This window comes from Nocardia xishanensis NBRC 101358 (genome assembly GCF_001613365.1).
Lineage (GTDB): Bacteria > Actinomycetota > Actinomycetes > Mycobacteriales > Mycobacteriaceae > Nocardia > Nocardia xishanensis.
Window position 1 is genome coordinate 1 of the sequence record NZ_BDCF01000032.1, and the last position, 55,506, is coordinate 55,506.

Below are 55,506 nucleotides of genomic sequence, written 5' to 3' on the forward strand. Positions count from 1 at the left end.
ATCAGCACGCCGCGGCCGCCCTCGCTGCGCATCAGGTGGTACGCGCCCGCCTGCGGCGCGAGCCTGCCCGCGACCTCGCTCATCGGGGCCAGCAGCGGCAGGCCGCCGTCGCGGCCGGTCACCGTCTCGTAGGCGAGGGCGGTGACACCCGACGTCAGCAGGGCGTCGGTGCACTCCCTCGACGCGGCCAGGTGCAGGTAGGTGAACAACACCTGCCCGGCGCGCATCCGCGAATACTCCTCGGCCACCGGCTCTTTCACCTTCAGCACCAGGTCGGCGGCGGCCCAGACCTCGTCGGCCGTCGGCAGCACGCGCGCGCCGACGTATCCGTAGGCCGCGTCCTCGAACGCCGATCCGGCGCCCGCTCCGGCCTCGAGGAACACTTCGTGTCCGCGAGCGACAAGTTCACGCACACCGGCGGGCGTGCACGCCACCCGGTACTCGTGATTCTTGACCTCGCGGGGGATCCCGATTTTCATCAGCACTCCTGTCGTCTCGTCGGCGTTCGAGTCAGAGCGACTCCCTATTGATAAGGATCGTGACAGGTTTCAGTATGAAAATTCTGCGAGATCAGATCCAGTGATCCGAAGATGATTTTCTAATTTGGCGGAATGTACGCGTAAGGAGCGAAACCGCTGGATACCGCGCCCGCCCGGTCGAATCATCTTCGCCTGTTCCGGACACGGGCGCGGAGGGCCATCCCGGCTACACCGATACCCGATCCCCTTCCGGCGCCCCCGCGATCCCGCGCGAGTCCGGCGCACCGAGCCGCACCACGTCGGCCGACCGGTCGTCGGGCTGCTCGTTGGCGCGCAGTTCGGCCTCGACGCGGACCCGGTAGGTCTCGATCTCGCGCTCGACTCGCTCCTCGTCCCAGCCGAGGTACGGGGCGACCAGCCGGGCGACCTCGGTCGCGACCAGGACGCCGCGGTCCCCGGTCTCCACCGAAAGGCGGGTGCGGCGGGTGAGGATGTCGTCGAGGTGCAGTGCGCCCTCGTGGGTCACCGCGTAGACGATCTCGGCCCGCAGGTAACGGGAATTGCCCAGCGGCGCGCCGAGTTCCGGCTGGGCGGCGATGATCTCGCGCAGTTCCGTCACGGCGCTGCCGTACCGGCCGAGCAGGTGCTCCACGGTCGCGAGGTCGACGCCGAACTCGTCGGCCAGCCTGGCGTGCGAGAACGAGAGCTCGCGGTACCCGTCGGCGCCGACCAGCGGCACCCGCTCGGTGCACGACCTGGCCACCCGCCCGGGCAGATCGGCGACCGCGGCGTCGATGGCGTCCTTGGCCATCACGCGGTAGGTGGTGTACTTGCCGCCCGCGACGATCACCAGGCCGGGAACCGGCGTTGCCACCGTGTGCTCCCGCGAGAGCGCGCTGGTCTGCTCGGAAGCGCCCGCGAGCAGCGGCCGCAGCCCGGCGTAGACGCCGACGATGTCGTCGTGGTCGATCGGCTGCTCGAGCAGCCGATTCACCTGGGCGAGAATGTAATCGATGTCGGCGCGGGTGGCGGCGGGGTGGGCCAGGTCGTGGTCCCAGTCGGTGTCGGTGGTGCCGATGACCCAGTGATCCTCGCTCCACGGGCACGGGATCACGAACAGCAGGCTCTTCTCGGTCTCGGTGATCAGGCCGGTCTCCGAGTCGATCCGGTCGCGCGGGACGACGATGTGCACGCCCTTGGAGGTGCGGATACGGAAATCGCTCGACCCGCCGAGCATCTGCTGGATCTCATCGGTCCACGGACCGGCCGCGTTCACCGTGCGCTTGGCGCGGACCGGGATGTGCCTGCCGCTCTCCAGGTCGTGCACCAGCGCGCCGACGATCCGGCCGTCCTCGCGCAGGAAGTCGACGACCCTCGCGCTGGAGGCGACCAGCGCACCGTGGCTCGCCGCGGTGCGCGCCAGCATCATGGTGTGCCGCGCGTCGTCGAGCTGGCCCTCGTAGAAGCTCACGCCGCCGCGCACCGCGCCGCGCTTGGCTCCGGGGAAGCGCCGCAACGTGGCCCGCTTGCCGAGATGCCGATGATGCTGCGGCACACCACGTCCCGCGCCGAGCACGTCGTACACGCCGACGCCAGCGCCCACCCAGGCCCGGTCGAGGCCGGGCCGTTCCAGCGGGTAGACGAACTCCACGGGCTTGGCCAGGTGCGGCGCAAGGGTTTCCAGGATCAGCGAACGCTCCCGCAGCGCCTCGAAGACCAGCGAGAAGTTGAGCTGCTTGAGGTAGCGCAGGCCGCCGTGCACCAGCTTCGACGACCGGCTCGAGGTGCCGGAGGCGTAGTCGCGGGCCTCGACGAGGCCGACGCTGAGGCCGCGGGTCACCGCGTCGAGGGCGGCTCCCGCGCCGACCACGCCGGCGCCGATGACAAGCACGTCCAGTTCGGTGCTCGCCATGGCGTCCAGGGCGCGGGCGCGCTCGGCCGGGCTCATCGCGACCGGTGAGGTGAGGGAACGGTCGACCATTTCGGTCTCCTTTGTGTAGAAAAGTGATGCGCGCGTGCGCAAGTGGTCGGTGGGTGGCGCCGGTCAGTGGGTCGGCGCCCAGTCGAGGGTGCGGCCGATCGCCTTGTGCCAGCCCTCGTATCCGGCGGCCCGCTGGTCCTCGGTCCACTCCGGTCGCCAGCGCGCGGATTCGCGCCAGTTCGTGCGCAATTCGTCGGTGCCGCCCCAGAATCCGACGGCGAGGCCCGCGGCGTAGGCCGCGCCGAGCGCGGTGGTCTCCGACACCACCGGACGGCTCACCGGCACGCCGAGCACGTCGGCCTGGATCTGCATGCAGAGGTTGTTGGCGGTGACTCCGCCGTCCACCTTGAGCACCTCCAGCGCCACCCCGGAGTCCTTGAACATCGCGTCGGCGACATCGCGGGTCTGGTAGCAGATCGCCTCCAGGGTCGCCCGCGCGATGTGCGCGTTGGTGGCGTACCTGGTCAGCCCGACGATCGCGCCGCGTGCGTCGGAGCGCCAGTGCGGCGCGAACAGGCCGGAGAACGCCGGGACGAAGTACACCCCGCCGTTGTCGGCGACCTCACCCGCCAAAGTCTCACTCTGCGAGGCACCTTGGATGATGCCGAGCTGATCGCGCAGCCACTGCACCGCCGAACCGGTGACGGCGATGGAGCCCTCGAGCGCGTACACCGGGTCCTGTCCGGCGAACTGGTAGCAGACGGTGGTGAGCAGCCCGTTCTTCGATCGCACCGGCGTGCCGCCGGTGTTGAGCAGGAGGAAATTGCCGGTGCCGTAGGTGTTCTTGGCCTCGCCCGGGGACAGGCACACCTGCCCGATCATCGCCGCCTGCTGATCGCCGACCGCCGCGGCGACCGGGATCTCGCCCGCGAGCGGGCCGTGCGCGGTCGTGCGACCGTAGCCATCGGGCACCGCGGACGGGCGGATGGACGGCAGCATGGCGCGCGGAATGTCGAAAAGGGCGAGCAGTTCGTCGTCCCAGTCCAGCGTTTCCAGGTCCATCAGCATGGTGCGGCTGGCGTTGGTCACGTCGGTGACGTGCACGCCGCCATGGACACCGCCGGTGAAATTCCACAGCAGCCAGGTGTCGATGGTGCCGAACAGCGCCTCGCCGCGCTCGGCCGCGGCGCGCAGGCCGTCGACGTTCTCCAGCAGCCAGCGGATCTTGCCGCCCGCGAAGTAGGTGGCGGGCGGCAGCCCGGTGCGATGCCGGATCAGCTCGCCCGCACGGGTTTCCAGCTCGGCGGCGATCCGGTCGGTTCGGGTGTCCTGCCAGACGATGGCGTTGTGGTACGGCCGTCCGGTACGCCGGTCCCAGACGACGGTGGTCTCGCGCTGGTTTGTCACGCCGAGCGCGGCCAGGTCGGCGGCGCGCAGGCCGTGCGAGTTCAGCGCCGTCTGGATGACGGCCGAGGTGCGTTCCCAGATCTCGACCGGGTTGTGCTCGACCCAGCCGGGACGCGGCAGGATCTGCTCGTGTTCGAGCTGGTGACTGGCGACGACGGCGCCCGCGTGGTCGAAGACCATGAAGCGGGTGCTCGTGGTGCCCTGGTCGACCGCACCGATGAGGTCTGGCATGCGTCTCTCCATTTGTCCGTTGGCCGGCGCGCGTGGCGGCCGGTGCGCAATGCCGAAAGTAGGCAGCCGACGATGCCGCGACAACGGTGCTCGTTCGACATTGTCGAACGATCCGGATACCGCGCAGTAGAGTCGACTCCGTGCCAGGACCGATTCAGTCGATCGAACGCGCCGCCGCGATCCTGCGCGTGGTGGCCGAGGCGCCCTTCGGCGTCGGCGTCGCCGAGCTCGCGGGCGCCCTCGGCCTGCCGAAGGCGACGGCGCACGGTCTGCTGCGCACCTTGCAGCGCGTCGGCTACATCGAGCAGGACGACAGCACCGGCAAATACCTGATCGGCGCCGCCGCGTTGGGGCTCGCCGACGCCCGGCTCGACACCAATGTGCTGCGCTCCTACGCGATGAGCTGGGCCGACACACTGGCCGCGCGCTCCGGTGAATCGGTGCGGATCGGGGCGCTGCGGGGCGAGCGCGTCTCGATCGTGCACCACGTGTTCCGGCCCGACGGCATCGAGCAGACTCTGCGCGTTGGCATCGAACTTCCGCTGCACGCGACCGCGCTCGGCAAAGTACTGCTGGCCTACACGCCCGGTCTGACCGAACGCGTCGCGGGCGCGCCGCTGCCCGCCTACACCCGGCGCACCGTGACGGCGCCGCGCGCGGTGCACGCCGAGATCGCGCGGGTGCGCGCGCAGGGCTACGCCGAGGACATCGCCGAATTCGCCTTCGAGCGCGCCTCGGTGGCGGCGCCGCTGCGCGACGCGGGCGGACGCGTTGTCGGGGCGCTCGGCGTGGTCGGCGCCGTCGACCGGATCACCGATCCCGCCGTCCGCCCCCGGCTCGTCGAACTGGTGCGTACCACCGCGGGCGCGGTCTCCCGCGATCTGAGCGCCGAACGGCCGCGGGTGGGCCGATGAACGGCGAACGAGGTCGCGGCCGCTACGTGATGGCCATCGACCAGGGCACCACGTCCAGCAGATCGATCCTGTACGACGCGGCGGGACAACTGGTTTCGATCGCGCAACGCGAGCACCGGCAGCTGTATCCCGCCGCGGGGCGGGTCGAGCACGACGCCGCCGAGATCCGCCGCCACGTCGCGGCGCTGGTCGACCGGGTCATCGCCAAGGCGGGCGTGGCCACCGATCAGGTGGTGGCGATCGGCATCGCCAACCAGCGCGAGACGACCGTGCTCTGGGACCGCGAGACCGGCGCGCCGATCGGCAACGCGATCGTCTGGCAGGACACCCGCACCGAAGACCTCGTCACCCGGCTCGCCCGCCGCCCCGAGGCCGAGGAGGTGGTCAAGCGCTGCGGCCTGCCGCTGCTGAGTTATTTTGCGGCGCCGCGCATCCGGTGGCTGCTCGACCGGGACGAGCGGCTGCGTGAGCGCGCCGAACGTGGCGCGGTGCTGTTCGGCACGATGGACAGCTGGCTGATCTGGAATCTCACCGGCGGCCCGCGCGGCGGCGTGCACGTCACCGATGTGACCAATGCCGGGCGCACCATGCTGATGAACCTCGGCACCCTCGACTGGGACGACAGGCTGCTCGACTTCTTCGACATCCCGCGCGCGATGCTGCCCGACATCCGGTCCAACGCCGAGGTGTACGGCCACACCGCGGCAGGCATCCCGATCGCGGCCGCGCTCGGCGATCAGCAGGCGGCCCTGTTCGGCCAGACCTGCTTCGCCGCGGGCGAGGCCAAATGCACTTACGGCACAGGTAGCTTCCTGCTCACCAACACCGGAACGACGCCGGTGCGTTCCACCCACGGACTGCTCACCACGGTGGCGTTCCGTATCGGCGGCGAACCCGCCCGGTACGCGCTGGAGGGTTCGATGGCCGCGACCGGAACGCTGGTGCAGTGGCTGCGCGACCGGCTCGGGCTGATCGAGGACGCACCCGAAATCGAAACACTCGCAAGCACCGTCGAGGACAACGGCGGCTGCTACGTGGTGCCCGCGTTCTCCGGACTGTTCGCGCCGCGCTGGCGGTCCGAGGCGCGGGGGGTGATCGCCGGGCTCACCTCCTACATCACCAAGGGACATCTGGCCCGCGCGGTGCTCGAGGCCACCGCGTGGCAGACCAGGGAGGTGGTCGATGCGATGAACGCCGACACCGGCTACGCACTCGCCGAACTGCGCGTGGATGGCGGCATGACCTCCAACAACCTGCTCATGCAACAGATCTCGGACGCGCTCGGGGTGCCGGTGGAACGACCGCTGTTCTCCGAGACGGTCTCGCTCGGCGCGGCCTACGCCGCGGGCCTCGCGGTCGGCCTCTGGCCCGATATGACAGGGCTGCGCCGTAATCGGCGCACCGCGAGCCGGTGGTTGCCGACCATGCCGGAGCAGCGCCGGGAGCGCGAGTACCGCCGCTGGTCTCGCGCCGCCGACCTCACCTACAACTGGAACGAGCCTGGCGAGGCCTGATTCGGACGAGTCGGCGCGTCCGGCGAATCGTTCGCCGTGCCGACGCTACGGTGCTGGAAGCAAAAGCTCGAATTCGTCCGGTACATCGCGTCGCGGCGTCGGCGCCCACCGAGGAGGGGCCCCTTGCTCACGGTCGTCCAGATACTCGCCGTGCTCTCGGCGCTGCTGCACGGCTATGTCTTCGTGCTCGAATCGCTGCGATTCGCCGAGCCGAAGGTCTACGCGGCGACGTTCCACGTCGAGCGCGAGGATCTGGCGGCCGTCCAGCCGTGGGCGTTCAATCAGGGCTGGTACAACCTGTTCCTCGCGATCGGCACGTTGATCGGCGCACTGCTGTTGCCCACGCTCCCCCAGGCGGGCTGGGCGCTGCTGATGATCGGCTGCGGGTCGATGATCGCCGCCGCGGGCGTCTTGGTTGCGACCGACCGGCGTTTCGTCAAGGCCGCCTTCATCCAGGGCACACTGCCCGCGCTCGCATTGCTGGCGGGCCTCATCACCCAACTCTGAGCCCGGGCGGGTCGCCGCGCGACCCGCCCGGCGTCGACTCGTTACGGGTTCAGGTACACCGGCAGACGGTGGTGACCGTTGGAGATGAAGCTGGCCACCGTGCCCAGCTCCTCCGGCTCGGCGGCCAGCCGCATGTTCGGGAACCGCTCGAAGATCGCCGGCAGCGAGACGGCGGCCTCCATGCGCGCCAGCGGAGCCCCGAGGCAGTGGTGCGCGCCGTAACCGAAAGCGACGTGGTCCTTTTCGGCACGGCGAACGTCGAACACGTCGGCGGTGTCGCCGTGCACCTTAGGGTCGCGGTTGGCGGTCACGTAGGACGCCAGGATCGGCTCGCCCTTCGCGATGCGGACGCCGCCGTCGATTTCGATGTCGTCGACCGCGAAGCGCAGCGGCAGGTGCGCGACCGGTGCCTCGTACCGCAGCGACTCCTCGATCACATCGGACCACGTGGCCCGCTCCTCGAGCACCTCGGCGCGCTGCTCGGGATGGGTCAACAGCGCGTGGATGGCCTGGTCGAGCAGGTTCACCGTGGTCTCGTGGCCCGCGCTGATCACCAGCAGCAGCGTGTCGATCAGCTCCTGGGCGGTGAGCTGCGCGCCGTCCTCCTCGTCGCGGTGCGAGATGAGCAGGCTGGTCATGTCGTCGCCGGGATGCTCGCTCCGGTAGGCGACGAGCTCGCCGAGGATCCGGTACATCTCCATGTAGTTGGCCTGCGACTCCTCCGGAGTCAGCGAGGTGTCGAAGATGCCGTCCACGCAGGTGCGCAGACCCGCGTTCAGCGACTCGGGCACTCCCATGAGTTCCGAGATCACCTGGATCGGCAGCGGATACGCGAAACACTCGCGCAGATCCACCGGCTCACCCTCGGGCGCGGCGGCCAGTTCGTCGAGCAGGGCCGCGGTGATGGCCTCGATGCGCGAGCGCATGGCCTCGGTGCGGCGATGGGTGAACGCGGGAGCCACCAGCTTGCGTAGTCGCCGGTGATCGGCGCCGTACGCGGTGAACATGTTGTTCACCGCCACCCAGAGGAACAGCGGCCAGTCCTGTGGGATCTCCCCGTTGATGAACGCGGGCCAGTGCTGACGCGCGTCCTTCGACACCCGGGGATCGACCAGCAGCTTCTTCAACAGTTCGGCATCGGTCACCGACCACGCCCGCACACCGCCGGGCAGCTCGACCAGAACGACCGGTCCGCGTTCGCGCAGCCGCGCGGATTCGCCCTGGATATCGGCGCCGGCGGGATCGAGGACGAGGGGCTGACTGTCCATCGGAGGCACTCTCCTTAATGCAGGTTGAGCGGAGGGGATTTCGGGAAGGTGACCGGAAGGGACACCAGAGCTCGATGGAAAGGCCCCGGGCGCCAAGACAATTGATTTACGGGCACCGCAAGCCGCAGCTCCGGAAGCGCGTCGAGCAGCTGATCGATCGCATCCTGGGCGATCATGTAAGCCGCCGACCGCGCCGGACAGGCGTGCGGGCCGGTGCTCCACGCCAGATGCGAACGGTTGTCGGTGTAGTCGCCCGCATCGATCGCCGGATCGTTGTTGCACGCCGACATGCTGATGACCACCGGCTGGTGCGCGGGCAGCCAGGTGCCGTCGATCAGGATGGGCTGCCGCGGATACGAGACGCAGTAGTTCGCCATCGGCGGGTCGGTGAACAGCACCTCGTCCAGCGCGTCGCGGGTGGACAGGCTGCCGCCCAACAGGTTTCCGGCGAACCGGTCGTCGGTGAGCATGAGCAGCAGCGTGTTCACGATCAGGTTCTGTTCCGGCTCGATGCCCGCGCCGTAGAGGGTCACCAGCTGGTGGATCATCTCCACGTCGTCCAGCCCGACCGAGTGACCGATCAGCCGGGAGACGATGTCGTCGCCGGGCTCCTTGCGTTTGCGGGTGGTCAGCTCGAGCAGCGCGTCGGCCAGCATCGCGTTGCCCTTGTCGGCGTTCACGCCTTCGAAGATGGCGGCCATGCCGGTGGCCACCTGCTGGCCGATATCGGCTGGACAGCCGAGCATCTCGTTGAGCACGGCGAAGGCGAGCGGGAAGGCGTACTGGCTGATCAGGTCCGCCGCGCCGTCCTGGCAGAAGGCGTTGATCAGCGGGATCGCGACCCGCTCGATGGTCGCGTGCATGGCGTGCAGGTCGACCCCGGCGACCGCGGCGAGGTTGGCCTCGCGATAGCGCAGGTGCTCGAGGCCCGCGCTGCGCAGCGCGTTGGGCCGCCATTCCAGCATGGGCAGGATCGGGCACTCGCCGGGCACGGTCTGCTGCCAGGTGCGCGGGTCGGCCGGAAAGTGCTCCGGATCGTTGAGGATTCGCACGGCGGTGTGATAGCCGATCACCAGCGTGGCGGGCACGCCGGGCGCCAGCTCGACCGGCGCCAGCGAACCGTACTGGCGGCGCATCTGCCGGTAGGCGTGGTGCGGATCGGCGGCGAACTCCTCGGTGTAGAGCCGCACTCGCGGGCCGTCGGTGCCGATAGGCGAACCGTGCGGGACGGGGCAGACACCGGCGGGCGCGGCGTGTGGAGGCGTTGTCAAAGTCGGGACTCCAGACGGTGGAACAAGAATTCGACGAGCGTGATCAGCGATTGCAGACACGTACCGCGATGTCGCGCGTCCAGCATCGTCAGCGGTGTGCCCTCGGCGAGATCGAGCGCGTCGCGGACCTCGTCGAGCGGGTAGTGCTTGGCGCCCTCGAACTGATTGACCGCCACCGAATACGGCACACCGCGTTCCTCGAGCACCGAGAGCACCTCGTCGGCCTTCTCGATGCGCCGGGTGTCGACCAGCACCAGCGCGCCGAGCGCGCCGCGGGCCAGTTCCTCCCACAGCGGCACGAAGCGCTGCTGACCCGGCGTGCCGAAAAGGTACAGGGCCAGTTGCGGATTCAGCGTGATGCGGCCGAAGTCCATCGCGACGGTGGTCTGCGTCTTCCCCGGCAAGCCCGCCATGTCGTCGATGCCGATGCTGGCCTCGGTGATGGTCTCCTCGGTGCGCAGCGGCTTGATCTCGGAGATGCTGCTGACGAACGTGGTCTTTCCGACGCCGAAATTGCCTGCCACCAGCAGTTTGACCGATCGGGTCACGGTCTCCGGCACATAGTCGACGACACGTTCAGGCCGAGAGAGCGCGGAGCCCATTCAGTACCTCCTCCAACAGGGCTATCTCCGGCAGGTTCTCGGCCGGGGTCGGCGTGCTCAAATGGCCGCCGTCCATGAGATCGGCTACGACGATCTTCACCACGGACGGCGGCATGTCCAGATAGGCGGCGATCTCGGCGATGGACAGGACGCCGCGCCCGCTGCACAGGTTCATCACCCGGCGCGCGTCCGGGCCCGCTCCCGGCGGCGGCGCCAGCGCCGCGACCACGAGCGTGACCAAGTCCAGCTCGCGCGTGGGACGCGAACGCCCGCCGGTACGGACATAGGCCCGAACTAGATCCGGGTCGCGGCGGGACCTGGTCATGACAGGCTGCTGTCTGTCCTCTGCCGAGACTGGCTGCCGAGCTCGTGCCCGACGCGCGCGGCCAGTTCGTTCATCCGGTGCGCGATGAGACTGACGTCGATGTCCGCGGTGGTGGAGACGCCGAGCAGCGCGCCCTCCCCAGCGGCGGTGATGAAGATCATCCCGTCGTCGTATTCGGTCATGTTCTGGCGCAAGCCCGTTTCCAGTCCGCCGCAGAACTCGCCGAGCGCCTTGCCCAGGGACCGCAGTCCAGAGGCGGCCGCGGAGAAACGTTCGGCGTCGTCGCGGGCGATGCCCTTCGAGTGCGCGATGCGCAGTCCGTCGTCGGACAGCAGCACCGCGAACCGGACGCCTGGAATGCTGAGATCCTCGAGTAGCCAGCCGAGCTTGTTGCTGCTATCGGCCACGGGGGTAGTCGGTGTGCCCATCAAGGTGTCATTCCTTCCGTCTGTTCGGCGGCGGCGCGGCCGCTCTTGGAACCGGTGTGCCATGCGGCGGCGATATCGGGCCTGCCGAGCGCGGGCTCGGCGCCGGAATTCCTGGCTCGCGTCCCGATCGCGGGCGCCACCTCGCGGCGGCGCCGCTTCGGCAGGCCGCCCTCGGTGATCTCGTGCACCGTGAACCCGGTGTCCTCCGGCTCTTCCTGGCGCGGTGCGGGCGCCGGTTCGGGCGCGGGCGCGGGAGCCTCGGCCGGGGTGGCCGCGGTCGTCGTGTCGTTCCCGCTCGGCGCGGCGAGCAGGGCCTCGGGGATGTACACCATCGCGCGCATGCCTCCGTAGGCGTTGGGCCCGTCGATGTAGACCGTGAACCCGTAGCGACGCGCGAGCGCGGCAACGCCGGGGAAACCGACCTTGGGCGACGGACCGAGCTGGTGGATGTCGACCGGGCGCTCGCTGGCGAGCACCTGCCTTGCCTCCTCCATCTGCTCGGCGTTCATGCGCACGCCCGCGTCGTCGATGATGACGGTGACGCCGTGGTGCCCCTCCTGGAAACTGACGTCGACGAAGGAGGTCGGCGGCGAGTAGCGCAGCGCGTTGTCGAGCAGGGTGGCCAGGGTGTGCACGAGCGGTTCCACCGCTCGGCTGACGACCACGCGGTCCAGCTGTGTGGTGCGCACCCGCAGGTAGTCGCGCACGCGGCCGGTGGCGCCGCCGACCACGTCGGTAAGCGACTGGGCCGGCCAGCGCCTGCCCGGCAGGCCGCCACACACGATCACGTAGGACTGCGCCTGACGGATCATCTGCTGGACCGTGTGGTCGATACGGGTGAGGGTGGCGTACACGTCGTCGTTGCGGTGCGCGCGCAGCGCGGCGCTGACCACCTGGCTGACGTCGGCGCCGAGGCTCACCACCGAGGTGCCGAAGGAGCGCACCGCGCCGCTGGTCGCGTCGCGCGCGGCGGCGCCGACCTCGGCGCGCACCGCCTCCTCGGCGGCGGCGACCTCCGCGCGCACCGCCTCCTCGGCGGCCTGGATCGCCTGCCTGGCGTGCGCGTCGGCTTCGTGTACCGCCCGGTCCCTGGCCTCGGTCTGCACCAGGCGCAGGTCATCGGCGTAGCGATCGCCGATCCACTGCAGGCACTGGGCCAACCGCGAATTCTGCAATCCGGTCGGCACTTCGATCGCGTTGGCCGGAGGTTCGAAGCGCCGGACCGCGTCGGTGATCGCGGGAATCGTCTGTCCGGCGAAGCGCTCCACCGCCTCGTCGCGTTTGCGCTGGTCTTCCAGTAGGGACTCGGCTTTGGCCTGCGCACTGCGCAGCGCGGTGATCAGATAGACGATCGCGACGACCAACAGCGTGGCGAGGATCCATGGAACAAGTACGGCGATATCCAGATTCATCAGTTCTCTCGTCGTTGACGGGATCTAGCCTCCCCCCGATGTCCCGCCCCCGTTACGGTCCGCGCCCGAACCAGCACCCTGCCACTACAGATCTCCGTCTTACCTTTTTCCTCACGACACCGATCGCATGACGCGCGATCGGATCCATTGCGCGTCGGAGGACTCGGCGCCCCGAAGACACCAACCGGAGGCTCACCGCACACCTCACAGCGCCTGCGGGGCAGGCGATCAGCGAATCGACCGCCGGCTGACCGAAGCAAGTCCGACCAGCCCAGAACCCGACGACTCGCCCACCCTAGCAGCAACTCAGCGAAGTCTCGACGGATCCTGCTGACGGGCTTCGTCTTTCGTGGTTTAAAAAGGAATTCTGACGTCGTAAAAAGAAAGCAGCGCCGACGATTGCGCCCGCCGCAGAGCCATCGCGCCGGAATCATCGGCCGCGGAATCGCCTGGTATTCGGTGAATTCCGGCCGGTCAGGGAACCGCGCGGGCCGCCGCCGCGTCGGAGTAGACGAAACACTCCTACGACACAACCGAACCGGGGAATCAATGATGGATCCAAACCCGATCGCCGCGCAAATCCACCCGACTTACGCCGAAATCGCCGCGCCCGGCAGGCCGGGCCCGCACCGATGCGTCCGGCGATGACGGCACGGCGGCTGCTGATCGCGCTCGCGCTGGCCGCCCTGGCGACGGCCTGCGATCCCGACAGCCGCGGCCCGGACGACGCCGAGATCCTGCAGTCGACGGGCCTTACCGTCGAACAGGCGGAATACGCCGTGTTCGAGAATCTACTCGCCCTCTCCCCCGATCCGGCCCGTTCCTACGGCGCGGAGGTGACGCGGCACGGGTGCGCGACCAACGCGTCGGCACGGACCGTCGGCCCGCCGTGGAAGCTGTCGGTCGGCGACCGGTTCGCCGACCCGTCGCCGGAACTGGTCGACGCGACGGAATCGGCGCTGGAGTCGATGGCCGAACGGGGGTTCACGGCGCCCGTCGACAAAGGGCTCGCGGGCCGCCGCGGCGGGTATCGGCGCGACAGCGGGGGATTCGAGATCGGCTTCGAGATGCGGGACACCGACGGCAAGCGCTATCTGTCGGTCGTCGCCACCACGCCGTGCGCGGCAGAGAAATCGACCGGCGGCGGGCCGATTCCGCCGGTCTTCGACGCGATCCGGCTGGCGACCCGCAAGGCCGTTCAAGCGTTCGGCGTCGCCGATCCGGCGGCGCTGCGTACCGTGGCGTGCGGAAAGCTCAGCGAGAGTACGGATTTCGCCGTTCCCGCCGCCGAACGGGAACGGCTGCGCCGGACGATGGCCGCCGACGCCGGGACCCGCGGGGCGGGGCGGGTCGTCGAGATCGCGAATTACCGGTGGCAGGGCGATCCGATGCTGCCGAGCGCCGCGAGCGCCGAGGTCACCGTGCGCTACCAGCGGCACCCCGACATCCGCTATCGAGCCGAGTACCGCGACTGGTCCGGCGGCGAATGGCGGCTGTGCGCATTCGATCGGATCTGATCGGCCCACCCGGCGTCCGCCTGTCCGCGCGGTGTCCGGCTGTCGCACCGTGGTGAAAGGACTCGGGCGGCTCGGCGGCCGAGGGCGATCGACGGGTCGCGCACCGCGCTCGCGAAAGGGCGCGCGCCCCGATCGCCCCGGCCGGGCCCGAACTCAGCCCTGCAGACCGACCTCGATCTCCAGGGTCAGGGTGATCTTGTCGCCGATGACCACGCCGCCGTCCGGCAGCGGCATGTCGATGTCGAGGCCGAACTCGCGACGGGAGACCACGGTCGTGGCTTCGAAACCGGCGACGGGGCCGTTGCCCATGCCCGCGTTCACGCCGAGGAATTCGACCTTCAGCGCGACCGGCTTGGTGTTGCCGCGCACGGTGAACTCGCCGTCGACGACGAATTCCGCACCGTCCACCCGGAATCCGGTGGACTCGAAGGTCATCACAGGGAACTGCTCGGCGTGGAAGAAGTCGGCGGTGCGCAGGTGGGCGTCGCGCTGCTCGTTGTCGGTGGTCAGTGAGTTCACCCGGATCTCGGCCTCGGCCGACGCGGTGCCGTCCTCGCCGATGACGAGCTTGCCGTCGAAGTCGGTGAACCGGCCGCGGACCTTGCTCACCATCAGGTGGCGTACCGAGAAGCCGACGGTCGAGTGGGTGGGATCGATGACCCAGGTGCCCGCGGTCAGTCCCTTGGCGATTCCGGTGGTCATGGTGCGCTCCTTGGAGTTGATAGAACTTTCAATTACTACGATGGTCGGGCGCGACATCCTCGGCGCCACCCTGTTTTGCGCACCTGGCCGGTGCGCAACGACTATCCCCCCGTCAGCTCGGCAGACGCCCCCAGAGCAGGTCCTCGAACGGCGGTGTATCGCGATACGGATCCGGCGGACGCACCGCCGACCGTCCAGCGAGCACTTCGGCCAATTCCTCGGCGGCGCGGTCGATGCGGCGGCTGAGACCCTCCCCCGCGCTGTCCGTTCCCCAGTCCTCGGATGCCGCGTACACCGAGGTCGGCACGACGACCGACCGCAGGTAGGTGAACAGCGGGCGCACCGCGTGTTCCAGCGCCAGCGAATGCCGCTCGGTGCCGCCGGTGGCGCCGATCAGCACCGGCATGCCCACCAGCGAATCCGGTTCGAGCACATCGAAGAACGTCTTGAAAAGACCGCTGTAGGAGGCGCTGAAGATCGGCGTCACCGCGATGAGACCGTCCGCGCCGACGACCCGTTCGATGGTCTCGCGCAACGCGGGCGCGGGGAAACCGGTGAGCAGGTTGTTGGCCAGATCCCGCGCGTGGTCGCGCAGGTCGACGATGTCGAACCGCGCCGCACCGCCGCGGCCGATGAGCACGCGTTCGGTGGCGGCGGCCAAGCGGTCGGCCAGCAGCCTGGTCGACGACGGCTGCGACAACCCGCCGGAGACCACCGCGATGCGCGAGGTCGTCACGAGACCACCTCCTGCGCCGGAGTGCGCGCGGCAAGCAGCGAAGCGTGCGTCGGCGCGTCGGGCACGTGGGCGGGACGGCGGGCCGCGAATTCTTTGCGCAGCACCGGGACCACCTCTTCGCCGAGCAGATCCAGTTGCTCCAGCACGGTTTTCAGCGGCAGCCCGGCGTGATCGACGAGGAAGAGCTGGCGCTGGTAGTCGCCGAAGTGCTCGCGGAAGGTCAGCGTCTTGTCGATGACCTGCTGCGGGCTGCCGACGGTGAGCGGAGTCTGCTCGGTGAACTCCTCGAGCGAAGGACCGTGACCGTAGACCGGCGCATTGTCGAAGTACGGGCGGAATTCGCGCACCGCGTCCTGGGAGTTCTTGCGCATGAACACCTGTCCGCCCAGACCGACGATCGCCTGGTCGGCGGCGCCGTGCCCGTAGTGCTCGTAGCGGCGGCGATACAGCTCGATCAGCCGCTGGAAGTGCTCCTTGGGCCAGAAGATGTTGTTGGCGAAGAAGCCGTCGCCGTAATAGGCGGCCTGTTCGGCGATCTCGGGGCTGCGGATGGAGCCGTGCCAGACGAACGGCGGCACCTCGTCGAGCGGGCGCGGCGTGGCGGTGAAGGATTGCAGCGGCGTGCGGAACTTGCCCTCCCAGTCCACCACGTCCTCGCGCCAGAGCCGGTGCAGCAGATGGTAGTTCTCGATCGCGAGCGCGATGCCGTCGCGAATGTCCTTGCCGAACCACGGATAGACGGGTCCGGTGTTGCCGCGGCCGAGCATCAGGTCGACCCGCCCGTCGGCGAGGTGCTGCAGCATCGCGAAGTCTTCGGCGATCTTGACCGGGTCGTTGGTGGTGATCAGCGTGGTCGCGGTGGACAGCTGGATGCGATCGGTGCGCCCGGCGATGTAGCCCAGCATGGTGGTCGGCGAGGACGGCACGAACGGCGGGTTGTGGTGCTCGCCCGTGGCGAACACGTCGAGGCCCACCTCCTCGGCCTTCTGCGCGATCGTCACCATCGCCTTGATCCGCTCGGCCTCGCTGGGGGTGTGGCCGTTCGTGGGATCCGTGGTGACGTCACCGACGGTGAAGATTCCGAACTGCACGAGGCCTCCTCGGAGCTCATTTGGTTGACTTGGCAACCATACCAACCGGACTGCGCCGCCGCATATTCCGCAGTGACAGGGCTCACAATGGGCGGTCGCGATGGAAGCAAGGGGGAACCGCCGGTACCGGATAACATGCGCGGCATGGCAAAGCTGAAGGTCTCCGTGGACGTCCCGATCAGCCCGGAAGAGGCGTGGTCGCACACCGCCAACCTGTCCGAGCTGGACACATGGCTGACCATGCACGAGTCGTGGCGCGGTGCGGTGCCGGAGCAGCTGACCGTCGGGACCGAGCTGGTGGGCGTCGCGTCGGTGAAAGGTCTGCGGAATCGCGTGACGTGGAAGGTCGAGACCGCCGAGCCGCCGCGCAAGCTGGTGCTGAACGGATCCGGCAAGGGCGGCACCAAGTTCTCGCTGGGACTTCTGGTCGCCCCCAAGGGATCCGGGTCCGAGGTGACCGTCGACATCGAGCTCGGCGGAGCGCCGCTGTTCGGGCCGATCGGGTCGGGCGTGGCCCGCGCGGTGAAGGGCGATATCGAGCGTTCGCTGGAGAAGTTCGTCGCGCTCTACGGCTGAGGACTCGGGCCGGGAAACGATTCGGGCCCACGGCGTCGATCGCCGTGGGCCCGAATCATCGGCGGGGCCGCCGGCTCAGTGCACCAACACCTTCGCGTCGGCGTCCTGGGTGGTCGCCGGCTTGGTCCGCGGCAGGAAGAACGCCGGGACGAGGGTCAGCACGATGAGTACCAGCGCCACGATGTAGGTGTCGCTGAACGCCTGCGCGGCCTGATCGAGGCCCGTGGCGATGGCGTCGGGTCCGAGCTGCTGCGCGACGGCGGGATCGGAGTTCGCGACGATCGCGGGTCCGGCCAGCGGCTGGTCCTTCAGCAGGTTGGTCAGCACCACCGACATGGTGGCGGTGCCGATCGAGCCCGCGGTCTGGTTGATGATGTTCATCAATGTCGAACCGCGCGCCACCTGCTGGTGGGTCAGGGTCTGGATCGCGGCGGTCATGATCGGCATCATGGTGCAGCCCATGCCGAGACCCATCACCAGCAGCGCGAGGCACATGACCAGATAGGACGTGTCCGCCTCGAGCTGGGTGAAGAAGGCGGTGCCGATGGCGAGCAGCACGATACCGACCATCACGATCTTGCCCGGGCCGTACTTGTCGACGAACCGGCCCGCGATCGGCATGGTGAGCATCGCGCCGAAGCCCTGCGGGGCGATCAGCAGACCGGCCGCGAGCGCCGACTCACCGCGCACCTGCTGCAGGTAGCTCGGCAGCAGCAGACCCGCGCCGAAGAACGCGATCGCGAACAGCACCATGGTCAGCACCGAAGCGGTCAGCGCCTTGTTGCGGAACAGGTGCAGGTCGATGAGCGGATGCTTGGTCCGCAGCGCGTGGAAGACGAACGCCACCAGCAGCACGAGACCGATCGCGGCCGGGATGAGGACCTTCCGCGCGGTGACGGTGCCCGCCTCCGGAATCGAGGAGACGCCGTACAGGAACAGCGCCAGACCCGGAGAGGCCAGCAGCATGCCGAGGAAGTCGAACGACTCCGAGGGCTCCGGCTTGTCGGCCGGGAAGATCAGGAAGGCCAGTACCAGTGCGACGATGCCGATCGGCAGGTTGATCAGGAAGATCCAGTGCCAGCTGAACGCGTCGATCAGCCAGCCGCCCAGGATCGGGCCGCCGATCGGACCGAGCAGCATCGGCACGCCGAGCACCGCCATCACGCGACCGACCCGCTGCGGTCCCGCCGCGTGGGTCATGATCGTCATGCCGAGCGGCATCAGCATGCCGCCGCCGATGCCCTGGATGACGCGGAACGCGATGAGCGATTCGATGTTCCACGCCGTGCTGCACAGCAGCGAACCCAGCACGAAGAACGTCAGCGCCGCCATGTAGAGGCGCTTGGTGCCGAATCGGTCCGCCGCCCATCCGGTGAGCGGGATGACGGTCGCGAGCGCCAGCGTGTAGCCGGTCATCGTCCATGCGGCGATGGCGTAGCTGGTGCCGAATTCGATCTGGAAGGTCGGCAGCGCGACGGTCACGACGGTGATGTCGAGGATCGACATGATCGCGCCGAGCACGACCACGCCCGCCACCTTGAAGACGGCGGCGTCCAGTTTGTCCGAGGACGGATCCGGTCCCGCCGCCTGAATATCCGGAGGTTGTGTCACCGGTTAAGACTGTCACTTCTTCGCCGGAAGAACCAGCGGTTTCTCCGACTCCCGGGAAAACTCGGCGATTCCAGTCGGAAAGATCGGGTGAAGCATACGGCGGACGCACCGATCGCGCACGCGGGTGAGTCACCAATCCTTTGCCGCGTGCAGCAGACGGCGGCGTACCAGTTCGACATGGCGGCGCGGGGAGCCGCCGGGGCGGCGGGCCAGGAATGCGGTGTTGATCGGCGGGTCGTCCGGCTCGAGCAGCGCCGTGATCGCGCCCGAGGCGAGTTCGCGCGCGCATAGATAGCGCGGCACGACGCTGACGCCCGCGCCCGCGACCACCCCGGCGAGCACCGCGCGCAGGTCCCCGACGATCAGCGCGGGCTCGGCTACCAGGCGAGTGTCGAAGACGTGGCGCCAGTAGCGACGCAGGATCGGCAGGTCCGCGGCGTAACTGAGCAGGGGCAGTCCGGACAGCGCCGACGGGTCGCCCGCGCGCAGCCGGGCCGAGTCGACGCGCCGCGCGAGGTCGGGCGCGGCGACGAGGACAAACTCCTCGTCGGCGAGCGGCTCGGCGAGCACCGTGCGGCCGCGCGGGCGGGTGGTGGCCACGACAAGGTCGTAGGTTCCGGCGCGCAGACCGGCGAGCAGGTCGTCGGTGAGTCCCGCGGTCACCGTCAGCCGCACGCCGTCGGCCACCAGCGGGGCCAGCGCGGGCACCACCATGGTGGCCAGCAGTTCGGCGGGTCCGGCCAGCAGCACCGGGGGTTCCGGCGCGGCGGCCTCTGGCTCGGCGCCGCCCGCGATCGCCTCCAACGCGTCCATCGGCCCGGCCAGCCTGGCGGCCAGCTCGTGCGCCGCGGCCGTCGCCGCCACGCCGCGCGGCAGCCGGTCGAACAGCGGCCGCCCGAGCCGCCGCTCCAGCGATTGGAGCTGCGTGGTCACCGTCGGCTGCGACAGCCCGACCTGCGCGGCGCCCGCGGTGATCGACCCCGCGCGGTACACAGCGAGAAAGGTCCGCAGGTGCGTCAGATCCGCCGCACCATTGGCCTGCCGATTTCCCATGGCCCAAAGTCTATTGACACACCAATGGCTGGAGAGGCGCCCCAGCCACAGATCTGTTCGACGCCTCGCAGACGCGCTGCCGGTGTGCGGCGTGCGAAGGCTCTGTGGCACTCGGCCGGACATCGGCGGCAGGCGAGGCGGTTAAGCTTCTGCTCCTATGGCTCTCAGCGCGACACTGCACACCTTCACCGTTCACCTGGCCGATGTCGATCGTGGCGTCTATCAGGAGCTGGAGTTGCGCGTAGCGCGCCACCCGTCGGAGACGGCCGAGTTCATGCTGACGCGCCTGCTGGCCTACTGCCTGGAGTACGAGGAAGGCATCACCTTCAGCGATGGCGGCGTGTCGTCCACCGACGAGCCCGCGGTGCTGGTGCGCGATCTCACCGGCCGCACCACGGCGTGGATCGAGGTCGGCGCACCCGACGCGGAGCGGGTGCACCGAGGCAGCAAGCTGGCCGGACGCGTTGCCGTCTACACCCATCGCGACCCCGCCAAAGTGCTCGCCCAGCTCACCGGGAAACGCGTCCACCGCGCCGGTGAGATCCCCGTCTACAGCTTCGACCGCGCCTTCATCGATACCGCCGTCACCGCCGTCGAACGCCGCAACACCGTCACCCTCTCGATCACCGAGCGCCTGCTCTACCTCGACCTCAACGGAACGGTCCTGAGCACTCCGATCGAAGAGCACCGCCTCACCTGACGGTCCGCGACGGCTCGCGGGGGAGCCGAGCGTGGCGGAATAGGGATGCGTCCCCTCGGGTCAGTCCAAGACCGCGGTGGCTTCGACCTCGACCAAATGTTCCGGCGAGGCCAGCGCCGCGACGCCGATCAGCGTGCCGGGCGCGGCAGGGGTGACACCGAGCTTCCCGGCCGCGCGAGCGACCCCGTCTTCGAACTTGTTCATTTTGTCCGGAGTCCAATCGACCACGTAGACGGTCAGTTTCACCACGTCGGCGAAGGTGGCGCCGACCTCGGCCAGCGCCTTGGCGACATTGAGAAAGCTCTGCTCGACCTGCGCGGCGAGGTCGCCCGCGCCGATCGTTGTCGTTTCGGCGTCCCAGGAGACCTGCCCGGCGACGTGGATCAGCTTGGCGCCGGTCGCGACAGACACCTGATGGTAGGCGTCGATCTTCGGCAGTTCCTTGGGGTTCATCAGGGTGATGGGCATGGCGCACACTTCCTCTTAGTCACTTGCGGTTACCCGGTCACCGTAAGAGAGTGTGACTCGACATGGAAGAACGCACTTTTCAGCAACAGAGGAACCCCATGGTGACCAAGCAGTTCAGCGGCCTGCCCGAGCACACGGACCTGGCGCGAGCCGACTCCCTCGCTCGGGAGATCTTCACAGACATCGCCAACAAGTGGACGCTGTTGATCATCGAAACCATCGCCGACGACACCCTGCGTTTCAGCGAATTGCGCAATGGCATCGAAGGAATCAGCCACAAAATGCTCACCCAGAACCTGCGCACGATGGAGCGCAACGGCCTGGTCGAGCGGACGGTGTATGCCACGGTTCCGCCGCGGGTCGAGTATCGCCTCACCGAACCCGGCCGAGCGCTGCGCGCGGTGGTCGACGAAATGTGCGGCTGGACGCAGCGCTATCTCACCGACATCGAACGATCCCGCCGCCGCTTCGACGCGTGAGGACTCCGTCCGGCACGGGCCATCCGGACCACCGCGCCTTTCCGCGGAGGCAGCCTCTGCCACCCGAGCTGCCGGGAATCAGCGGATGTAATGCCCGGCGTCGCGCAGGGATTCGACCTGCGGGCAAGGCCAGCGGCGCCCGCAGCTCGCGCAGGCGCTGCCGTATCCGCCGACGGGCACGTGCCGGTCGAAGACTCGTTGGTCGTCTCGAGCGAAGGCCGCTCGATTCGAGGAGTTCTGGCTCACGGGCGAGTAGGTGAGCATCAGCTCTTGGAGTTGCAGCCGGACTGCCTTGGTTCGGCTGTCGTAGCGTCGTTCCGACGAACTGTTCGTCATAGAGCCGAAGGTAATCCTGGCGCCGAGTCCGGTGTGCGGATTTCGCATTCTGCGTCGGCGCATTCGACGTTGTGGCGGGCGTCGAAGGCCACCCGCCAACGGTTCCGAAGACGCCGACGGCCCTCCGCGCGCGTGGCAGCGGAGGGCCGTGTTCGGCGAGAAGGGAACGACTACCGGCAGACGCCGTCGAAGGCGGTCCCCTCACGGGTGACGATGCCGTCCAGGATCGAGCACGCGGTCCCGTTCGCGACGGGCACCTGCACCACGGCCAGCGTGCGCGAGTCCACGCACGGCGCGGTCGCCGAGCGGAAGCCCGCGGCCGCCACGTTCGTGTTCAGCTGGAAGCCCGCCGACTCGCAGGCCTCCTTCGCCGCCTGGAGGTAGGCGTCGGTGGCCGGGTCCGCGGCGAACGCGTACCCGGCTCCAGCCACGGGGAGCACGGCGGCGATGACGGCTCCGGCGAGGAAGGTGATCCGGCGGTGTGCGAGTTTTGTCATGGGCGAGATCATATGGGCTGAACCCGGTTTCGCGAACAATTCGAGGTGAGAACCCGCATATCGAGTCCTGCAGAATGGGATGGCGGCCGTCCCGCCGCCGCACGGTGCAGGAAGCACGCTGTCGCGCCGAAGGAAGTCGACAGTAGCCGATCGTTTCCTCGGCCCCGCACCCGGGCACGCCTGCGATCGTCCAGCCGCGTTCACGGAAGCCAGGCGCCCTCGACCGCCCAGCCGAAGCGCAGTCACCGCGGCGAGGGTCGCCGACGCCTGGTCCGAGAAGGCCTTGCGTCAGGTGCAGCCGCTACCCGACTTGCGTTGACGAACTTTTGCCGGACGACGGATGGGGTAGATCGGAAAGGTGGGCCCCGCAGACGCGCTCGGGGCAGCTAGAGAGGTCGGTCGCATGCGATTGCGACGCAGTACACCGTACGGTCCCGGCCTGCGCCGCGTCGGGCGCGGACGTGGATTCTGCTACGTCGGCTCCGACGGAGAGCCGGTGTCCGACGACGAGGTGCTGGAACGCATTCGCGGCTTGGCGATCCCGCCCGCGTGGCGCAAGGTCTGGATCTGCCCCTACCCGAACGGACACATCCAGGCGGTCGGCGTGGACGCGGCGGGCCGCAGGCAGTACCTGTACCACGAGCAGTGGCGGCGGGAACGCGACGAGGAGAAGTTCGACCGGGTACTCGAGCTGGCCGTCCAGCTCCCCCGGATGCGGGAGCAGCTGCGCGCCGACCTCGACCGGCGCGGCTTGGACCGGCGCCGGATGGAGGCCTTCGCCCTGGATCTGCTCGATCGCGGGATCTTCCGCATCGGCGGCGAGGAGTACGTCGAGGAGCACGGGACGCGGGGCGTCGCCACCCTGTTGCGAAGGAACGTCGAAGTGCACGGTGACGAGCTCGTGTTCGACTTCACCGCCAAGAGCGGCATCCGGCGGCGGGCCAGACTCCGCGACGTGCGACTGGCCAGGGTGGTGCAGGCCGTGCGGCGCAGCCGCGCCGTGTCGAAGCGGTTGCTGATCTACCGCGACACGAGCGGCTACGGCGAACTGCACGCCGACGACATCAACGCCCGGTTCCGCGAACTAGCCGATTGTGAATGCAGCGCGAAGGATCTGCGCACCTGGCAGGGCACGGTGCTGGCGGCCGCGGGCTTCGGTGAGGCGGATCCCCCGTCCTCGCAGCGCGGCCGCAAACGCGTGGAGCGGGCCGTCACCGAGCGCGTCGCCGCGGAACTGGGCAACACACCGGCCGTCGCCCGATCCGCCTATATCGATCCGCGGGTGGTCGAGGCCTTCCAGGAGGGCGTCACCATCGCGGACGCGCTCCAGCGGGCCGCGCGCCACAAGTCCGAGCAGCAGCGCAGGCTGGTGACCGAACGCGCCGTCATCCGGTTGCTGCGCCGCCGCGCCGGATGATCCGCGCACGCCGACGCCGTTCGCCACAGCACCGGTCGGCCACCCGACGACGCGGGTTCAGACCTGCCGCCACTTCTCGTCGCCGAGCAGCACGCTGGCCTGCGGCCCCATCAGCAGCATCCCGCCGTCCACCACGAACGACGCCCCTGTCACATATCCCGCCGCGGGCGTGGTGAGAAACGCCACCACCGACGCGACTTCCCGCGCGTGGCCGGGACGGCCGAGCGGAACGCCGGGACGCGGCTCCGAGCGCGGGTCGACATCCTCTTGACCCGTCATCGGCGTCGAAATCTCGCCCGGCGCAACGGAGTTCACCGTGATATCGTACTCGGCCAGCTCCAGCGCCAGTACCTTGGTCAACGCGCCGAGACCGGCTTTCGCGGCGCAGTACGGCGCGGCCCCGACCAGCGGCGCGTGCTCGTGCACGCTGGTGATGTTGACGATGCGGCCGCCGTGGCCGCCCCGGATCATGTGTTTGGCGGCGCGCTGGGCGCAGAGGAACGCGCCGTCCAGATCGACGGAGAGCACGTGGCGCCAGGTATCGAAGTCCATGTCCATCGCCTTCTGCGCCGAACCCGTCCCCGCGCAGTTGACCAGCACGTCCAAGCCGCCGAGTTCGTCGGCCAATTCGTCGATGACCGCGGCCGAGGTGGGCAGGTCGCCGAGGTCGAGCCTGCGCACGACCGCAGAGACACCGCGCTCGCGGGCCTCCTCGGCGGTTCGCTCGGCGCCTTGGGCGTCGGTGTGAAAGGTGATGCCGACGTCCGCGCCGCCGCCGGCCAGCGCGACGGCGACCGCCGCGCCGATACCGGAATCCGACCCGGTCACCACGGCGCGCAGCGGCGCGCCGACACGTTCTTCGGGAAGCGGAGCTGTAGTAGCCATGTTCGCCGCATACCCGGGGTCCCCTGCGTCACACGCCGATCAGGAGATGATGGCGTCGACGGCTTTCTTCAGCGCCGATGGCTGCGCGGGCGAGGTGGGCGCCTTCTTCCGCAGTTCGATCATCCGCGCGCCCAGCTCTTGTAGTTGCTTGCGGCCGAGATGTTCGCGTACCTGCGGGAACCACTCGTTCTCCTCTTCGTCGATGTGGTGATCGACGTTCTCGATGAGCACGGTGGTCTTGGCGGTGAAGTGCTCGTCCTCGGGCTTCATGGTCGCCAGCTCCATGACGAGCAGATCGGCCACGTGGTGCTCCTCGTAGGACTCGAGGATGTCGTCCTCGAGTTCCGGGACGAGCTTGCGCACCTCGGGGTACATACACTCGTTCTCGAGATAGGTGTGCACGGTCAGCGCCTCGATGATCTTGTCGACCACCCGCGCCTTGGTGGTGTTCGCGTCCGCGCCCGCCTTCTCGAACTCGCGAAACAGTTTGCGGATCGCCTTGTGATCCTCGCGCAACAGCACGATCGCGTCGGTACTCATCGGTGACTCCTCGGCATCGGGACGACTGCTAGCTGACTCGTTTGCCGTCATTCCCGTTCACCGGCCTGCGAAACCGGGCTGTCCCGGCTACCTGGCGCTCATCCGAATGAGTACGGCGTCAGGTATTCACGATCACTTCGGTCCGCAGGCTCTCCGCGCGCACCGCAGCGATCATGCGTCCCGACGCCGGGCACACGCGCCGTCGGTGCGCGGCGGGTTGGCCAGCGGTAACAGCTCCGCCTGCCGACCACCGCGGAGCTCGATGTCGGGCTGGTGGAACATCCCGTCGACGCACCCGATCTACGCCGAGCACGGAACTGTCGCACGGCGTCGCGGCCCCCGTCCACTCGGCGCAGCGCACTGACGGCAACCCGAATCCGGAGCCCTGGCGGACGATTCCATTCCAACCGATTACGCCGACTCCGCAACGCAATTCATCGCCGATGTTCGGGCAGCGGCGCAGGTACGCCTGCGAATAGCTGAAAGTCGCGCTCGGACAGCGATCCTGCCCGCATTTCGGTCCCACCACCGCGCGCTCGCACGTGCTGACCGACGCGGCGAGCCGACCATACGCGATACCCGGAATGCGTTTTCCCGGTGGAGATTTCGCAAAACGGCCCGTTTCGCACGTTCGGACGTAGGATGAAGACGGCCGACCAACGGCCTCTTGGGGACGCATCGGCTGTCTTGCCCGAACGAAACACGTAGGGAAACACGATGAGAGTCAATCAATTCGCCGCTTCCGCTCTGCTCGCGATCGGGGCCATCGGAATATCCGCGGGCACGGCCGCTGCCCAGCCCACCGACCCTGCCGCCGAGGTGGCCGTGCGCGGCGTCGACCACGGCGTCGGCTACACCACCGGACCGACCTCGGACGGCAGCGCCATCGTCACCACCGTCGACGACGGCGCGTTCAGCCTCGCCGCCGACGCACGGACCGTCAGCCTCACCGACGCCACGGGCCGCATCGTCGCGACCCTGCCGTTGGGCTTCACCGCCCATGGCCAGACCTTCGGCCTGACACCGCAGATCACCGACGCGGGCCGCACGCTCACCCTCACGCCGGCGGGCGCACCGGTGGCCGCCACCCAGCACCTGCGCCAACTCGTCGAATACGACGAGACTGTCGCGCGCAAGCAGCACAATGCCGCGGTCGGCGCATTGATCGGCGCGGGCGTCGGCGCGGTGATCGGCTTCTTCCTCGGCGGGGTCGGCGCACTGGTCACCGTCCCGATCGGTGCGGGCATCGGCGCGCTGATCGGCTTCGCCACTCCCTGACGGAGATCCGCCGCCGTCACCGGATTCCGCTCCGGTGACGGCGCGTGGCGATCGGCCATGCCCGCGGTGCGCCGGTGTGTCCGGCTGTGCCGCAGCACTTTCCAGAACGGCGCCGGTGCGCCGCCTGCGCTAGGCTCGCCACCGGGCGCCCGCCTGCGCGCGCCCGCCCCGGATGGCCCGCCCCAGGAGGCACGTCGCATGGCCGATGCCCGTTTCGCTCGCACCGAACGCATCATGCTGTGGACCGATCTCGGCTTCCTCGCCTACTGGCTCGCGACGGCGCTCGGCGCGGTCAGCGTCGGGACAGATCCCTTTTTGCGGCAATGGAATTGGTCGTTCCTCGGGCTCGACCTCGCGGCCATCGGCATCGGGCTGGCGAGTCTCGCGGTGGCGCGCAGACAGCCGCCGCTGGCCGAGCGCATGATGCTCGTCTCGCTCACCGCCACCGCCGCCGCGGGACTCATGGCACTGAACTTCTATCTGGTGCGCTGCGATTTCGATCCGGCCTGGTGGATCCCGAACGCCTGGTTGCTGCTCTTCCCCGCCGCCGCCATGACCATAATGATGGCTACCTCCGCTACTCGCTAGCAAATTTTCGATGCTGGCTGATCGCTACCGCTCGTTCCGCGCGTGTAAACACCCCTTGTCGCGATGATCCGCGCTGATCACACCCGCTTCGGCGCCCTCGATCACAAAGCTATGTTGGGTTCGAATTCCACTCGGGCGCAAGGAACTTCACGCCATACCCGCAGGTCGTGACAGCAAACCCGCACCGCGGCATCAGTGTGACGCAACACGGCCGACACGCCGGAGCGTTGTGATAATCACCAAGTCCGGTGTGTCGCATTCGTCGCTATGATCTTGGTTGCGATATGTTCGCCGAAATGGTGCCGCTGCACGCGGCCCCGGGCAGCCACGGAGGCGAAGGAGGTACGCCAGCACTGCCACGACCGTTCGCCACGACGGCGATGGCGTGCGCGCGTCTCCAGCGACCCGTTCCGCTCGTCCACTGTGCACGCGGTGACCGAAGTTGTTCCACCGCGTCTTTTTCCACACTCCAACCAGCCCACCGATGGCCGCCGCGGACCCTCGTCCCACGGTCGTCCCTCGGCGCTGCCCGATGCCGGAAAGAAAGACCGTGTCCAAAGTCGCTACCCGAATACTGATCCTCGTCTTGAGCATCCTGTCTCTAGGCGTGATGGGTGCACCGGCGCAAGCCAGCCCCCTGTACCCCGAACCGGATCCGGATCCGTTCTACAACCCGCCCGCCGAGCTCGCCGCGATGCAGCCCGGCGACGTCGTCCGCACGCGCAAGATCGACACCACCCCCTACGTCGGCACCGAAGGCTGGCAGGTGGCCTTCCGCTCGACCAACTCCGGCGGCAATCCCATCATGGCGATCACCACCGTGATGCTGCCCACCGGTGTGCACAACCCACCGCTGGTCTCCTACCAGGCGCTGATCAATTCGCTCGGCTCGCGGTGCAACCCGTCGCGCTCGCTGTTCAACGGTGAACTGCAGGACGCGGTCGGCGCGATGCTGCCGATCGGCCGCGGGTGGGCCATCTCGATGCCGGACTACCTCGGCCCGACCGTCGCCTACGGCGCCGCCAAGCTCAGCGGGATGATCACGCTGGACAGCGTGAAGGCGGTGCAGAAGGTCGCCGAACTCGGCCTCGGCAATTCGCCGGTCGCGATCGCGGGCTACTCCGGCGGCGGCATGGCCACCGCGTGGGCCGCCGCGCTCCAGCCGACCTACGCCCCCGACCTGAAGCTGACCGCCGCAGTGGCGGGCGGCATCCCGGCCGACCTCGAGGAGATGGCTCTCGGCCTCGGCTTCGAGCCGCACCCCGGCTTCGGCCTCGCGTTCGCCGCGGCGATGGGCCTGGAACGGGAATACCCCGACCGGCTGCCGATCTCGGACCAGCTCAACGAGAACGGCCTGTGGTTCCGCGAGTTCACCCATGACGCCTGCCGCCGCTTCCTGCTGTTCCACGGCGCCTTCCGCAGCGCGGAGCAGATGGCCGCGTCCAAGAGCCTGATGGACAGCCCGGAGGCGCGAGAAGTGCTGCACGAGAACAGCCTTCGCCTCTTCCCCGGCGTGCCGACCGTGCCGACCTACCTGTGGCAGGGCCGCTACGACACGCTGACGCCGTTCGACTCGCTGGCCGCGACCGCCGACCGGTACTGCAAGGCAGGCGCGCCGGTGAAACTGGTGCCCTACGACATCGCCGAGCACATGACCGCGGCGGTGGCAGGCTTCGCCGACGCGTGGAACTACGTCGAGTCCCGCTTCCGCGGCGAACCGGTGCCGACCAGCTGCTGATCGACCGAAATCGAAGGGACGCCTCGTCTTACGGCCGGGCGTCCCTTTCGTTGTTCTCCGGGTGGTCGCGCGGGGCGTCAGAGCGAACCGCCGCCGCCGATCATCCACGGGTTGAACGCGCACGGCATCTCGACGGACGCTTGCGGATCCAAGGCGCGCAGCGCGATGGCGGCGGCGCGTGGCGAGTACATCAGCGTCAGGTGATCGGACATGTCCTGCTCGCAGCCGTCTTGCAGGGCGATGTTCTGCACCGGTGCCTCGGGACCCGGCTGCAGGAAGGTCCATTCGAACGGGTTCGAGATCTCGTCGTGCCTGGTGCCGACCGCGGTGTACTCGACGCCGGGCACCGTGTCGCCGCCGGCGTTCAGCCTGGCGTAGAACTCCGAACCGACGACCTGTTGGATGTTGGCCTGGCCGATCAGCGGCTGGTAGAAGCCCAGGATGTTGATGCCGAGGTTGGTGATGAGCCGCCCGAGGGTCGCCATGCCCATCAGCGAAGTGCCGTGGTTGGTGCCGCCGAAGGTGATGAGCTTGCCGACCTTGCCTGCGCCGCCCTCGAATTTCAGGTACTGGCTGGAGACCGGGCCGCCCTGCGAGTGCGCGACCAGATCGACCTGGTCGGCGCCGGTGGCGGCCAGCACCGTGTCGACGTACTCGCTCAGCTGACGCGCCGAATCCTCCATCGGGCCGACGCCGTAGCGGCCGGGCAGCAGCGGTCCGAGCCCGCCGCCCTCGAGCACGCCCACGCGGCCGAAGTTGAAGGTGAAGACGCAGTATCCCGCGCGGGCGAGCCGTGGCGAGAAGTACGCGAAGGTGTCGTAGGCGTTGAGCCAGGTGCCGTGCACCAGCACCACCGGTCGCGGATGTTCCGCGCTGGGACGGCAATTCGGCTGATTAGCGCCGGCGGGCGCCGCATCGGGATGGGCCAGTCCGTTGACGAACGCCGCGAGGTAGGCCGTCACCTCGGGTCCCTCGCCTGCTACCCGGGTCGCCCGGCTGAGCCCGGCCGAACCCGAGCCGCTGCCGGTGTCCACGATGGGCTGCACTTGCCTGCCGTCCGGCGCGGGCCGCAGACCAGCACCGATCAGATCCGCGAGCTGCTGTTCGGTCGACGCGGCCCCGGCCGCCGCGGGCTCCGGTGCTGCTGCCGCCGGACCGATGGCGTTGATCGTGCCGAGCGCCGTCAGGCTCGCGACGACGGTCGCCGCGAGAATGCCCCGCAGTCGTTCGATGGGTCTGTGCCTGACTCGTCTTCGAGAGACAACCCGCATGAAATCACGCTCCAAAACTAGCGATGAAAGTTTCCGACCCACCGTAAGGTCGATAAACTAGCAGCGCAAGTTTTTGTCTCCTGCGACAATGCTGCAACCGGACAAGGAGGCAAACTCGTGGCCCGACCCCGCCACCCGCTGCTCACACGAGCGCGCATCGTGGCCACCGCGCTGGCACTGCTCGACGCCGAGGGCATGGCGGCGGTGTCCACCAGGCGAATCGCCGCCCAACTCGGCGTGCAAGGCCCCTCGCTCTACAACCACGTCGGCACCAAGGACGAACTCATCGACGCCGTTGCCGACGCGGTGCTCGGCGAGGTCGACACCGGCATGTTCGCCGCGCTCGGCGCGGAGAATCCGGACTGGCGCACGGCGCTGCGGGAGTGGGCCCACTCCTACCGCGCCGCCATGGCCGCCCATCCGAACATCGTCCCCGCGCTGGCCGGCGGGCCGGGGCACCGCCCCAATGCGCTGCGCATCGCCGACGCGGTATTCGGCGGCCTCGTCGCGGCGGGGTGGCCGCGCCGCGAGGCGACCACGGTCGGCGCGCTGATGCGCTATTTCATAACCGGCTCCGCGCTCGCCTCGTTCGCCGCGGGGTTCCCCGCCGACGCCACCGTGTACGGCGGCGACTACCCGCACCTGAGCGAGGCCCACCTGCTCGCCGACCGGCAACACCGCATCGACGAGGACGCGTTCGAGGTCGGGCTCCAAGCCTTGCTGGACGGACTCACCGACCGCTATCGCGCGGTGCGCGCCGCGCGGCCCGATCGCCACTGATTCACGACCGCACGCGGCACTACGCCTCCGCGACCGAGGCCCGCCCGAATTGTCCGGATAGGGTGGAGTCGTGAACGTAGAGGTAACGCCCTTGCCGGGTATCGGTGTACGCAAAGACTTTCCCCTGAAAAGCAACCGGCGCATCGGCGTAATCGACCACCGCGACGGCACTTTGGACCTGATCATCGGCAAGCCCGACAACCCCGACGTCACCGACCAGATCTCGCTCACCCGGCGCGAGGCGGCATTGCTCGCCACTCTGCTCGGCGCCCCGCAGGTGGTGGCGCAATTGCAGGAGGAGCACCGCGAGTTGGACGGTGTCACGACCCGCCAGCTCACCGTCCGCGGCGGGTCTCCCTACGAGAGCAGGCCGCTCGGCGACACGCAAATGCGCACACGCACCAAGTCGTCCATCGTCGCGGTGGTGCGCGCCGGGCACGTGATCGCCTCGCCCGGTCCGGATTTCGTGTTCAACGCCTTCGACGTCCTCATCGTCGTCGGCACCGCTGATGGCCTAGCGGCCGCCGCCGTCATCCTGACGGACGGCTGAGGCATGGTGGCACACGAAACCGCGCTCGCGTTGATTCAGCTGGGCGCGGTCTTCTTCGGTCTCGGTCTGCTCGGGCGCGTCGCCGCCCGCATCGGCATGTCGCCGATTCCCCTGTATCTGGTCGGCGGCCTGCTGTTCGGAACGGGCGGCCTGGTAGAACTCGACCAGGTCGATTCGTTCATTCACCTGGCAAGCGAGATCGGCGTCGTGCTGCTCCTGCTGCTGCTCGGCCTCGAGTACAGCGCCGCCGAGCTGGTCACCGGCCTGCGCCGTTCCTGGGCAGCCGGTGTGATGGATTTCGCGCTCAACGCCACTCCAGGCGTCCTGGTCGCCCTCTTGCTCGGCTGGGGCGCGACCGGCGCCATCGCGATGGCGGGCGTCACCTACATCTCCTCCTCGGGCATCGTCGCCAAGGTGCTCAACGATCTCGGCCGACTGGGCAACCGCGAGACGCCGACGATCCTGTCCATCCTGGTGTTCGAGGATCTGGTGATGGCGGGCTATCTGCCGGTGCTGACGGCGGTGCTCGCCGGCACCGGATTCCTGGCCGGTCTCACCACCGTGGGGATCGCGCTGCTCGTCGTCACCGTGGTGCTCGTAGTCGCGCTGCGCTACGGACGATACGTCTCGATGATCGTGGACAGCGACGACCGCGAGATCTTCCTGCTGAAGCTGCTCGGTTCCGCACTGCTGGTCGCCGGACTCGCCTCCGCGCTGCAAGTCTCGGCGGCGGTGGGCGCGTTCCTGCTCGGCATCGCGATCTCGGATTCGACAGCGCACAACGCCACCAAAATCCTGGAACCCCTGCGCGATCTGTTCGCCGCGCTGTTCTTCGTGCTTTTCGGGCTGAGCACCGATCCGGCGACCATACCTCCGGTGCTCGGCTGGGCCTGCCTGCTCGCCGCGGTCACCACGGCCACCAAGGTCGCCACCGGCTGGTGGGCCGCGAAGAACGCGGGGAGCTCGCGCTACGGGCGGGCGCGCGCCGGCACCGCACTGGTCGCGCACGGCGAGTTCTCCATCGTCATCGCGGGATTGGCGGTCACCGCGGGCGCGGTGCCCACCGAGTTCGCGGCGCTGGCCACGACCTACGTGCTGCTCATGGCGGTACTCGGTCCGATAGCGGCGCGCGTGGTCGAGCCCGTCCTGGTGTGGCGCGACCGCCGCACGGGCCGTCCCGTCTGACGGGCGCTCGTCCACCCGGCCCGGCGAACCACCCGGCCCCTCAGCGCAGCGGGGCCGTCGTGGTGTTCGATCGGCCGACGTACTCGTCGTTGAGCAGGTGATAGGCCTGCCCCAGATCGGTGAGCGCACGCTGCCAACGCATTTCGGCCTCGCTACCCACCGGATTGCGGCTCAGTTCGAGCAGCGCCGCGGTGGCGTCGGCCGACCGGACCGCGGCGGCGAGCAGCGCCGGGGCGGGCTCGACGATGGCGTCGGCGGCCATGGCGTCGATGCGGTCGTGCAACTCGACGGCGTCGGCGCACATCCGCTCGGCCGGATCCTCGTGCGCGAAGTTCGCCCGAGGCGATTCGCCGCCGACCACGTGTTGCAGCAGACCGACCAGCAACGCCCGCTGAGTGGTGGCGTCCCGCGGTCCGTCGAAAGGCGGATCCGCCTTGTCCGGGTCGATGCGCAGAATCGCCAAGACGGCCCGCAACTGCGCGATGGTCACCACGTTCCCGGTTCCTCCCCTGCCCTGCGCCGGGCGCCCGACATGTTCGCCCGCCTCGGATTTCCCCGTCACCGCCCATCCCTTCCTAGTCGGCCGCGCGGCGCGCGAACCTCCGTCGCCTCCGGGCCGGGGATAGTGTTTGCCAGATCTTCACTGAACGAGGGTCAAACTATACAAAAGATCGGCGGATGTCTCGGGAATCCGCATCTCCGACAGGTCGCTTCGGAGTGGCGCTTCCACGCGCGCGGCGCGTCGCGATCTTGCCCCGCGCATCACCCGTCGCGAATAGGATTGCCGGAGAAGCGCCCTCACGATCCGTGCGGCCGCGTAGACGGTGGGAGACGACGATGACCGGACCGCGACGGCCGACCGCCGCTGCGCGCTTGGCCGCCGTCTCGGCGGTAGCGGTCTTGACAGCCGGCGGCTGCGCGACCCTGCTCGGCGAACCCGCACCGCCGCCCTCCGCCGCCGAGATCGCGGCCGCCACAGCCGAATTGACCGATTTGCCGTCTTCCGAGGAGACCGAGCGGCAGCTCGCGGCGGTCGTGGACCAGATCGCGGCGGCCGCCTCGGCGATCGATCCCGCGCTGCGCTGGAGCCGAACCGAGGACCGGGCACTCGGCCCCTGCTACGGACCGTACGAACACACCGGCGGCAGGCGCGTCGTGCTGCCGCGCTACCGAACCGATGGTTCGCTGCCCGCCGAGGCGTGGCCTGGTTTCCAGGAAACGGCCCACGCCCTGGCCATGTCCGTCGGCGCGACGGACATGCTGCCCGGCGACAGCGCGTCGCCGGACCGGCACGTCACCTTCCAGGGCGGGGACGGCGTGCAGTGGGACAGCAACACCGAGCTGTCGATCCTCGCCGACGCACGGTCGATGACGATCACCGCGACAGCTGGCTGCCGGTTGCCCGAGGGTCACCCGCCAGGAGGGTGAGGGCGATCAGGCGGCCAGGTGCTCGCTCTCCTCGCCGAGCGCCCGCTCCCGCAACGTCTTCAGCGTCTTGGTGAGAATGCGCGAGATCTGCATCTGCGACACCCCGAGCCGCTCGGCGATCTGCGCCTGGGTCTTGTTCTCGAAGAACCGCATCACCAGCACCTGCCGCTCCCGCTCCGGCAGTTCGGCGATGAGCGGGCGCACCGCCATCGCGTCCTCCAGCAGCCGGTAGCACGGCTCCTCGGCGCCCAGCGAGTCCACGGCGGCCCGCGTGGAACCGTCGTCCTCACCGTCGCGGTACGCCGCGTCCAGCGAGCTCGACTGGTAGCCGTTGCTCGCGACCAGCGCCTGGGTGATCTCGGTGAGCTCGACATCGAGCTCGGCCGCGAGTTCGCGCGCGGTCGGCATGCGGCCGAGCCGCTGCGCGAGGACATCGGTGGCGGGCCCGATCGATTGCTGGATCTCCTTCAGCCGCCGCGGAACCCGAACCGACCAGGTGCGATCGCGGAAATGCCGCCGCACCTCGCCCATGACGGTCGGCACCGCGAACGACAGGAACGAACTGCCGCGTGAGACGTCGAAGCGATCCACGGCCTGCACCAACCCGAGCCGGGCGATTTGGTGCAGGTCGTCGAACGCCTCGCCGCGGCCTGCGAAGCGACGCGCGATGTGTTCCGCCAGCGGCAGGCACATCCGCACGATGTCCTCCCGGACTCGCTGCCGATGCGGGTCGTTCGCGTCCAGGCTCGCCAGCTTCTCGAACCACGGTTCGACGTTGTCGTAGGTGTCGGTCCGGGCCATGTCGTCGTCCGCGGTGCGCACCGTCGATTCCTGTTCCATCCGATCTACCTCGTTTCCAACCGAATTCGACTCTGGTTGGATACCCGCGTTGCTGTTATCGAAACGAGATCGCAAGAAATCGCCGGACACCTGTGCCGGCGATCACCCGCGACGGCGTCAGAGAATGGGCCGCCCGCCGGTCACCGCCAGCCGGGCGCCGGAGATGTAGCTGCCGTCGTCGGAGGCCAGAAGCACGTAGGCCGCGGCGAGTTCGGCCGGTTGGCCCGCCCGCCCGAGCGGTGTGTCGTCACCGAACTTCGTCACCTTCTCCACCGGCATGGTCGAGGGGATCAGCGGCGTCCAGATCGGCCCCGGCGCGACGCTGTTGACCCGAATCCCGCGCTCTCCCAGCAGCTGCGCCAGGCTGGCGGAGAAATTGGCGATGGCCGCCTTGGTGGCCGCGTACGGAGCCAGTGTCGGCGACGGCATGTCGGAGTTCACCGACGAGCTGCCGATGATCGATGCGCCGGAAGGCATATGCGGCAGTGCCGCTTTCACGAGGTAGAAGTAGGCGCCGACGTTCAGCTTGAAGGTGTGGTCGAACTCCTCGTCGGAGATCTCCTCGAGCGTCTCGTGGGTCATCTGGTAGGCCGCGTTGCTCACCAGCACGTCCACTTTGCCGAACTCCTGCACGGCGCGATCGATGACGGCCCTGCAGTGCGCGGGATCGGCGAGATCGCCCGGCATCAGCACGGCCTTGCGGCCCGCCTGAGTGACCAAGTCGGCCACCTCCTTGGCGTCCTCGTCCTCGTCGAGATACGAGATCAGCACGTCGGCGCCCTCTCTGGCGAACGCGATCGCCACGGCGCGCCCGATGCCGCTGTCGGCGCCGGTGATCACCGCCGCCTTACCGGTGAGCTTGCCCGATCCGCGGTAGCTGTTCTCGCCGCAGTCCGGCGCGGGCGTCATCCTGGACTGGACGCCGGGGACCTCCTGCTGCTGCTCCGGAAAACCCATCGCTCAACTCCTCCTCATGAATTCCTGCGCTTTGGCTTTCACGCCCTGTGCGATGAAGTGCCTGGCCTCGGGATCGCCGCGGAGCACGGCTTCCGCGGTGTCCTTCAACTGGTCCCAGGTGGCGTGCGGCGGGATGGGCGGCATCTCGGGATCGCATTTCACGTCGAGCAGCACCGGTTCGTCGGCTCGCAAGGCGCGGTCCCACGCGGGCCCGAGTTCGTCGGCGGAGTCGACGGTGATCGCGGCGAGCCCCATCACCCGCGCGACTTCCGCGTAGGACACATCCGGAAGCGATTGGGATTCCTCGAATTTCGGTGCGCCGCCCATCGCGCGCAGCTCCCAGGTGACCTGATTGAGATCGTTGTTGTGAAAGACGCAAACCACCAGCCGAGGATCCGGCCAACGGTTCCGGTAGCGAGCGATGGTGAGCAGTTCGGCGAGCCCGTTCATCTGCATGGCGCCGTCGCCGACCAGCGCGATCGCAGGCCTGTCGGGATGGGCGAACTTCGCCCCGATGGCGTACGGAACCCCGGGCCCCATCGTCGCCAGTGTGCCGGAGAGCGAACCGCGCATCTCGCCGCGGAAGCGCAGGCACCGGGCGTACCAGTTCGTCGACGAGCCCGAATCCGCGGTGACGATGGCGTTGTCGGGTATGCGCTCGGACAGTTCCCAGACCACCCGCATCGGGTTCAGCGGCCGCGCGTCCAGCATGGACTGCCGTTCCAGCGTCTCCCACCAGCGGGCCACGTTCTTCTCCACCGTCTCTCGCCACGACCGGTCGGTCTTGCGCTGGACCAACGGAATCATTTCGGCCAGAGTCGATTTGGCGTCGCCGACCAGGTTCACCTCGGTCGGGTACCGCATCCCGATCATGGTGCCGTCGATATCGATCTGCACCGCACGTGCCCGGTCGAACTCCGGCAGGAACTGCGAATACGGGAAGTTGGAGCCGACGATGAGCAGGGTGTCGCAGTCGCGCATCAGCTCGTAGCTCGGCTTGCTGCCGAGCAGGCCGATCGGCCCGGTGACGAAGGGAAGATCGTCCGGAAGCACATCCTTGCCGAGCAATGCCTTCGCAATGCCCGCTCCGGTGCGGTCGGCGATCTCGAGCACTTCCATGGCGGCCGAGCGAGCGCCCTGACCGATCAGGATCGCGACCCGCGAACCGGCGTCGAGTATCTCTGCCGCCCTCCGGATCTCGTCCCGCGCGGGGATCACCTGCGCGGGCGGCGCCGCGCCCGGCGGGCTGGACGGCACCTGTTTGAACGCGTGCTCGGGCGGCTCGTACTCCTCCTCCTGTAGGTCGGAGGGAATGATCACGACCGTCGGCGCGCGGCGCGCGATGGCGACACGGAACGCGCGATCCAGTGCGTTGGGCAACTGGCTGGCGACGTTCACCTCGACCACATAGTCGGCGACGTCTTGGAAGAGGGTCTGCAGGTTCACTTCCTGCTGGTAGCTGCCGCCCATCGCACTGCGCGCGGTCTGCCCGACGATCGCCACCACGGGCACGTGATCGAGTTTCGCGTCGTAGAGGCCGTTAAGCAGGTGGATCGCGCCCGGCCCCGAAGTGGCGGTGCAGACACCGGCGTTGCCGCTGAACTTGGCGTAGCCGGTGGCCTCGAACGCCGACATCTCCTCGTGCCTGGCCTGAATGAAGGCAGGGTCGTCGTCGGCCCGCCCGAAGGCGGCGACCAGGCCGTTGATGCCGTCACCGGGATAGCCGAAGACCTGCTCGACACCCCATTCGCGCAGTCGCCGCACGACGTAGTCGCCGACCTGTTGGGCCATGGTTCCTCCTGTCCGTGCGTCACTGTCGATGGGCTGCCCGCCCTCCTACGCGGTGGCGCGGCGATGTTTGCGGTGGCTGGTATCGCACAGGGGGTAGTTCTTGGACCGGCGGCACAGGCAGATCGCGACTTGGAAGCGGTCGCAGCGAATGGTCTTGCCATCGGCGGTCACCAGTTCGACTGGCCCCTCGACGAGAGCGGGACCGTCGGCGGTGAAAGTGACTCGCCTCGGCTCACTTTCGGATGCGGTCGGCACGGATCACCACCAGATCTTCGCTGTCCTGGCCGGGTTCGATGAGCCCGTTCGAGGCGAGCCAGTCGGCGCGCCCACGCAACACGGGTCCGAACGGCACGGTGTGGCGGGCCACGATCGCGGCTTTCAAGCCGGCGTCCCGCAATTGGTTCAGCGTGCTGTCCGGATCGGACAGCATCGAGTGCACGAGCAGCGCCGCACCGCGCGGATTCAGTAGACCCGGCATCATCCGGCACAGCCGGTCGAGGGCGCCGCGACCGCGCGCGCCCGCATCCCAGGCTCGCGCGGCGCCACGGTGCTCCCGCTCCGGCGCGGGGACGTAGGGCGGATTCGCCAGGACCAGATCGAACCGGCGTCCACTCAGCACCGACGCGAAGTCGCCCCGGATCACCTCGGCCCCTATCCCCCGCACTCGGCAGTTCAACCACGCGGACACCGCGGCGGCGCGCGAGATGTCCACGGCGGTGACCGCAGCGGCTCCGCCCCGCACGGCGGCGATCGCCAGCGCCCCGGTACCCGTACACACGTCGAGCACGTGTCCGCCGCGCGGGATGCTCGCTTCGTCGAGCGCCTTGGCAAGCAGCCAGGTGTCCGATTGCGGGCGATACACCCAGGGCGGTCGAATCAACATCACGTACAGCGGATAGCCGGATCGCGCCGACCTAATCGTCCGGCGTCGCCGAAAGCGGCTCGCCATCGCGCAGCGAACCGCGCCCCGCCTCCCAGCAGCCGAGCACATGATCGGCGAACCGATCCTCCAGCAGGTTGGTCGCCTGGATGCCGAACACGACCGATTCGGTCAACCCGGGCTCCTGTTCGAGCAGATCGCCGATCACGTCGCGGCGCATGACCTGTTCGTGCACCGCGTCGGCTTCCACGTGCTCGCGGTAGAACAGGGTGCAGGCTGGGTCGGCGTCGAGACGACGCAGCGCCTGCACCATCCGCTGCGCACCCGGCGGCGAGCTGATCTCCACGGTCGCGAAATGCCCGACCAGCGCCCCGCGCAGTGACCGGTGCAGACCGAACAGCGAGATCGTGTCCATCAGCGCGAACATCGGCGCGGGGATGACGTTCAGGTAGTGCAGGTAGTCCGGATTCAGTCCCGCCGCCGCCATCAGTTCCGCGTACAGCCGGGCGTGCACCCGTTCGCCGCGCCCGCCGCCGAACTCGTCGAATTCCACCGCGACCAGCGACGCCTTCGCCTGACCGCGCAGGCGGGGAATCGCCCAGGCGTACGGGTCGGCCTCCTTGTGGTGGTAGAGCGAGCGATGCACCAGGTACTCCCGCATCTGCCACCACTCGCCGCGATCGAGCAGGAACTGGCTGGGCCCGCTCGCTTCCAGGGGCGTGACGAGCAACTGTTCGAGTTCCGCTTCGAGATCCGTCCCGCCGGGGACCGCGTCGCGCAGCGCGTTCAGGAGGCGTTGTTCCATCGCGGCGCGCAGCGTCAACAGACCCGCATCCCACTCCCAGCCCGAATCGACGTCGGCGAACCCGTAGTAGTGCAGCTCGTAGCAGGTGTGCAGGGCGAGCAGCAGATCCTCGCCGAACGGATCCACCGGCCCCGGCCGCGGTACGGCCCGCCCCGGCGTACCGCGCAGCAGGTCGACCACCGCCGCGGACAGGTCACCGCGCGGGTCGGGCAGAGGGTGGGCTTCGGGGGCCGCTATCGCTGTCATGGTGGTCGCATACCCGGCTCACGCGATGGTTATCGCCCGGCCGTGCGCGTGCACGCGCTCCGCCGCGACGACCGCGGTATTCACGCTACGAGACGCGGCGCAGCCGTTCGGCGGCGACTTCGGCGATGGTCGCGGCGGCTCGCACGGCCGCGCCGCGCGCCCGCCACGCGCGCCAGCGGCCGGTATCCAGCTCGCGCGCCCGCGCCAGCAGGGCGGGCCAGTCGTCGAGATCCGGCCAGCGATCCACCGTGAGCGCCATGCCCGCCGACGCGAGCGTTTTCGCGGTGGCTTCTTGTTCGCCGAAGGGCCGCGGCGCGGGCACCACGACGGCGGGTTTGGCGGCGACGGCGACATCGGCGACGGCGCCCTGTCCCGCGTGCGTCACGATCACGTCGGCCCGGCACAGCTCCGGCCACGGATCGTCCACCCAGTCACCCAATCCGATGGTGCGCCAACGGTATTCGCGATGGCGCAGGGCGCAGGCGCGCACCTTCGCCGCGGTGCGCGTCCCGCCGCACGCGCCGCCGACGACCAGCACGGTCGGCCGCCCGTCGTGCGGCGGGAACACCGGAGGGCGGCCGTCGAATCGGGTGATGCCGCCGACGTAGCTGGTCTTGTCCGCGTACGGGCGCAGCCACAGCGGATCGTAGAGATCGCGCGGCCAGCCGGCGATCAACCGGTCGGCGACGCGGTACATCAACTGGTGGGCCGGATCGGCGCGGGCACCAGGCAGCGCCATGCATACGACGGGCACGCCGTGCAGTCGTGCCAGCAGCGCGACCTCGACGGACACGTCCACCACCACCGCGTCCGGCCGGGCGGTCGCCAGCCACGTCGCGATCGTCGCCATCCGTTCTGCGAGCCCCCGGTTGTGCCGGGGAGCCCATTGCAGAACCCCTGCGGCGGTGGGATCGCCGATCGCCGGGGAGGGGTTGTCGGAAGGCAGGTGGACGACGTCGTCGAAGGCCTCGTCGTCGGACGAGACCGACGAAGACAGTGCGGTCACCGGATGCGCCAGACAGGCGCGAATGCGGCGAGCGCGGAGCAGGTGGCCCGAGCCGTGGTGGTGGATGTAGTAGCCGATCACGTGACCCTCCGCTCTCCGGTGGGCCCCGCGCCGGTTTCCGTTGTGGTCATCGGACCTCCCGGCGGATCTGCTGTTACCTGCGATGATGCGGATCTACCCTGGCGCGAACGAGGCAAACCTAGATCACGTTCACCCCGGGTGGCCTCGGCGCTTCGTTTGCCGGAAGCGGGCTGGGGTAGGCGATCGGTGGCCCACCAGCGACACCATCGAGTCGAGGAGGTAGCGATGCAGATCGGATACAAGCTGGCGGCAGAGGGTTTCGGTCCCGCCGAGCTGATCCGCCAGGCCGTGCAGGCCGAGCGCGCCGGCTTCGATTTCGTCGAGATCAGCGACCACTTCCACCCCTGGCTCGACAATCAAGGGCACTCACCGTTCGCCTGGACGGTGCTCGGCGCCGTCGCGGCCCGTACCGAGCGCATCGGCATGGCCACCGGCGTGACCTGTCCGATCCTGCGTTACCACCCGGCGATCGTGGCGCAGGCCGCCGCCACGATGGCGCTGGTGTCCGACGGACGCTTCACCCTCGGCGTCGGCTCGGGCGAACGGCTCAACGAGCACATCGTCGGCCTGGAGTTCCCCGACTCGGTGCGGGTGCGCCACGACATGCTGCGCGAAGCGCTCGACATCATCCGGTTGCTGTGGAGCGGCGGCTATCGCTCCTACTCGGGCCAGTACCTGCATCTCTCGGACGCGCGGATCTTCGATCTGCCCGACGAGCCGCCGCGGATCGCGGTCGCGGCGGGCGGCCTGTCGTCGGCCAAGCTGGCGGCCGAATTCGGCGACGGCCTTTTCGCGACCGACGCCGACCCGGAGATCGTCCGGCACTACCACGAGAACGGCGGAACGGGGCCGCGCTACGCCGAGGTGCCGCTGGCCTGGGCCCCCGACGAGCACACCGGCGCGCAGGCCGCGCTGGAGACGACCCGCTGGGCGCTGTCCGGCTGGAAGGTCATGAGCGAACTACCCAACCCGGTCAACTTCGCCGCCGCCAGCGCCACCGTGCGCGAGGAGGACATTCGCGACCACTTCACCTGTGGTTCCGATCCGGAGCGCTACGTCCAGGCCGTCCGCACCTACACCGACGCCGGATTCGACCATCTCGTCCTCCAGAACGCCGGACCCGATCCGGACGGCTTCCTCGAGTTCTATCGCGACGAACTCGATCAGCGGCTGCGCCGCTCGCTCACCCCGGCCGCTAGTCCGAGCTGAGCGCCGAGCGCCTCGCGGTGGCACGCGCTCGCCTGCGCGCCTCCTGCATCTCGGCGAGTTCCTGCTCGAGGGCCTCGGCGATGCGGAACTGCCCGGTGTCGTAGATGCCCGACGAGCGAACCACCTCATGCAAGGCGCCGTCCGGATCCGGCGGCGCCGCGTTGCGTTCCTTGGAGTTCGTCGCCTTGTCTTTGTTCTCCTTGGCCGGGCGGGCCGCCGCCGGCTTGTCGATCTCGATCGGCTTGGTCGGCGGTGGCGGGGTCTGCCGGACGACCACCTTGGCGGCCACCGGCTCCGGCGTCCGCGCGGGAGCGGGCTCGGCCGCCGGCTTGTCCACCTTGGCTGCCGTGGCGGCCTTTTCGACCTTCTTCGGCTCGGGCCTCTTCGGGGTGACGCTCGGGCCTGCCCCGTTGGCGGATACCTTGCCGTTGCTCGCGGCCCGCGCGGCCTCGGCGAAGCCGTCCTCCAGATCGGGAACGATCTGCTCGGTGGCCGCCTCCGGCTGCTCGTACTGCTCCTCGACGCTCTCGCGCTCGGCGACGCGTACCGCGGGAGCAGGCGCTGCCGCCGCGGCCGCGGCCCGCAGATTGACAACCGCCGGCAAACTGCGCCGAATCTGCTCGGCCGGGTCGGGCAGCTCGCGGACCTGTTCGGTGGCCCGGTGGATGGCGAGGCCGTACCGGGCGCTGGCGGCATCGTGAATCAGCAGGGCGACACCGATCATCACCGGAGCGATCGCGTGCACGGCCACCTCGTACCACTGGCCGCCACGCAGGTACGGGTAGGTGTTGAGGCCGACGGTCAGTGTCAGCAGCGCCATTTCGGCGGCGGCGACCTGGCGGCGGTTGTCGATGACGCCCCATTCCGCCACCTTGTTGGTGCCGATCATGATGATGATCAGACAGACGCTGATCATCCCTTCCAGCAGATAGCTGAACCAGTAGAGCGGATCGTTCGCTCCCCCCGGCGCGATGTTGTGCTGCACGTTCACCGCGGACCACAGCATGCCCGCACCGACCACACCGGCCAGCGCGCGCAGCGACCAGGCGCGGTGCCGGTAGAGCGAGGCGAGTTTCGCGTGCGGGCTGGATTCACGCCGCTGCGCGGCGATCGCCTTGCGGGCGAGCAACAAATCTCGCATATCGGCCTTCGCGATTTCCTCCGCCGTGTGCCTGGCGCGGTCGGAGGCGACCGCGGCGGCCTGGACCTCTTTCCACCGCTGTCCACGGTCCTGTTCGCGAATTCGCTCGGCGAGTTCGCGTTCGGCGTGTAGTTCGTCTTCGGACAACGCCTCGGTCAGGGCCGGGTCGAACTGGTAGGCAAGCCGTCCGCGGGCCTTTTCGACCCGTCGCGCCAGCTGCGTGACCTCGTCCTCGTTGGGGTGCTCTATGGTCAAATCGACCTCCGACCGTGGAGATCCGATGGCAGGCAAGTGATCACGAGTGTGAACAACACCCCACATTCATAGTCGATGCGTCGTTGACGGCAAAACCATGGATTTGCCGCATCGCGAATCCCGGCGGCGCGTCGGGGTGGACGCGCCCGGGATAAGGATGTCCCATCGAATCATGAACCGGCGCAGACCGCGAGCGCGACGACGATCGCCGCGGTCGCCGGGATCAGTTCTCCAGCAGCGTCGCCCCCACCGCTTGCACGCTGTCGAGAACCTCATCGATGCGACGCAGGGTGTCGGCGTGCAGACCGACGTTCGCCGCGAACAGGTTGTCCTCGATGTGCGCGGGCGTGCGGCTACCCGGGATCGGGACCACGTGCGGATCCTGATGCAGCAGCCAGGCCAGCGCCAACTGGCTTCGGCTGATGCCGAGTTCGGTAGCTATCCCGTGCAGCGCGGCGTAGGAATCGTTGTTCGCCGCGAGATTGGCCGCGTCGAACCGGGGCAGATTGGCGCGGAAATCGTCGTCACCGACGCGATCGACCGTGCCGGTGAGGAATCCGGCGCCGAGCGGGCTCCACGCGACCACGCCGACACCCAGCTCCCGCGCCGTCGCCAGCAATTCGGGATCGACCGGACGCCACATCGACCATTCCGCCTGCACCGCTTGGACCGGATGCGCGGCGTGCGCGCGGCGCAGCTGCTCGGCGGTGACGTTGGACAGGCCGAGGTAGCGTACGAGGCCGTCGGCGACCAACTCGCCCACCGCACCCGCGGTGTCCTCGATCGGCACCTCGGGATCGGGGAAATGCGGGTAGTACAGGTCGATCACATCGGTGCCGAGGTTGCGCAGGCTCTGCTCGGCGTAGCCGCGCACGTAGCGCGGCTCGGCGTTGACGGCCAGCTCGCCGAAAGCGAAGCCCACCGGAAACTTGTGCGCCGCGGCGCCTTCGGGGATACGGAAGCCGAACTTGGTCGCGACGGTGACCTGGTCGCGGCGGCCGCGGATCGCGCGGCCGATCAGTTGTTCGTTGTGGCCGTCGGCGCCGTAGCCGTCGCTGGTGTCGACGAGCGTGGCGCCCTGGTCGAAGGCGTGCCGGAGCGCGGTGAGGCCGCGGTCGTCGTCGACGGCTCCGTACATGCCCGGCGAGAGCACCATCGCGCCGAAACCGACTGCGGACACCGGGATTTCGCCGAGCCGGCGGACGGGGATCTTGGTCATGGCACCACTCTCGCCGATGACGCCCGCTGCCGTCCAAGTCATATTGGTATAACCAACCGTTATGGACGTCGATCTGCGGGACCTGCGCTACCTCGTCGCGGTGGCGGAGGAGGCCAACTTCACCAGGGCCGCGGCGCGCGTCTTCGTCTCGCAACCGGCGCTGTCCAAGCAGATCCGGGCGCTGGAACGCCGTCTCGGCTTCGATCTGTTCGACCGCACACCACGCGGCGTCACGCTCACCGCGCAGGGCGCCGAGCTGCTGCCGACCGCGCGCGAAATCCTCGAACGATGGGATCGCGCCTACCCGCGCGCCCAGACGATCGGCCGCCAGCTGACCCTCGTAGTCGGCATGCAGACCGCGGTGGGACGAGACCTGCAGCGCCGCGCGATCACCCGGTTCCGCGCGACCGCGCCGGACTGGACCGTCTCGCTGCGCCTGGTCGGCTGGTCGGATCCGACGGCCGGGCTCGCCGACGCCTCCAGCGATGTCGGCATCGTCTGGCTGCCCATTCCGCTCGACGGGCTCGGCACCAGGGTCCTGCGGCGCGAAGCCCGCGGCGTGATGCTGCCCGAGGGGCACCCGCTCGCCGACCGCGACACGATCGCGTTCGCCGATCTGCTCGACGAGCCGTTCGTCGCCCTGCCGAGCGCCGCCGGGTCGCTGCGCGATCACTGGCTGGCGATCGAGGCACGCGACGGTCATCCGGTCCGTATCGGCGCCGAAGCCACCGGCGCCGACGAGACTTTCGAGGCCATCGCCTCCGGTCTGGGCGTCGCCTTGGTCGCGGCGGGCAACGCCGAACTCTACCGAAGGCCCGGACTGGTGTATCGCCCGGTCGACGGACTCGCGCCCGCCGAACTGGCCGTCGCGTGGCGCAGCGACGACACGCGACCCGCCACCGCCCTGTTCGTCGACTGCTTGACCGGGCACTGAGACGTGCGGCGCGCCGCGCGGAGATAGCCGAGTGGTTACTCGTCAGCCAGTACGGTGTGCCTGACAGTGTGCGACGGACCCGGACGAGTCACGGAGGTACACCATGGAGCGGCGAGCGCTCGGCAGGCACTCTAGCGTGCTCGCGGCGGTCGCCGCGGCGTTGCTCGGCACGCTCGTTCCCGGCACGGCGCACGCCGATCCGATCATCGCGAACGGCGCGTTGCTGGCCCGCCCGGTGGCGGCGGACGGTTCGCGCATACTGGATTTCACCATCGAGGACGACCGGCACCTGAGGTTGAACGTGTACTCGGCGGCCATGGACAAGCCGGTCACCGTCACCGTGCAGCGCCCCGCCGACACGTCGGCGCCACGCCCGACTCTGTACCTGCTCTCCGGCGCGGACGGCGGCGAGGGCACCGCGAACTGGGATGCCCGCACCCCGCAGGCGCTGGAATTCCTGAGCAGCAAGGACGTCAACGTCGTTCAGCCCATCGGCGGCGCGTTCAGCTACTACACGGATTGGCGGGCCCCGGATCCGAAACTGGGCGTGAACAAGTGGCAGACCTTCTTCAACAAGGAACTGCCGCCGCTGATCGACGGTGCGCTCGGCACCAACGGGCTCAATGCCATTGCGGGACTGTCGACTTCGGGCACCTCGGTGCTGCAACTGCCGATCGCCGCGCCCGGCCTCTACCGCGCGGCGGCGGCCTACAGCGGGTGCGCGCAGATCAGCGATACGATCGGATACTCGTTCGTCAATCTGGCCGTCGGACTGTGGGGCGGCGGCAATACCGACAACATGTACGGACCGGAGGGCGATCCGATGTGGGCGGCCAACGATCCGTACCTGAACGCCGAGCAGTTGCGCGGAGTGGAGCTGTTCATCTCCAGCGGCAGCGGGCTGCCCGGCCCATACGAGACGCTCAACGGCCCGTTCACGCCGCCGGGCGTCGGCGGACTGGTGAACCAAGCCCTCCTCGGCGGCCTGATCGAGGCGGGCGTGAACTATTGCAGCCACAATCTGCAAAGCAAGCTGAACGCGCTCGGCATCCCCGCGACGTACGACTTCCCGCCGACCGGAACCCACTCCTGGGGTTACTGGCTCGACGCGCTGATCGCGTCGTGGCCGGTGCTCGCACGCGGTCTGGAACTGCCCGCCTGAGCCAGCCATTCGCGGATTCGGTTCACGGCGCATTCCCCCAGCCCTCGCACGGATCGGTTTACCCTGGGTGACTGACCGGTTGCCAGGGCAATGCTGATATCCACTCATCGATCGTCGATCAGTAGGAGGAACGGATATGCCTACCCGTGACACCGCTTGGCCGCAGGGCACGCCGTGCTGGGTCGACTGCCAGGTCGACGACCCGAACCGAGCCAAGGAGTTCTACTCGGCGCTGTTCGGCTGGGAGATCGAGGCGGGCCCGCCGGACGCGGGCGGTTATCTGATGGCGATGCGCAACGGATCGCCGGCGGCGGGCATCGGACCCAAGCCGGAGAACATGGCGATGCCTTCGGTGTGGACGACCTACCTGGCCGCCGATCGCGCCGACGACGTGGCCGAGAAGGTGACCGCCGCGGGCGGCACCGTCCTGATGCCGCCGTTCGACGTGCTCGATGTCGGCCGTATGTTCATCGCCACCGACCCGACGGGCGCGGCCTTCGGCGTGTGGGAAGCCAAGCGGCACACCGGTGCGCAGATCTACAACGAGCACGGCGCGTACTGCTGGAACGAGCTGCACACTCCCGGATACCAGCAGGCGCAGCAGTTCTACTCCTCGGTCTTCGGCTACACCTACCAGGAGATCGGCGACGGCGAGAACTTCGTCTACTCGACCTTCACCGTGCCGTCCGGCAGCGATGTCGCGGGCGGCTTCAACGACGACACCAAAGGACGGCAGGCCGAGGCGCCCCCGCATTGGCTGGCCTGGTTCCAAGTGGACGACACCGACGCCGCGCTCGCCAAGGCGGCCGAGCTCGGCGCCGCCGTGCTGGCGGGACCCGACGACAGTCCCTTCGGCAGGATGGGCGTGCTCCGGGGACAGCAGGGCGAGGTGTTCGCGGTCATCGATCCGTCGCGCGCCGTCGGCCGGCCGCCGACGCCGAGCTGACCGAGCGCCCCGCCTCGAAGATCATCGACGTAGCTCCGCCCTGCGCACGCACAGTGCGCGGGCGGACTCGGTTCGGCCGCGCCCGTCAGACCGCGCGGCGCAGGCCGACGAAGAAGCGGACCCACCCCGGATAGCCTCCGGTATCCACCTCGTACATCTGGAAGTCGACGACGATCGGGCGGCCGTTCGCGCGCTCGCGCAGACGCAGGACCGCCGAGGCGTCGGCGAAATCCACCACACCGTCGCCCCACATGCGGCGGAAGTCCGGGTACCTGCCGAGCTCGTCGAGCAGCGCGGCCGACCATTCGCCCGGCGGTGTGCGGCCCATGCGCGCACGCAGCGTCGCGACCGAGAGGCGCGCGGCCTCTTCCCAGTCGACGAGGACGTCCGCGGCCACCGGATCGCCGAAGATCCAGTGCAGCAGATTGGCGCCTTCGGGCAGGCCGTGCAGAATGGCGGAGGCGACGGCGTTGCAGGCCAACAGGTTACAGCGGGAGTCGACATAGCCCGCCGGATTGAGGCCGTGCAACTCCAGGCCGTGCCGCATCGCCGGGGTGATGTCGGCGCGCAACTGGGCCACGGTGGGGATCACGGTGTCGACCAGTCCCGCCAGATCGAACAGGTGCCTGCGCTCGGCTCGGCTCAAGGCGTGCACCCCGTCCAGCGAGCGGGCCAGCGCCTCGACGACCGACCGCGTCGGATGATCGCGCTCGCCCTTCTCCAGGTGGGTGACGTAGCTGGCGCTCATGCCGGTGACCGTGGCGAGCTTCTCGCGGGAGATGCGGCGGTCGTCGCGCAGCTGCCGAAGCAATCCGCCGAATGTCGGCGGACGCACCGTATGCCGGTCGCCGTCTGCGCTCGGCCGTTCGACCACAGCAATCCTCCCGGGCACGTCGATCACCGCGGTGCACCGGCGTGGAACCGGCTGAGCGACCGATTGCCTCGGAGGATAACGGTAGCGATGGCAATGATCCAGCTAATCGGAGCCCGCCCGCAAGCGCGGCGTGTCGGCGCCCGACCGCGCGTGTCGACCAGCGCGGAAGCGTGCCTCTGCCGGGATTCGTTTGCCGCACACGGGGTATCCGAACCATGTCGGCCACTGATCCAGGACGGGGCCAGATCAGCGGTCCGGCGAACGACCGGGGCAGGACATCCGACTGCCGGCATCGTCAACGGCGACGACGGACCTCAACGGCGAGGACCACGTCCGGCGGACCGGGCCAACCCCGACGCGAAGTGGTACGGAAGTCGGCATCAGGAGCGAACGTCCTTGCACGCGAACGCCGACAGGCCGGCCACTGCCGCCGGCCCGTCCGAGCGCTCGCGCTCAGGCCGCCACTCGCCCTTTTCGGACGCCCTCGGCCAGCACACGCACGACAACGGCCTCGGGCCGTTCCCGCGATCGGATGAACGCGACCGGCTGCCCCTCGACGAGGGTGCGATAGCCGACCATCTCGATACTCGAATAGTCCACGTACACCAATGCGCGTGGATCCGACGCGGGTTCGATGAATCCGAACCCTTTCGGTGCGTCGAACCACGCCACCCTCCCGCGCGACCAGCTCGCAGTTCCCGACCGTGCAGGCGTCATGGGCATCACCTCCGGGTCCGAGCCGCCCCCTACGAGCAGCCAGTTACCGCCGATTTCCCGGTTCGCCGCGATCGAAACAGCGCCAGGGGGCCGATGTTCGCCGGGCGCGGCGCGCCGGTAACGTCGGACCGGACCCCGGACACAGGAGGCGAAGCTCGTGACGCAGGCAGACGAGCGGGCCGCCGAACTCGCGCGACTCGCCCTCGACCACGGCCTCTCCATCGCGGTCGCCGAATCGCTCACCTGCGGCCGGCTGGCCTGCTCGCTCGGCGCCGCGCCGGACTCGAGCGACTGGTTCCGCGGCGGTGTGGTGGCCTATCACCCCGACGTCAAACACCGGCTGCTCGACGTGCCCGACGTGCCGGTCGTCTCGGAGACCGCGGCCCGCGCGATGGCGACCGGCGTGCGCGCGCTCGTGGGCGCCACCGCAGCGGTCGCGGTCACCGGAGTCGGCGGACCCGATCCGCAGGACGGCGAGCCCGCGGGCTCGGTCTGGTTCGCGGTGGCCACCGGCGGCGAGGTGCGCGCCGAGCACCGCACGTTCGACGGCGACCCGGACCGCGTCCTCGACCAGACGGTCGACCACGCGCTCGACCTGCTCTTGGAGGCGACGAAAGCGCTACGAGCCGAGAATCTTTGAGCTCGAGTCAGGACGCCGAGCGCTTCACCTCGGCGAAGAACGCGCGCATGCCGTCGCCGATGTCGGCGAGTTCGATGTACGGCACGCCCTCGGAGGCGCCGTCGATGTAGGCGAAACGCATGTCCCCGCCTATGTCGCCGCTTTGCAGCACCGGAAGGCCGTCGCGCGCGGCCGCGGCGACGGCGGCGTCGAAGTCGGCCGGTTCGAAGCACACGTGGTGCAGGCCGGGGCCGCAGCGGGCGAGGAAGTCTGCATAGATGCTTTCCCCGCGGACCGGTTCGATCAATTCGAGCTGCATGTCGTCGAGGTACGACAGCGCGATGTGCGCGGTGAAATCGGCGGGACGGTCCCGGTAGGTGCATGTGCGCGGGCCGAATTCGACGCCGGTGATGCGTGTCCATTTCCGCACGCCGTATTGCGTGACGAAGAAGCGTTCCGCCTTCTCGATATCGTCGGTCACCCACGCGATCTGGGTGATCGGTCCATCACTGAAACCCATACCGGTTCCCGCGTTCGATCGCCGGGTCGGCCCTCGGATATCTGATGCTCATGAACCGACGTTAAGCGACTCCACTTAATCTCTCAATTCGAAGCGCTTAGATCGCGCTCGGTGTTTAGCGAGCACGGCGCGTGGAATCGCGAGAGCGGAGATCCGGCCGGTCGGAAGGACGCCATGAGCGATGCCATCGAATCGGACGGCGGCGCCGACCGAGGTAGCGAGGCGGTTCTGCCGCGCGGCCTGCTGGTCGAGACCCTCCGTCGGCATCGGGCGGCCGGTGCGCGGATCGTGTTCACCAACGGCTGTTTCGACGTGCTGCACGCCGGACACATCGCTTACCTGGACGAGGCCAAGCGGCTCGGCGACATCTTGGTCGTCGCGGTCAATTCCGACCGCAGCGTCCGGAGGCTGAAAGGTCCGGACCGCCCGGTGAATGCCGAGGGCGACCGCTGCGCGGTGCTGGCCGCCCTCCGCTGCGTCGATCACGTCACGATCTTCGACGAGGACACACCGGCGGAGCTGCTGCGGGCGACCGAACCGGACCTGTACGTCAAAGGCGGCGACTACCAACCGGAGACGCTGCCCGAGTCGCCGATCGTGCGCGCCTACGGCGGCGAGGTCCGTGTCCTCGGCTACCTCGCCGACCATTCGACCTCGGCGATGATCGATCGGATTCGCGGCCGGTGAAGCGGTGCGTCCGAACTCCCGCACGCGCCACTCGATCCGCCTTGTCGATTGGTCATGGACAAAGCGGGTAAGCGCCGCACATGGAAGCGCCGTGATCATCGCCGCACGCGGCGGACCGCCTCGATCCGCCGCCGCCGGATGTTCCGCCGGGCGCCGACGGAAAGGGAGTATCTCGTGAAGATCGCCATGGTTTCCGAGCACGCCAACCCCCTCGCCCAGCTCGGCGGCGTCGACGCGGGGGGCCAGAACGTGCACGTCGGCGAGCTGGCGGCCGCGTTCACCCGGCGCGGTCACGACGTCACGGTGTATTCCCGTCGCGACGATCCGGCGATCGACACCACGATCACCACCGACGCCGGTTATCGAGTCGTCCACGTGCCGGCCGGTCCGCCGAAACCTATTCCCAAGGACGACATCCTGGCCCATCTCGGCGAATTCACGACCTTCCTGCACGAACATTGGTCGACGCACCGTCCCGATCTGGTGCACGCGCACTTCTGGATGTCCGCGGTCGCGGCGGAGCTGGCCGCCACCCGCGAGCTCCGGATCCCGGTGGTGCTGACCTTCCACGCGCTCGGCACCGTGAAGCGCCGCTATCAGGGCGAAGCGGACACCAGCCCACCCTCGCGCATCAAGCTCGAAAGGCTGGTCGCACAACGCGCCCACCATGTGATCGCCACGTGCACCGACGAAGTCGAGGAACTCGTCCGCATGGGTCTTCCGCACGCGCGCGCCACCGTCGTGCCGTGCGGCGTCGACCTCACGCGATTCGGTCCGCACGGCCCGTCGGAACGGCGCGGCGCTCGCCACCGGCTGGTCTCGGTGGGCAGGCTGGTGCCCCGCAAGGGTTTCGACACCACCATCAGGGCGCTCGCGCAGCTGCCGGACGTCGAATTGCTGATCGCGGGCGGCTCCGCCGACGGCAACGACCCGACCGGCGCGGAAGCGCGGCGGCTACAGCAGGTGGCGACCGAGGCCGGGGTCGACGACCGCGTGCGTCTGCTCGGGCAAGTCTCTCGTGCGGCCATGCCCGCGCTGCTGCGTTCGGCCGACGTGGTCGTGTGCACGCCGTGGTACGAGCCGTTCGGAATGGTGCCGCTGGAGGCGATGGCCTGCGGCCGCCCCGTGGTGGCCAGCGCGGTGGGCGGACTGCTCGACACGGTGATCGACGGCGTCACCGGAACCCTGGTCAGCCCACCGGAACCGGGCCCGGTGGCGCGGGCGTTGCGCCCGCTGCTCGACGACGACGCGCTGCGCCGCGACTGGGGCACGGCCGGATATCAGCGGGCGCGCGGGCGCTACTCGTGGGATCGCGTCGCCGACGAAACCCTGACCGCATACCAGCGCGTGATCCCGGCGCCGTCGGCCACCAAGTTCGCGGCCGCCGGTTGACCTCCGTCATCGACCTCCGAAAGGACCTCTCGTGAGTCAACCGACGAACAACCGGCTCGGCACCGTTCTGATCACCGGCGGCGCGTCCGGCCTCGGCGCAGCGACGGTCGACGCCGTACACGCCGCGGGTGGCGTCGCGCTCGTGATCGACCGCGACAAACCGGACTCCGACGTCATCTGGGAATACGCGGATCTGGCGTATTCCGAAGACGCCGAGCGCGCGGTCCGTACCCTGATCGACCGCGCGGGCGGACGGCTCGACGCGGTGTTCACCGCCGCGGGCGTCGACTCCTGCGGCAAGCTCGACGAGGTCGCGACCGAAGACTGGGAGCGGGTCGTCCGGGTGAACCTGCTCGGCACCGCCGCGGTCATCCGCGCCGCGCTGCCCGCGTTGCGAGCCAGTCGCGGCACGATCGTCACTGTCGCCTCCACCCTCGGTCTGAAAGCCTTGCCCGACGCCACCGCCTACTGCGCCTCGAAATTCGGTGTGGTCGGGCTGACCAGGGCGCTGGCGGCCGAGACCGCGGGCGAGGTGGGGGTCACCCTGCTCGTGCCCGGCGGCATGCACACCGCCTTCTTCGACGGGCGGCCCGATCGGTACGCTCCGCCGCCCGGTATCGAACTGAACAAGCCCGAAGACGTCGCCGCCACGGCAGTGTTCGCCATGTCCCAGCCGCCCGGCTGCGAGATCAGGGAGATGGTCGTCTGCCATTCCACCGAACAGTCCTGGCCGTGAGCGACTTCGGCCATCTCGCGCCGGCATGACCGGGCACGTGCTGGCGGCCCGGCTCGACAGCGCGGGCGACGTCCTGGTCACCGGTCCCGCCGTCCGCGCCGTCGCGGCGCGGGCGGATCGAGTGACATTCCTGGCCGGGCAGCGCGGGCGGGCGGCCGCCGAACTGCTGCCCGGCGTGCATCGGGTGGTCGAATTCCAGGCGGGCTGGGTCGATTTCGACCCGCCGCCGGTCACCGCGACGACGATCGACCATCTTCGCACCGATATCGCGGCGCTCGGCGTGGACGAGGCGCTGATCTTCACCTCGTTCCACCAGTCGCCGCTGCCGCTGGCGCTGGTGCTGCGCACCGCGGGCGTCCGCAGGATCTGCGCGATCAGCACCGATTACCCTGGCTCGCTACTGGATGTGCGGCATCAGCCGGACGAGGACCTGCCCGAGCCGGTCAGAGCCGTCTCACTGGCGCGGGCGGCCGGTTATCCGGCGACCGACACTTCGATGCGAATCCGTGCCGATCTGCCCGACGTGCGGGCGCTGTCGGGCGGCCCGGGGTATGTGGTGTTCCATCCCGGCGCGGCCGTCCCGGCGCGGCGCATGTCGGCGGAACGGTCCGCGTCGATCGTCGCGGCGCTGTGCCGGGCGGGTCACCGGGTGCTGGTCACCGGCAGCCGGGAGGAGAAGGAACTGACCGCCGCCGTCGCGGCGGGCGTGGCCGAAGACTTGGGTGGCGCCACGGATTTCGCGATGCTGGCGGCCGTGCTGCGCGACGCCCGCGTGGTCGTCGCGCCCAATACCGCGGCCGCGCATCTGGCGGCGGCGGTGGGCACGCCGATCGTCTCGCTGTTCGCCCCCGTGGTTCCCGCGTGCCGTTGGGCGCCGCACGGTGTGCCGACGATCTTGCTCGGCGACCGGTCCGCGGCGTGCGCGGGCTCGCGGGCGCGCACCTGCCCGGTGCCAGGTCATCCGTGCCTGGAGGAGATCGAGGACGGCGCGGTGGTCGCCGCGGTGGCACAGCTGGCCGGCATCGAGCGCTCACTCGGCGCCGAAGATGATCTCGAGCAACGGGGCGCGTGAGCCGAAAAGCGCCCTCCACCAGGCGTATGGAGAACCGCTTCCGTTCGACGGTTTCGAAGTGCTCGGCCGGGGCATGTCCGAGACAAGGCGGTGCCCGCACCGCCATACCCTGCGGAAACGAGGAGGTCAGCAAGCGCGGAGCGGTTATGCCCCTCGCCGAGCCGGACAGCACGTCCCGCCTCAGTGTCGTTTCACGACACTCCATCACCGACACCACCGGTCTCGCCCGGCCCCGCACCGGTCCGGTCGATGCCGGAGGCGCTCGAACAGTGGCGGCGACTACGCCGCGCCGATATCCGCACCGGCGTGGTGACCGACCAGTACGGCGCGCGGGCGCGAGGAGGAAGGAATATCCATCGTGAACGGCGCAGCGAATCGGCATGGCAGGCCCGCTTCGGCCGAACTGGAAGAACACTTCGACGCGCTCGTCTCGGCGCTCGGTCGCAATATCCGGCCCGCGGTGGCCCGGGTGCTGTCCTGGGGCGAGCAGCTCGCCGTCGTCTACGACCGCGGCGGGCGATTGTTCGTGTGCGGCAACGGCGGCAGCGCCGCCGAAGCGCAGCATCTGACCGCCGAACTCACCGGCCGCTTTCGCGCCGAACGCCGACCGCTGTCCGCCATCTCCCTGCACGCCGAAACCTCCAGTCTCACCGCGATAGTCAACGACTACGGGTCCGACGAGATGTTCGCCAGACAGCTGCGCGCCCACGGCCGCCCCGGTGATGTCCTGATCGCGTTGTCCACCAGCGGCTCCAGCGCGAATGTCGTCGCCGCGGCCAAGACCGGACACGAAATCGGCCTCGCCACTTGGGCGATGACCGGACCGTCCCCCAACACCCTCGCCGCGCTGTGCGACGACGCGATCCCGATCGAAGCCGATGCCGTCTCCACCGTGCAGGAGATGCACCTGGTGCTGGTACACGCGCTGTGCACGGCGCTGGAGGCCGCGCTCGGGACGGATTCGTGATATCCGGGGGCCCGCTGGTCGTGGTGGGCGACGCGCTGCTCGACATCGAGGTCGAGGGCCGCGCGGACCGGTACAGCCCGGACGGGCACGTCCCGGTCGTCGACGTCACCGCGCGATCGTTTCGCCCCGGCGGCGCGGGACTCGCCGCGCTGCTCGGCGTCCAGGACGTCGCCGAGGTGGTGCTGGTGACCGGCGTCGCCGACGATCCGGCGGGTGAACGGCTCCGCGCGGCGATGCCGTCACGCGTTCGCCTCGTCCCGCTGCCGTTCGCGGGCAGCACGGTCTGCAAGGAGCGCGTGCGTGCGGTCGGTCCGTGCGCGGGAGCCAGCCCCGACGGCGTGCCCGTTCCGGTCACTCGCCTCGACTTCGGCGACGGGCGGGTGTCCCCTGATTCCGTCACCGCGGACGCGCGGACGGCCATCGCCTCGGCCTGCGCCGTTCTGGTCGCCGACTACGGCCGCGGCGCCGCAGCGCACCCGGAAATCCGGGCGTTGGTCGAGGAGCGGGCCCGTCGGGTGCCGGTCGTCTGGGATCCGCATCCTCGCGGCCCTGAGCCGGTGCGCGGCGCCGCGCTGATCACCCCGAACCGCGACGAGGCCGAGCGCTTCGTCCCCGATCGGCCGGATTTCGCGGGCCGCGCGAAGGTACTGACGGATCGCTGGGCGGCGCGGGCGGTCGCGATCACGCTCGGTGCGGACGGCGCGGTGTTGTATCGCCGCTTTCGGCCGAGCGTCTTGCATGTGCC

General features: G+C 69.2%; 59 protein-coding genes (1 of these 59 only partly in view). 26 read left to right on the forward strand and 33 right to left on the reverse strand.

The window, feature by feature from the left end:
- The 3 genes from NX1_RS22905 to glpK (NX1_RS22915) all read right to left on the reverse strand — a co-directional run.
- A partial coding sequence (locus tag NX1_RS22905; protein WP_373864905.1) for an alanine dehydrogenase occupies nt 1–479 on the reverse strand: 479 nt, incomplete at its 3' end.
- Nucleotides 480–705: 226 nt separating this feature from the next.
- Nucleotides 706–2,460 carry a glycerol-3-phosphate dehydrogenase/oxidase gene (locus NX1_RS22910; RefSeq protein WP_157119966.1) on the reverse strand — a complete coding sequence of 585 codons (1,755 nt, stop codon included), beginning with the start codon at nt 2,458–2,460 and terminating at the stop codon, nt 706–708.
- A gap of 63 nt (nt 2,461–2,523) precedes the next feature.
- Entirely contained in the window at nt 2,524–4,038 is a 1,515-nt protein-coding gene (gene glpK, locus NX1_RS22915; RefSeq protein WP_068063154.1) for a glycerol kinase GlpK, read from the reverse strand.
- A 140-nt stretch (nt 4,039–4,178) separates the two neighbouring features.
- Between glpK (NX1_RS22915) and NX1_RS22920 the strand changes: the two genes are divergently transcribed.
- The 3 genes from NX1_RS22920 (at nt 4,179) to NX1_RS22930 (ending at nt 6,973) form a co-directional block, all read left to right on the forward strand.
- Nucleotides 4,179–4,952: an IclR family transcriptional regulator gene (locus NX1_RS22920; RefSeq protein WP_068063156.1), complete on the forward strand. Its 774-nt coding sequence runs from the start codon at nt 4,179–4,181 to the stop codon at nt 4,950–4,952.
- Nucleotides 4,949–6,466 (forward strand): glycerol kinase GlpK, encoded by a 1,518-nt coding sequence (glpK, locus tag NX1_RS22925; RefSeq protein WP_068063158.1) that lies wholly within the window; start codon nt 4,949–4,951, stop codon nt 6,464–6,466. The genes NX1_RS22920 and glpK (NX1_RS22925) overlap by 4 nt, the downstream gene beginning before the upstream one ends.
- 123 nt (nt 6,467–6,589) lie before the next feature.
- Nucleotides 6,590–6,973: a DUF1304 domain-containing protein gene (locus NX1_RS22930; RefSeq protein ID WP_068063162.1), complete on the forward strand. Its 384-nt coding sequence runs from the start codon at nt 6,590–6,592 to the stop codon at nt 6,971–6,973.
- Between the two features lie 41 nt (nt 6,974–7,014).
- Here NX1_RS22930 and NX1_RS22935 read toward each other — a convergent pair whose 3' ends face one another.
- Genes NX1_RS22935 through NX1_RS22960 form a run of 6 tightly spaced genes read right to left on the reverse strand, consistent with a single transcriptional unit; the run spans nt 7,015 to nt 12,279 of the window.
- Nucleotides 7,015–8,241 (reverse strand): cytochrome P450 family protein, encoded by a 1,227-nt coding sequence (locus NX1_RS22935; protein ID WP_068063164.1) that lies wholly within the window; start codon nt 8,239–8,241, stop codon nt 7,015–7,017.
- Nucleotides 8,242–8,255: 14 nt separating this feature from the next.
- Nucleotides 8,256–9,512, reverse strand: coding sequence for a cytochrome P450 (locus tag NX1_RS22940; protein WP_068063166.1), 1,257 nt, complete (start codon nt 9,510–9,512; stop codon nt 8,256–8,258).
- The gene (locus tag NX1_RS22945) at nt 9,509–10,114 is read right to left on the reverse strand and encodes a GTP-binding protein (RefSeq protein WP_068063168.1); all 606 of its coding nucleotides are present in this window, start codon (nt 10,112–10,114) and stop codon (nt 9,509–9,511) included. The genes NX1_RS22940 and NX1_RS22945 overlap by 4 nt, the downstream gene beginning before the upstream one ends.
- Nucleotides 10,089–10,439, reverse strand: coding sequence for a DUF742 domain-containing protein (locus NX1_RS22950; protein ID WP_068063169.1), 351 nt, complete (start codon nt 10,437–10,439; stop codon nt 10,089–10,091). The genes NX1_RS22945 and NX1_RS22950 overlap by 26 nt, the downstream gene beginning before the upstream one ends.
- On the reverse strand, nt 10,436–10,867 hold the full coding sequence (locus tag NX1_RS22955; RefSeq protein WP_068063171.1) for a roadblock/LC7 domain-containing protein: 432 nt from the start codon (nt 10,865–10,867) through the stop codon (nt 10,436–10,438). Before NX1_RS22955 ends, NX1_RS22950 begins: the two co-directional genes overlap by 4 nt.
- The gene (locus NX1_RS22960) at nt 10,867–12,279 is read right to left on the reverse strand and encodes an ATP-binding protein (protein WP_068063173.1); all 1,413 of its coding nucleotides are present in this window, start codon (nt 12,277–12,279) and stop codon (nt 10,867–10,869) included. Before NX1_RS22960 ends, NX1_RS22955 begins: the two co-directional genes overlap by 1 nt.
- Nucleotides 12,280–12,923: 644 nt before the next feature.
- Between NX1_RS22960 and NX1_RS22965 the strand changes: the two genes are divergently transcribed.
- Entirely contained in the window at nt 12,924–13,796 is an 873-nt protein-coding gene (locus NX1_RS22965; RefSeq protein WP_157119967.1) for a hypothetical protein, read from the forward strand.
- 153 nt (nt 13,797–13,949) lie between these two features.
- Here NX1_RS22965 and NX1_RS22970 read toward each other — a convergent pair whose 3' ends face one another.
- From NX1_RS22970 to NX1_RS22980, 3 genes are all read right to left on the reverse strand, one after another.
- Entirely contained in the window at nt 13,950–14,498 is a 549-nt protein-coding gene (locus tag NX1_RS22970) for a YceI family protein (protein WP_068063177.1), read from the reverse strand.
- A 112-nt stretch (nt 14,499–14,610) separates the two neighbouring features.
- Complete coding sequence (locus NX1_RS22975; protein WP_068063178.1) at nt 14,611–15,234, reverse strand: FMN reductase; 624 nt, start codon at nt 15,232–15,234, stop codon at nt 14,611–14,613.
- Nucleotides 15,231–16,325 carry an LLM class flavin-dependent oxidoreductase gene (locus tag NX1_RS22980; RefSeq protein WP_068063180.1) on the reverse strand — a complete coding sequence of 365 codons (1,095 nt, stop codon included), beginning with the start codon at nt 16,323–16,325 and terminating at the stop codon, nt 15,231–15,233. The genes NX1_RS22975 and NX1_RS22980 overlap by 4 nt, the downstream gene beginning before the upstream one ends.
- Before the next feature lie 144 nt (nt 16,326–16,469).
- On the opposite strand from NX1_RS22980, the gene NX1_RS22985 reads away from it, so the two are divergent.
- Nucleotides 16,470–16,901: a type II toxin-antitoxin system Rv0910 family toxin gene (locus NX1_RS22985; protein WP_068063181.1), complete on the forward strand. Its 432-nt coding sequence runs from the start codon at nt 16,470–16,472 to the stop codon at nt 16,899–16,901.
- A gap of 75 nt (nt 16,902–16,976) precedes the next feature.
- On the opposite strand, the gene NX1_RS22990 is transcribed toward NX1_RS22985, so the two are convergent.
- Entirely contained in the window at nt 16,977–18,512 is a 1,536-nt protein-coding gene (locus NX1_RS22990) for a DHA2 family efflux MFS transporter permease subunit (RefSeq protein ID WP_084501684.1), read from the reverse strand.
- Nucleotides 18,513–18,641: 129 nt separating this feature from the next.
- Nucleotides 18,642–19,565, reverse strand: a complete 924-nt coding sequence (locus NX1_RS22995; RefSeq protein WP_068063183.1) for a LysR family transcriptional regulator — start codon at nt 19,563–19,565, stop codon at nt 18,642–18,644.
- A 157-nt stretch (nt 19,566–19,722) separates the two neighbouring features.
- On the opposite strand from NX1_RS22995, the gene NX1_RS23000 reads away from it, so the two are divergent.
- Nucleotides 19,723–20,265, forward strand: coding sequence for a YaeQ family protein (locus NX1_RS23000; RefSeq protein ID WP_068063184.1), 543 nt, complete (start codon nt 19,723–19,725; stop codon nt 20,263–20,265).
- A gap of 60 nt (nt 20,266–20,325) precedes the next feature.
- Here the strand turns inward: NX1_RS23000 and NX1_RS23005 are convergent, their stop codons facing one another.
- Nucleotides 20,326–20,733 carry a RidA family protein gene (locus tag NX1_RS23005; protein WP_068063188.1) on the reverse strand — a complete coding sequence of 136 codons (408 nt, stop codon included), beginning with the start codon at nt 20,731–20,733 and terminating at the stop codon, nt 20,326–20,328.
- 98 nt (nt 20,734–20,831) lie between these two features.
- Between NX1_RS23005 and NX1_RS23010 the strand changes: the two genes are divergently transcribed.
- A complete protein-coding gene (locus tag NX1_RS23010; RefSeq protein WP_068063304.1) occupies nt 20,832–21,212 on the forward strand; it encodes a winged helix-turn-helix transcriptional regulator in 381 nt (126 codons plus the stop codon).
- Between the two features lie 78 nt (nt 21,213–21,290).
- Here the strand turns inward: NX1_RS23010 and NX1_RS23015 are convergent, their stop codons facing one another.
- Entirely contained in the window at nt 21,291–21,548 is a 258-nt protein-coding gene (locus NX1_RS23015) for a hypothetical protein (protein WP_157119970.1), read from the reverse strand.
- Between the two features lie 170 nt (nt 21,549–21,718).
- A complete protein-coding gene (locus tag NX1_RS23020) occupies nt 21,719–22,045 on the reverse strand; it encodes a hypothetical protein (protein ID WP_157119972.1) in 327 nt (108 codons plus the stop codon).
- A gap of 403 nt (nt 22,046–22,448) precedes the next feature.
- Here NX1_RS23020 and NX1_RS23025 point away from each other — a divergent pair, with 403 nt between their 5' ends.
- Nucleotides 22,449–23,462, forward strand: a complete 1,014-nt coding sequence (locus NX1_RS23025) for a DNA topoisomerase IB (RefSeq protein ID WP_068063194.1) — start codon at nt 22,449–22,451, stop codon at nt 23,460–23,462.
- 57 nt (nt 23,463–23,519) lie between these two features.
- On the opposite strand, the gene NX1_RS23030 is transcribed toward NX1_RS23025, so the two are convergent.
- Together NX1_RS23030 and NX1_RS23035 are read right to left on the reverse strand one after the other, a co-directional pair.
- Entirely contained in the window at nt 23,520–24,347 is an 828-nt protein-coding gene (locus tag NX1_RS23030; RefSeq protein ID WP_068063195.1) for an SDR family oxidoreductase, read from the reverse strand.
- A 39-nt stretch (nt 24,348–24,386) separates the two neighbouring features.
- Nucleotides 24,387–24,887, reverse strand: coding sequence for a hemerythrin domain-containing protein (locus NX1_RS23035; RefSeq protein WP_068063197.1), 501 nt, complete (start codon nt 24,885–24,887; stop codon nt 24,387–24,389).
- A 717-nt stretch (nt 24,888–25,604) separates the two neighbouring features.
- Between NX1_RS23035 and NX1_RS23040 the strand changes: the two genes are divergently transcribed.
- The 3 genes from NX1_RS23040 (at nt 25,605) to NX1_RS23050 (ending at nt 28,491) form a co-directional block, all read left to right on the forward strand.
- A complete protein-coding gene (locus tag NX1_RS23040) occupies nt 25,605–26,165 on the forward strand; it encodes a DUF8020 domain-containing protein (RefSeq protein ID WP_068063199.1) in 561 nt (186 codons plus the stop codon).
- Between the two features lie 198 nt (nt 26,166–26,363).
- Entirely contained in the window at nt 26,364–26,753 is a 390-nt protein-coding gene (locus NX1_RS23045; RefSeq protein ID WP_084501685.1) for a DUF5360 family protein, read from the forward strand.
- Nucleotides 26,754–27,285: 532 nt separating this feature from the next.
- The gene (locus NX1_RS23050) at nt 27,286–28,491 is read left to right on the forward strand and encodes a lipase family protein (RefSeq protein WP_068063200.1); all 1,206 of its coding nucleotides are present in this window, start codon (nt 27,286–27,288) and stop codon (nt 28,489–28,491) included.
- A gap of 77 nt (nt 28,492–28,568) precedes the next feature.
- Here the strand turns inward: NX1_RS23050 and NX1_RS23055 are convergent, their stop codons facing one another.
- Nucleotides 28,569–29,762, reverse strand: coding sequence for an esterase/lipase family protein (locus tag NX1_RS23055; RefSeq protein WP_084501691.1), 1,194 nt, complete (start codon nt 29,760–29,762; stop codon nt 28,569–28,571).
- A gap of 117 nt (nt 29,763–29,879) precedes the next feature.
- Here NX1_RS23055 and NX1_RS23060 point away from each other — a divergent pair, with 117 nt between their 5' ends.
- The 3 genes from NX1_RS23060 (at nt 29,880) to NX1_RS23070 (ending at nt 32,277) form a co-directional block, all read left to right on the forward strand.
- Nucleotides 29,880–30,542: a TetR/AcrR family transcriptional regulator gene (locus NX1_RS23060; protein ID WP_068063202.1), complete on the forward strand. Its 663-nt coding sequence runs from the start codon at nt 29,880–29,882 to the stop codon at nt 30,540–30,542.
- A gap of 70 nt (nt 30,543–30,612) precedes the next feature.
- Entirely contained in the window at nt 30,613–31,092 is a 480-nt protein-coding gene (locus NX1_RS23065) for a cation:proton antiporter regulatory subunit (protein WP_068063203.1), read from the forward strand.
- Between the two features lie 3 nt (nt 31,093–31,095).
- Nucleotides 31,096–32,277 carry a cation:proton antiporter gene (locus tag NX1_RS23070; RefSeq protein ID WP_068063204.1) on the forward strand — a complete coding sequence of 394 codons (1,182 nt, stop codon included), beginning with the start codon at nt 31,096–31,098 and terminating at the stop codon, nt 32,275–32,277.
- 40 nt (nt 32,278–32,317) lie between these two features.
- Here the strand turns inward: NX1_RS23070 and NX1_RS23075 are convergent, their stop codons facing one another.
- The gene (locus tag NX1_RS23075) at nt 32,318–32,839 is read right to left on the reverse strand and encodes a hypothetical protein (RefSeq protein ID WP_157119974.1); all 522 of its coding nucleotides are present in this window, start codon (nt 32,837–32,839) and stop codon (nt 32,318–32,320) included.
- 275 nt (nt 32,840–33,114) lie between these two features.
- Between NX1_RS23075 and NX1_RS23080 the strand changes: the two genes are divergently transcribed.
- On the forward strand, nt 33,115–33,705 hold the full coding sequence (locus NX1_RS23080) for an LppA family lipoprotein (protein WP_068063207.1): 591 nt from the start codon (nt 33,115–33,117) through the stop codon (nt 33,703–33,705).
- A 6-nt stretch (nt 33,706–33,711) separates the two neighbouring features.
- Here the strand turns inward: NX1_RS23080 and NX1_RS23085 are convergent, their stop codons facing one another.
- The 7 genes from NX1_RS23085 to NX1_RS23115 all read right to left on the reverse strand — a co-directional run bounded on the left by NX1_RS23085 (nt 33,712) and on the right by NX1_RS23115 (nt 40,311).
- Entirely contained in the window at nt 33,712–34,545 is an 834-nt protein-coding gene (locus NX1_RS23085; RefSeq protein WP_068063208.1) for an RNA polymerase sigma factor SigF, read from the reverse strand.
- 117 nt (nt 34,546–34,662) lie between these two features.
- Nucleotides 34,663–35,502, reverse strand: coding sequence for a glucose 1-dehydrogenase (locus NX1_RS23090; RefSeq protein WP_068063209.1), 840 nt, complete (start codon nt 35,500–35,502; stop codon nt 34,663–34,665).
- Nucleotides 35,503–35,505: 3 nt separating this feature from the next.
- On the reverse strand, nt 35,506–37,293 hold the full coding sequence (locus tag NX1_RS23095) for a thiamine pyrophosphate-requiring protein (RefSeq protein ID WP_068063211.1): 1,788 nt from the start codon (nt 37,291–37,293) through the stop codon (nt 35,506–35,508).
- Nucleotides 37,294–37,338: 45 nt separating this feature from the next.
- Nucleotides 37,339–37,548 (reverse strand): CDGSH iron-sulfur domain-containing protein, encoded by a 210-nt coding sequence (locus tag NX1_RS23100; protein WP_068063213.1) that lies wholly within the window; start codon nt 37,546–37,548, stop codon nt 37,339–37,341.
- Nucleotides 37,526–38,176, reverse strand: coding sequence for a HemK2/MTQ2 family protein methyltransferase (locus NX1_RS23105; RefSeq protein WP_084501687.1), 651 nt, complete (start codon nt 38,174–38,176; stop codon nt 37,526–37,528). Before NX1_RS23105 ends, NX1_RS23100 begins: the two co-directional genes overlap by 23 nt.
- 31 nt (nt 38,177–38,207) lie before the next feature.
- The gene (locus NX1_RS23110) at nt 38,208–39,224 is read right to left on the reverse strand and encodes an iron-containing redox enzyme family protein (protein WP_068063217.1); all 1,017 of its coding nucleotides are present in this window, start codon (nt 39,222–39,224) and stop codon (nt 38,208–38,210) included.
- An 85-nt stretch (nt 39,225–39,309) separates the two neighbouring features.
- Complete coding sequence (locus NX1_RS23115; RefSeq protein WP_068063218.1) at nt 39,310–40,311, reverse strand: glycosyltransferase; 1,002 nt, start codon at nt 40,309–40,311, stop codon at nt 39,310–39,312.
- Nucleotides 40,312–40,536: 225 nt separating this feature from the next.
- On the opposite strand from NX1_RS23115, the gene NX1_RS23120 reads away from it, so the two are divergent.
- Nucleotides 40,537–41,520 (forward strand): TIGR03557 family F420-dependent LLM class oxidoreductase, encoded by a 984-nt coding sequence (locus NX1_RS23120; RefSeq protein WP_068063220.1) that lies wholly within the window; start codon nt 40,537–40,539, stop codon nt 41,518–41,520.
- On the opposite strand, the gene NX1_RS23125 is transcribed toward NX1_RS23120, so the two are convergent.
- Together NX1_RS23125 and NX1_RS23130 are read right to left on the reverse strand one after the other, a co-directional pair.
- Nucleotides 41,507–42,916 (reverse strand): hypothetical protein, encoded by a 1,410-nt coding sequence (locus tag NX1_RS23125; protein WP_068063221.1) that lies wholly within the window; start codon nt 42,914–42,916, stop codon nt 41,507–41,509. The two genes, NX1_RS23120 and NX1_RS23125, sit on opposite strands and share 14 nt — an antisense overlap.
- A 223-nt stretch (nt 42,917–43,139) precedes the next feature.
- A complete protein-coding gene (locus NX1_RS23130; RefSeq protein WP_068063313.1) occupies nt 43,140–44,135 on the reverse strand; it encodes an aldo/keto reductase in 996 nt (331 codons plus the stop codon).
- Nucleotides 44,136–44,196: 61 nt separating this feature from the next.
- Here NX1_RS23130 and NX1_RS23135 point away from each other — a divergent pair, with 61 nt between their 5' ends.
- The 3 genes from NX1_RS23135 (at nt 44,197) to NX1_RS23145 (ending at nt 47,177) form a co-directional block, all read left to right on the forward strand.
- Complete coding sequence (locus NX1_RS23135; RefSeq protein WP_068063222.1) at nt 44,197–45,069, forward strand: LysR family transcriptional regulator; 873 nt, start codon at nt 44,197–44,199, stop codon at nt 45,067–45,069.
- A 103-nt stretch (nt 45,070–45,172) separates the two neighbouring features.
- Entirely contained in the window at nt 45,173–46,231 is a 1,059-nt protein-coding gene (locus NX1_RS23140) for an alpha/beta hydrolase (RefSeq protein ID WP_068063225.1), read from the forward strand.
- Between the two features lie 136 nt (nt 46,232–46,367).
- Nucleotides 46,368–47,177 carry a VOC family protein gene (locus NX1_RS23145; protein ID WP_068063229.1) on the forward strand — a complete coding sequence of 270 codons (810 nt, stop codon included), beginning with the start codon at nt 46,368–46,370 and terminating at the stop codon, nt 47,175–47,177.
- A gap of 85 nt (nt 47,178–47,262) precedes the next feature.
- On the opposite strand, the gene NX1_RS23150 is transcribed toward NX1_RS23145, so the two are convergent.
- Together NX1_RS23150 and NX1_RS23155 are read right to left on the reverse strand one after the other, a co-directional pair.
- A complete protein-coding gene (locus NX1_RS23150; protein WP_084501688.1) occupies nt 47,263–48,051 on the reverse strand; it encodes a helix-turn-helix transcriptional regulator in 789 nt (262 codons plus the stop codon).
- 453 nt (nt 48,052–48,504) lie between these two features.
- A complete protein-coding gene (locus NX1_RS23155; protein ID WP_067779444.1) occupies nt 48,505–48,768 on the reverse strand; it encodes a cold shock domain-containing protein in 264 nt (87 codons plus the stop codon).
- Nucleotides 48,769–48,925: 157 nt separating this feature from the next.
- On the opposite strand from NX1_RS23155, the gene NX1_RS23160 reads away from it, so the two are divergent.
- Complete coding sequence (locus tag NX1_RS23160; protein ID WP_068063231.1) at nt 48,926–49,408, forward strand: CinA family protein; 483 nt, start codon at nt 48,926–48,928, stop codon at nt 49,406–49,408.
- Nucleotides 49,409–49,415: 7 nt separating this feature from the next.
- On the opposite strand, the gene NX1_RS23165 is transcribed toward NX1_RS23160, so the two are convergent.
- Nucleotides 49,416–49,907, reverse strand: a complete 492-nt coding sequence (locus NX1_RS23165; protein WP_068063233.1) for a VOC family protein — start codon at nt 49,905–49,907, stop codon at nt 49,416–49,418.
- Between the two features lie 174 nt (nt 49,908–50,081).
- Between NX1_RS23165 and rfaE2 the strand changes: the two genes are divergently transcribed.
- The 6 genes from rfaE2 to NX1_RS23195 all read left to right on the forward strand — a co-directional run.
- Nucleotides 50,082–50,594, forward strand: a complete 513-nt coding sequence (rfaE2, locus tag NX1_RS23170) for a D-glycero-beta-D-manno-heptose 1-phosphate adenylyltransferase (RefSeq protein WP_245668639.1) — start codon at nt 50,082–50,084, stop codon at nt 50,592–50,594.
- Between the two features lie 174 nt (nt 50,595–50,768).
- Nucleotides 50,769–51,986 carry a glycosyltransferase gene (locus NX1_RS23175; protein WP_068063317.1) on the forward strand — a complete coding sequence of 406 codons (1,218 nt, stop codon included), beginning with the start codon at nt 50,769–50,771 and terminating at the stop codon, nt 51,984–51,986.
- 31 nt (nt 51,987–52,017) lie between these two features.
- A complete protein-coding gene (locus tag NX1_RS23180; protein ID WP_068063237.1) occupies nt 52,018–52,722 on the forward strand; it encodes an SDR family oxidoreductase in 705 nt (234 codons plus the stop codon).
- Nucleotides 52,723–52,747: 25 nt separating this feature from the next.
- Nucleotides 52,748–53,794: a glycosyltransferase family 9 protein gene (locus NX1_RS23185; RefSeq protein WP_068063238.1), complete on the forward strand. Its 1,047-nt coding sequence runs from the start codon at nt 52,748–52,750 to the stop codon at nt 53,792–53,794.
- A 358-nt stretch (nt 53,795–54,152) separates the two neighbouring features.
- The gene (locus tag NX1_RS23190) at nt 54,153–54,761 is read left to right on the forward strand and encodes a D-sedoheptulose-7-phosphate isomerase (protein ID WP_245668640.1); all 609 of its coding nucleotides are present in this window, start codon (nt 54,153–54,155) and stop codon (nt 54,759–54,761) included.
- Nucleotides 54,758–55,506: the 5' portion of a PfkB family carbohydrate kinase gene (locus NX1_RS23195; RefSeq protein ID WP_157119976.1), read on the forward strand. It continues 247 nt past the right edge of the window; 749 of the gene's 996 nt are visible here — the first part of the coding sequence; it begins with the start codon at nt 54,758–54,760; its stop codon lies beyond the right edge, outside the window. Before NX1_RS23190 ends, NX1_RS23195 begins: the two co-directional genes overlap by 4 nt.

Coding starts and splice junctions, on each gene's coding strand:
- NX1_RS22910 (WP_157119966.1), bottom strand. CDS start 2,460: ATGGTCGACCGTTCCCTCACCTCACCGGTCGCGATGAGCCCGGCCGAG.
- glpK (WP_068063154.1), bottom strand. CDS start 4,038: ATGCCAGACCTCATCGGTGCGGTCGACCAGGGCACCACGAGCACCCGC.
- glpK (WP_068063158.1), top strand. CDS start 4,949: ATGAACGGCGAACGAGGTCGCGGCCGCTACGTGATGGCCATCGACCAG.
- NX1_RS22935 (WP_068063164.1), bottom strand. CDS start 8,241: ATGGACAGTCAGCCCCTCGTCCTCGATCCCGCCGGCGCCGATATCCAG.
- NX1_RS22945 (WP_068063168.1), bottom strand. CDS start 10,114: ATGGGCTCCGCGCTCTCTCGGCCTGAACGTGTCGTCGACTATGTGCCG.
- NX1_RS22950 (WP_068063169.1), bottom strand. CDS start 10,439: ATGACCAGGTCCCGCCGCGACCCGGATCTAGTTCGGGCCTATGTCCGT.
- NX1_RS22955 (WP_068063171.1), bottom strand. CDS start 10,867: ATGGGCACACCGACTACCCCCGTGGCCGATAGCAGCAACAAGCTCGGC.
- NX1_RS22960 (WP_068063173.1), bottom strand. CDS start 12,279: ATGAATCTGGATATCGCCGTACTTGTTCCATGGATCCTCGCCACGCTG.
- NX1_RS22965 (WP_157119967.1), top strand. CDS start 12,924: ATGACGGCACGGCGGCTGCTGATCGCGCTCGCGCTGGCCGCCCTGGCG.
- NX1_RS22970 (WP_068063177.1), bottom strand. CDS start 14,498: ATGACCACCGGAATCGCCAAGGGACTGACCGCGGGCACCTGGGTCATC.
- NX1_RS22985 (WP_068063181.1), top strand. CDS start 16,470: ATGGCAAAGCTGAAGGTCTCCGTGGACGTCCCGATCAGCCCGGAAGAG.
- NX1_RS22995 (WP_068063183.1), bottom strand. CDS start 19,565: ATGGGAAATCGGCAGGCCAATGGTGCGGCGGATCTGACGCACCTGCGG.
- NX1_RS23000 (WP_068063184.1), top strand. CDS start 19,723: ATGGCTCTCAGCGCGACACTGCACACCTTCACCGTTCACCTGGCCGAT.
- NX1_RS23005 (WP_068063188.1), bottom strand. CDS start 20,733: ATGCCCATCACCCTGATGAACCCCAAGGAACTGCCGAAGATCGACGCC.
- NX1_RS23010 (WP_068063304.1), top strand. CDS start 20,832: ATGGTGACCAAGCAGTTCAGCGGCCTGCCCGAGCACACGGACCTGGCG.
- NX1_RS23015 (WP_157119970.1), bottom strand. CDS start 21,548: ATGACGAACAGTTCGTCGGAACGACGCTACGACAGCCGAACCAAGGCA.
- NX1_RS23020 (WP_157119972.1), bottom strand. CDS start 22,045: ATGACAAAACTCGCACACCGCCGGATCACCTTCCTCGCCGGAGCCGTC.
- NX1_RS23025 (WP_068063194.1), top strand. CDS start 22,449: ATGCGATTGCGACGCAGTACACCGTACGGTCCCGGCCTGCGCCGCGTC.
- NX1_RS23030 (WP_068063195.1), bottom strand. CDS start 24,347: ATGGCTACTACAGCTCCGCTTCCCGAAGAACGTGTCGGCGCGCCGCTG.
- NX1_RS23035 (WP_068063197.1), bottom strand. CDS start 24,887: ATGAGTACCGACGCGATCGTGCTGTTGCGCGAGGATCACAAGGCGATC.
- NX1_RS23040 (WP_068063199.1), top strand. CDS start 25,605: ATGAGAGTCAATCAATTCGCCGCTTCCGCTCTGCTCGCGATCGGGGCC.
- NX1_RS23045 (WP_084501685.1), top strand. CDS start 26,364: ATGGCCGATGCCCGTTTCGCTCGCACCGAACGCATCATGCTGTGGACC.
- NX1_RS23050 (WP_068063200.1), top strand. CDS start 27,286: ATGCCGGAAAGAAAGACCGTGTCCAAAGTCGCTACCCGAATACTGATC.
- NX1_RS23055 (WP_084501691.1), bottom strand. CDS start 29,762: ATGCGGGTTGTCTCTCGAAGACGAGTCAGGCACAGACCCATCGAACGA.
- NX1_RS23070 (WP_068063204.1), top strand. CDS start 31,096: ATGGTGGCACACGAAACCGCGCTCGCGTTGATTCAGCTGGGCGCGGTC.
- NX1_RS23080 (WP_068063207.1), top strand. CDS start 33,115: ATGACCGGACCGCGACGGCCGACCGCCGCTGCGCGCTTGGCCGCCGTC.
- NX1_RS23085 (WP_068063208.1), bottom strand. CDS start 34,545: ATGGAACAGGAATCGACGGTGCGCACCGCGGACGACGACATGGCCCGG.
- NX1_RS23090 (WP_068063209.1), bottom strand. CDS start 35,502: ATGGGTTTTCCGGAGCAGCAGCAGGAGGTCCCCGGCGTCCAGTCCAGG.
- NX1_RS23095 (WP_068063211.1), bottom strand. CDS start 37,293: ATGGCCCAACAGGTCGGCGACTACGTCGTGCGGCGACTGCGCGAATGG.
- NX1_RS23105 (WP_084501687.1), bottom strand. CDS start 38,176: ATGTTGATTCGACCGCCCTGGGTGTATCGCCCGCAATCGGACACCTGG.
- NX1_RS23110 (WP_068063217.1), bottom strand. CDS start 39,224: ATGACAGCGATAGCGGCCCCCGAAGCCCACCCTCTGCCCGACCCGCGC.
- NX1_RS23120 (WP_068063220.1), top strand. CDS start 40,537: ATGCAGATCGGATACAAGCTGGCGGCAGAGGGTTTCGGTCCCGCCGAG.
- NX1_RS23130 (WP_068063313.1), bottom strand. CDS start 44,135: ATGACCAAGATCCCCGTCCGCCGGCTCGGCGAAATCCCGGTGTCCGCA.
- NX1_RS23135 (WP_068063222.1), top strand. CDS start 44,197: ATGGACGTCGATCTGCGGGACCTGCGCTACCTCGTCGCGGTGGCGGAG.
- NX1_RS23140 (WP_068063225.1), top strand. CDS start 45,173: ATGGAGCGGCGAGCGCTCGGCAGGCACTCTAGCGTGCTCGCGGCGGTC.
- NX1_RS23145 (WP_068063229.1), top strand. CDS start 46,368: ATGCCTACCCGTGACACCGCTTGGCCGCAGGGCACGCCGTGCTGGGTC.
- NX1_RS23155 (WP_067779444.1), bottom strand. CDS start 48,768: ATGACGCCTGCACGGTCGGGAACTGCGAGCTGGTCGCGCGGGAGGGTG.
- NX1_RS23165 (WP_068063233.1), bottom strand. CDS start 49,907: ATGGGTTTCAGTGATGGACCGATCACCCAGATCGCGTGGGTGACCGAC.
- rfaE2 (WP_245668639.1), top strand. CDS start 50,082: ATGAGCGATGCCATCGAATCGGACGGCGGCGCCGACCGAGGTAGCGAG.
- NX1_RS23185 (WP_068063238.1), top strand. CDS start 52,748: ATGACCGGGCACGTGCTGGCGGCCCGGCTCGACAGCGCGGGCGACGTC.